This window comes from Castellaniella hirudinis, from assembly GCF_042651965.1.
Classification (GTDB): Bacteria; Pseudomonadota; Gammaproteobacteria; order Burkholderiales; family Burkholderiaceae_B; genus Castellaniella; species Castellaniella hirudinis.
This window is the reverse complement of record NZ_JBHSDY010000005.1, coordinates 56092-113762: the sequence shown is the minus strand read 5'-3', so window position 1 is coordinate 113762 and position 57671 is coordinate 56092. Positions and strand designations below refer to the sequence as shown.

The window sequence follows — 57671 nt, the reverse complement described above, 5'->3', positions numbered from 1 at the left end:
AGTGCCAACGCGCTGGCCCGCCATTTGCTTGTCCCCGCTTCTCGCATCAACGATATCCTGCTCGAACGGCGCGGCATCACGGCCGATACGGCGCTGCGCCTGAGCCGCTATTTCGGTGGCGACGCACAATCCTGGCTGAACCTTCAGGCCACTTTCGACCTGCGGACCGCAGAACTGAACCCGGAACTGCAGGCGACGTTGGAAACACTCCAACCTATCGAGTCCGTCCCAGCGTAAGCGGCTGCTTGGCGACTCAACCTTCATTCCCATTACCCCTTCACCGAAAACCCCAGCGCCGGATGCCAGCGCCAGCCTTCCTGCTTGGCGGGCAGCGTCGCGCGCGCATAGCGCAATGCGAACACATCCAAGGGCAAATCCAGCGCCTCGGCCTGGTCCGTCATACAACGCGCCAAATCTTCCTCCACGCTCCAGCAACTGATCCCATCACCCTGCACTGCTTCATCCGGCACATCCGCACGGAGATTGGCATCGATGGGCACATAGAGCCCCTGGAATTTCCGCTCCCCCTCCTCTACTCGGCACAAATAGGGCGCATCGTCCTCATCAAGCCGCCAGACCACCTCCACATCGGGACGGGGTTGATCACGGAACGGCTGCGCCTGCTGCACGAAAGCGGTCAGCCACGCACAGTCCCGCATCCAGAAACTGGTCGCATTCAATCGATGAACATCATCTGGCTCACCAGGCGGCAACATCTGGTGCTCCATGCGGACATGCTCAAGATCGACCAGATTGCCGGTGGGCTGACGCTCTGATGACGTGCGGGCGACGGTCCGTGGCTGTGCGTCGATCGGCACGCACTGATCGCCATCCAGCCAGGGGGCCAGCAGCGCCGTCAGGCGATGGGGCCGCAATGGACAATCCAGGGTCTCAAAACCCGGCCGACAAAAGGCAGGCTGGCCTGGCTGGTCGAAATGCTTCAGATTGGTATCGCACACCAGCAGGTTAGGCTGCGATGCAACCTTGTCGCGGCGATGGCGCCATACCCGGCCCGCAAGCTGGATCAACGATCGCATCGAGGAGGGCTCAACCACAGCCCAGTCATAATCGTGATCTCGGCCAACCTCCGTCACAGGCGAACCCAACACAACAAACAACTGATCCTGGGCCTCAACAGCATCAATCCGCCGCCGCACGTCGGGCATGTCAAACACCGCCGCTTCCTGTCGCCGATCCAGGGTCGTATCCAGCAGGTGCTCGATCCAGGACCGCAGGAACAAGGGAAACTGGGAGTGGTAAACGCACAGATGGATATGCACGCCCGGGGGTGCTCCCAGGCTGAACAGGGCCAGGGCCACATCGAACAAGGGTTCGATGTTCGCCATGCGGATCAGACCGAAGCTGATCCGCTTGCCGCTGTGCGGGTCTTTGACACCGTGCACGGCATGCAAACTCAAGGCGGCATCCCGCAGCACACCGGCAAAAGCCTTCCGGCGGCCTGCTTGATCCGAACCACCCAACACACCATGCAGCGGCAGCAGACGCGCCCGACGCCGCACCGCCTGCTCGCCCAGCCGCTGCGCACGTTTGGCGGCAAACGTCTGATGCGCCTGACTGAACGATCCTTCATCTGGACAATCCGCGTGGGTTTGCGCGAACTCATCGACCCACAGGCAACACACGGCGGGCGCTTCGGACGGTCGAACTCCGCGATTGCGTTGATACCAGCGACGGCCCTCCAGATACGCGGTGAACAGCCCCTGAATCAGGGCGGGCGGCAAGGTCGCGGAGGACACCAGGACACGCGTGCCCAGCAAGCCCGCCCAGTGCACCAGACGCGCCAGCGCCGGCAGATCGGCCAGATCGAAGTCATCCGGCTCATCCAACACCAGATCCCCCGTCATCAAGCGCAGCATGGGCACGATCTGACGGCCGCCGCGCAGCCCCTCCGTCGCCGGTGTCAGATGATCAACAGTACACACCAGCAAAGGTGCGCTCAGAAACCGGCGGACGCCGGCCTCTTTCCCCAGATGGTCCAATACCGGGTGATGCTCATTGCCCTCGTAAACAATATGGGTCGTCTCATCCAGCAGAGACTGCCGAGAGGCGGAACCGCTGTCTTCGGCCTGCTGCGCGTAATACTCAAACAGTTCACGATTCGCCGCGCCCCCGACCCGAATGGCCAGCTCATCATCCGACAGGCCCAAGTCCTTTTGAAAGCTGCGCCCGGTTTGCAGGGTCAGCGTGCGCAGACCCACGGCAAAAGCACATCGCAAGCCCACGGCAGGGTCGGCCAGCGCATTCATGACCCGGGCGTTTCCCAAGGTCTTGCCGCAGCCGGTCGAGGCCATATTGACGATGAAAGCGCCCTGTTCCGCCGCACGTGCACGCACCCCGGCGGCCAGATCGGCCGCCTTGTCCTGCCAGCGAAATGCCGGGTTCTGACTGCGTTTTTTCAGCCCACGATGCCCGATCAGGTGGCTCAGATCCCGCGTCAAGATCGGCAGCGAATGCACAATCCGGCCCGCATGCAGTTCGACACCCAGCAGGTGCTCGTCCAACGGCTGCAGCGGGGCCCCCGTCTCACGCCGGGTATTGGCCCACAAAGGGAAATCCTGCTCCCCCTTGACCCGATCCCCATCTGCCTCCAGGCTGGAATAGTGATGGTCTCCCAGCATCAAGGCTAGGCGCGACACATGCATGATGTAGGGATCACCCAGGCAATCCGCCAGCGTCGGCAGATCCTGCAGCAAGTCCCGTGCGATACGGGCGGCCCGCTTGCGCCATTTCTCTGTCCTGACCGGCAACCCCCCGGGGAATTCCCAATCCGGCGAGGTCTTTCTGCGTTTTTTCGGCGCTACGAGCGGTTCACACCACGGCTCATTCCAATCCGCATCAACCTGGCTCAGGACGGCATCCAGCGTGTGGCCGCTCAGCCCTCGGGGTGATCGGCCATGCCATAAATGAGTCGATTCAGCGGACTCGCTCGCGCTGAGAGGGACAGCAGGCAGGCGATGGTGCGTCAACACCAGCCAGGCCACCGCCTGAGCCAAAGGCGGCAATCCCCCGCCCGTTGAGGCGAACGGTTTGTTGCCGTCCGCCGCTGGATCCAGGCCATCACGCAGCAGGCGACTATTCTGGTAGTCCAGCCAAGGGGCCTCGAAGCGGGCGCCATCGACACCGTCCTCACCTGCTTCTGTCAGGCGCTGCAACCAGGCCGCGTCATCATCCTGGCTGACAAATGCCTGGAACAAGCGCACGGAGACCCATTCATGGCGGTAGCGATTCCTTTCCCTGGATCCTTTGTTTTTCAGCCGATCCTGGAAGGACTGCGTCGCCTTGCCCAGATCGTGCAATAACGCGGCCAGAGCGGCGATCCTACGGATCGTCCGCAGACTATGCCAATCATTTTCATCATGACGCCGCAACACATCGTGGGTGGTCGTATCCGTCGGCACAGCGCCTTCGACATTGAACTGCCGCGCATCGCCGACGATCCACAGCAGTTCACTATGATCCCGCCCCCGGATCCAGTGACAGGCCACCGCCGTGTTCTTGCGCGCCGACTGGCGCAGCAGTTTCCTCAGAGTATCCAGGCCGGCCCGAGTGATCGCGGTCTGCCAGGTCCGATCGCCCCGCCGCTCGGCAAACTGGTCCAGAATCCGGCGTGTTTCCGTCAAGGCCCGCTTGCTGCATTGGGAAACCAGCAGGACATTCATGCGTCGCCCTTCTGGTCTGAAGCAGTGGTTTGCCGGGCCATCGTCACGGCGATTTCCTTGACCGTATCGATCATGAAATCCAGGGACTCGCTGCGCGTCAGCGATTCGATGCAGTTGCGGCGGAACTGCTGCTCATCATCACCCCGCATTGCAGACAGAAAGGCCTGCGGCAGAATGCAGGCGTCCTTCACCAGATCCGCTACGTCGAACACCAGGCCGCCGCGCCGCGTCTTGCCATGCAACACGGCCAAGCCATGCGGTAAGCCCAGCACCCAGCACGCGGTGGCGCCCAAGCCATAGGCCAGATAATTGCCGTGATCCAGAAAGCGATTGGCGGGATCGGTGCCAGCCCCGCGCTTGGCCCGGGTGAAATCCTCGCCATAGCCAACCGCATCAACCGCCATCTTGAACAGCGCCTTGGTGAGCCTGGCTTCCTCGGTCAGCAAGTCGACCGTTTCGTCAGCCATATCCACACGCCGCACACTCTGGGCCAGCAAACCGTCCAGCCGCGTGACGTTTACATTGAAGCCGGCCTCTTTCAAAGCCGCCTGGCGCCATTCCTCGCCCAAGCGCTGGATGCGGAATTTCTGCAAAGCCTTGGCAGCAGCCAGCCTGCGAGTGTCATCAAACCAGAACCCCACCCACGCCTGCAAGTATTCTGTGGGCCGATATTCGCTTTGCGGACTGAGCCAGGCGACCTCGACATCGACTTCGTTCGCGGAGAACAAAGGTGTCCCGCCGCCTCCGCAAAATCCCACCAGCACGCCGGCCTTGGCCAGTTCTCGCATGGCAGCCTGGGTGATGGAAGTCCCCGTCCCCAGCAAAATGCTGGTGGTGTTGGCGATCGGGATGTTCCAGTACAGAGAACGCTTGCCCGCGTCGGTGACATATTCGACGCGACCACCGTTGACCAGCACCCGGCAATGCTCCAGGTAGTAGATATTGGCCCGCTTGGAGTGCAGGATCGTCTTGAGATCAGAAGCTGCGATATCGTCCATGCTTCTTTATGTAACATTGAAATGCAGAACATGGACGAAAGTACGCGTCAAAATAGGGGATTTCCATGTATGCGGGCAAGCGGCGCACGATCTTTCAGGATCGTCTTGCAAAGGAAGTCCTGACTGCGTTTGCGGGCCGTGTGTTGCCGTTCGACCTGGCTGCTTCTCAGGCTTATGCGGACCTGATGGCGCGCGCGAAGGCGGCGGGCCGTGCGATTGGCACCGCAGACGGCTACATTGCTGCGACGGCTGCAGCCCCCGGTTTGATGATCGCAACGCGCAACACCAGTCCGTTTGAGGCCGCTGAGCTTCCCACCATCAACCCCCGGCTCTGCAAGCAATGAGGAAAGAGCGGCGTCGCTCTTTGCTGGGTCTACCCCCGCTGCGCGGGAGCTCGGCACTAGCGCCTCAACCTCTCCCCGCTCCCAGCACACGCCGCACAAACACCACGCACATCAGCACAAAAGCCAACAGACCGATCCCGGTCGCAACCGATGCAAACCCGGGCCCCGCCACGGCCAGCGGCGCATCGCCGCCGCCAGAGGCCATGGAACCCACGATCACGATCGCCAGCACGACGCCCACCAGACTCTCGCCCACGATCAGGCCCGAGGCGAACAGCGTGCCGGTGCGCTCGCTGGCCTGCTCAAGCCGGGCCGGATCAGCACCCGCCGATAGCGCCTGAGCGCGGACACGGCTCCGCGCGAACCACGAAATCAAGGCGCCCACGAACAGTGCCGTGGCCACCGTGGGCGGCAGGTAGACGCCCATGGCCACCGCCAGCGGCGGGACGCGGAACCGGCTAACTCGGCCCAGCACCCAGTCGAAGACGATCAGCGCGGCGCCCACCAGCACCCCGATGCGGATGTACGTCCAGTCCAGAGTGTGGCTGAACAGGCCCTGCGCAATGGTGATCATGAGCGAGGCCTGCGGCGCGGCCAGCGCCTGGGCGGGGTCCATGCTCTCGCGCGGCAGGCTGCCAATGAAGCCGTACGCTTCGTAGAGCAGCTCCAGCACCGGCGGAATCGTCACCGCGCCGATCACGCAACCGATGATCAGTGCGATCTGCTGCCGCCAAGGCGTCGCATGCACCAGCCAGCCTGTCTTCAAGTCCTGCAAGTTGTCGTTGGAAATCGCCGCCACGGCGACGACGACCGAGGTGCAGAACAGCGCCAGCGCCGTCATGAAGCGCACGGATTCCGGGTTACCCAACAAGTCCTGCGCCTGGCCGATGCCGATGAAGATCATGGACGAGGCCAGGATGGCGATCACCGCGATCCCGGAAATCGGGCTGGCCGACGAACCGACCAGGCCTGCCATATAACCGCACGCAGCCGCCACCAGGAAACCGAAGACAAAGGCCAGCACGACGCCGGCCACCACCAGCGTCCAGGCGGCCAATGTGGGCAGACCGGAGTCCACGACGAAAGACTGGAACGTCGCGCCCAGCAGCACAATCATCAGCAGCGTCAGCTTCAACAACAGCCCGGGCGACAGATCGGTGTCTCTGCGATCCTGCCCGGATTCTCCCGACCCGCGCTTCAGCACCGACAGCGAAATCCGCATCCCCTCGACCATGGGCTTGATCAGCGTCAGCAGCGTCCAGACCGCCGCCACGGCGATCATGCCGGCGCCGATCAGACGCACCTTGGAAACCCAGATGCCGGTGGCAAAGCTCGCCAGGCTGGCGCCGTCGGGCATGGGCGTGAGCCACGTCAGCCAGGGCACCGCCACGCCCCAGGACAACACCACGCCCAGCAGCATCGCCACCCCGCCGACGATACCGACGAGATAGCCCGCACCGACCAGAGCAAAGGACAGCCCCAGAGGCAACTGAAAGACGGCGCGCCCCATGCTGAACCAGTAACTGACGCTGTCGCCAGCGACGCGCAGCCCGCCCGTCAGCAGACTGAAACTGCCCGCCAGCGCCCCGCCCAGCATGATCTCGCGCAATCCGCCGGACTGCCGGGCTGCCGCCCCATCTGCACCCTCCTGCTTCTGCCCGACTTTCAGTATCTCGGCGGCGGCCACGCCTTCTGGATACGGCAGGTCACTGTTGACGACCAGCGCGCGCCGCAGCGGCACGGTGAACACCACACCCAGAATCCCGCCACAGGCGCAGATCATGGCGGTTTGCAACAGGGGGAACCCGGTCCAATACCCCATCATCAGCAGCGCCGGCAGCACGAAAATGACGGCGGACAAAGTGCCCGCCGCAGACGCCTGTGTCTGGACGATGTTGTTCTCCAGGATATTGGAGTCCCGGAACGCCCGCAGCACCGCCATGGAAATCACCGCTGCCGGAATCGAAGACGCGAAGGTCAGTCCCACTTTCAGGCCCAGATAGACGTTGGACGCGGTGAATACCAGGGTGATCAAAGTACCCAGAATCACACCCCGGAGGGTGAGTTCCTTCAGCGAAGCGTGGGGTTCGGGCATGATGGAGGCGATCCTTGCGGAGAGAGGGGTCTGCGTATTGTATCGATCCGTAGCAGTCTCTATGAAGCAGCACGCTTATCGAGGTAGGAGTATTTTTAGCTGCCGCGCAGGCAGCTGAGAAACGGCACTGCCGGGGGCGCCACGATGACCAGCCGTTTGCTGCCGCGCAGGCAGCTGAGAAATACAGCGAGGCCGGGTACGTCTGGAATGCGGAGTTTGCTGCCGCGCAGGCAGCTGAGAAAGCCACATTCCCGCGCGCCCGCACGACCACGACGTTTGCTGCCGCGCAGGCAGCTGAGAAAATTTCCCATACCGATGAATCCACGCCCCGCGCGTTCGCTGCCGCGCAGGCAGCTGAGAAATACAAGATCATCCGCGATATGCGGGCCGAGGAGTTTGCTGTCGCACAGGCAGCTGAGCAGACATTGAACGGCGTGATCGCATCGCTGGCGATGTGTGCTGCCGCGTGGCAATAGCACGTACTCCTGCGAAGTCGGGCGGGATTGCTCTTCTTTAGCTGCCTGTGCGGCAGTGAACCCATCATCGATGAGCGGCTGCAGCGCCTGCTCTTTCTCAGTTGCCTGTGTGGCAGCAAACTCCGCACTATGGATCATTTCGCTGGACCGCGTTTTCTCAGCTACCTGCACGGCAGCAAACAACTACGCCTACAGCGGCGGCGCCATGGGCCATTTCTCAGCTGCCTGTACGGCAGCAAACACGAGCGAGAAGTTCAACAATGGCCGCACGAATTTCTCAGCTGCCTGCGCGGCAGCAAACCGATGCCACGGGCGACACATCCCCGATTTACTTTTCTCAGTTGCCTGCGCGGCAGCAAACAAGAAGAAACCCGAGCGCAACGCCATCAGCGATTTCTCAGCTGCCTGCGCGGCAGCAAACACGGCCATGCCACCGGCGTCCTGGGTTTTGCTTTTCTCAGCTGCCTGCGCGGCAGCAAACATGCGTGTCGACACGCTCGATGAGATCGCTACTTTCTCAGCTGCCTGCGCGGCAGCAAACATGTCCGGCAGCCGGACTACGAGATCCGGATCTTTCTCAGCTGCCTGCGCGGCAGCAAACAAATGTCGAGCGGCGGCTACACCGGCGACGGCTTTCTCAGCTGCCTGCGCGGCAGCAAACCAGGCGCTGTTTGCGGCGTTGCGGCGCTTGATTTTCTCAGCTGCCTGCGCGGCAGCAAACGCTATGGCCAGCGCCAAAGGTTCGTCCCCAAGTTTCTCAGCTGCCTGCGCGGCAGCAAACCCGATGGACTGGGCGTTCTTTTTCGATCCCCTTTTCTCAGCTGCCTGCGCGGCAGCAAACTCGGCCTCATCGGTCTGAAAGCACAGGATCTGTTTCTCAGCTGCCTGCGCGGCAGCAAACGGTGCGGGCGTCGCCCCGGCCTGGCCCGCTGGTTTCTCAGCTGCCTGCGCGGCAGCAAACTCCGGCGTTGTGAATACGCGCACCACGCCGCTTTTCTCAGCTGCCTGCGCGGCAGCAAACGAGGCTTTGCCGGTCATGACGAAGTCGGTCAATTTCTCAGCTGCCTGCGCGGCAGCAAACGCAAACGCGGAGCGCGACTATCAAATGGACGATTTCTCAGCTGCCTGCGCGGCAGCAAACTAGAACAAAAATCCCCTAACTCATTGTTTCCTAATGGCACCTACCCTTTCTGCCCCTTTATACCCAAATTTCCAGGCCGTCCCTAAGTCATTGATTTCTCTATCATCCACACAAACCCGAAAAAAAAGGGCTCTCAGAGGCAGTCTCCCAGACGGGCCCACCCCCTGACACCCTCCACCCCATTGAACGATAATACGGTTCTCCCCGTTCCACCCCCACGCCACACCTCACCCATGCCCACCCAAGATCTCTCCGGCCACACCCCTATGATGCAGCAGTACCTCCAGCTCAAAGCCCAGGCCGGGTCGCATCTGCTGTTCTACCGCATGGGCGACTTCTACGAGATGTTCTACGACGACGCGGAACGCGGGGCGCGGCTGCTGAATCTGACGCTGACCAAACGCGGCACGTCCAATGGCGCGCCGATCCCGATGGCGGGGGTGCCGCATCACGCCATGGAAGGCTATCTGGCGCGGCTGGTGGCGCTGGGCGAATCCATCGCCATCTGCGAACAGATCGGCGACCCAGCTGCCAGCAAGGGGCCGGTGGAACGCAAGATCGTGCGCGTGGTGACGCCCGGCACGCTGACGGACGACGCGCTGCTGCCGGCCGACGATGACCGCCGGATCGCGGCCTGGATCGGCGGGCGCGGCCACGGACGCGAGACCGTGGGCCTGGCCTGGATGAACCTGGCCAATGGCGACTTCAAGGCCTGCGAATCGACGCAGGAACTGCTGGACGCGGAACTGGGCCGCATCGCGCCCGCTGAACTGGTCTGCACGGAACAGGCGGACATGCAGGCGCTGGACGCCGCCGGGCTGGACGCGGCGATCAGCCGGGTGCCGGACTGGCACTTCGAGACCGACGGCGCGCGCGACACGCTGCTGCGTCATTTCGGGGTGAACGACGTGGGCGCCTTCGGGCTGGACCATCTGCCGCTGGCGATGCGGGCGGCGGGCGCGCTGCTGCGCTATGTCGGGGCGACGCAGTCCCAGGCGCTCAGCCACGTGCACAGCCTGGCGGTGGACGCGGGCGGCGACTATGTGGTGCTGGACCCGGCCACGCGGCGCAATCTGGAAATCACGGACACGTTGAACGGCGGCGATGGGCCGACGCTGTTCAGCACGCTGGACCACGCCCGCACGCCGATGGGCAGCCGCCAATTGCGCCGCTGGCTGCAGGCGCCGCTGCGCGACAATCCGCAGGCTCGCGACCGCCAGGACGTGATCACGCAACTGCTGCAGGCCCCGGACGCCGACGGCGCGCTGCGCGCCCTGCGCGACGCGCTGCGGCCGCTGCCCGATCTGGAGCGCATGGCGACCCGGCTGGCGCTGGGCACGATCCGGCCGCGCGAACTCGCCAGCCTGCGCGATGCGCTGGGAGGGCTGGACACGCTGGCGCAAGACACCGCGTCGGCCTTCAATGCTCAAGGGCTGCTGGCCGACTGCCTGCATGACGTGCCCGTGGACCCGGCGCTGCACGCGCTGCTGGACGGGGGCATCGCCGCCGAACCCGCCCTGATGGTGCGCGACGGCGGGGTGATCGCCCCGGGCTACGACACGGAGTTGGATGAACTGCGCCAATTGGCGGGCGACAACGGCGCCTTTCTGCTCGAGGTCGAATCCCGCGAACGGGAGCGCACCGGCATCGCCAACCTGCGCGTGGAATACAACCGCGTCCACGGCTTTTTCATCGAGGTCTCGCGCGGCCAGGCGGACAAGGTGCCGGACGATTACCGCCGCCGCCAGACGCTGAAAAACGCGGAACGCTACATCACGCCCGAACTGAAGGCCTGGGAGGACAAAGTCCTGTCGGCCCGGGATCGCGGCCTGGCGCGCGAAAAACTGCTGTACGAACAGATCCTGGCGCAGGCGGCGGAACACGCGGCGGCCCTGGCGCGCAGCGCGGCCGCGCTGGCGCGGATCGACGCACTGGCCGGGCTGGCCCATCATGCGCGCGCCCACGGCTGGGTGGCGCCGGAACTGTCCGACGACATCTGCCTGGACATCGAGGCGGGCCGCCACCCGGTGGTGGAACACAGCATTGAATCGTTCACCCCGAACGACTGCCGCATGGGCGAGGAACGCCGCATGCTGCTGATCACAGGGCCGAACATGGGCGGCAAGTCCACCTATATGCGTCAGGTGGCGCTGATCGCGCTGCTGGCGCGCGCCGGCAGCTATGTGCCGGCCACGCGGGCCAGGATCGGCCCGGTGGACCGCATCTTCACGCGCATCGGCGCGGCCGACGACCTGGCGGGCGGACGCTCGACCTTCATGATGGAGATGATGGAGGCGGGCGTGATCCTGGGGGCGGCCACGCCGCGCAGCCTGGTGCTGATGGACGAAATCGGCCGCGGCACCTCCACCTACGACGGCCTGGCGCTGGCCTGGGCCATCGCCCACCGGCTGCTGACGCACAACCGCGCCATGACGCTGTTTGCCACGCACTATTTCGAGATGACCCGGCTGCCTGAAAGATCCCACGGCGTGACGAACGTCCACCTGGCGGCGGCCGATGCTCCCGACGGCGTGGTCTTTCTGCACGAAGTCCGCCCCGGTCCGGCCAGCCAGAGCTACGGCCTGCACGTGGCGCAGCGCGCCGGCATCCCGCCGGTGGTGATCCGCCACGCGCGCAAGGAACTGGCCGAACTGGAAGCCCGCAACCGGGCGGAATCCCAGTTGGGGCTGTTCGTGCAGCAGACCGAGGATGAATCCGGCGGCGACCCCGACGCACCGCTGCGCGCCGCGCTGCAGGCGCTGGAACCCGACAGCCTCAGCCCGCGCGAAGCGCTGGAACTGATCTACCAGATGCGCCGCGATTTTCTCTGATCTATACGGCAACCCGGCCTGAACACCGGGCTACCCCGGCCCGCCGCCCTGCCCCCCTCACAGGACACCCGCCATGCATACCGCCATTCCCGATATCGACCAGCCCACACCCCTGCTGGGCGGCCTGACGCCCCAGGAATTCATGCGCGACTACTGGCAGAAAAAACCGCTGCTGGTGCGTCAGGCGATCCCCGGTTTCCAGCCGCCGGTCACGATTCGCGACGTGCACACGCTGGCCCGCCGCGACGAGGTCGAATCCCGCCTGATCACCCACGGAGACAAGGGCTGGTCGCTGAAGCACGGGCCGTTTCGCCGCCTGCCGCCCGCCACGCAGCCTAACTGGACGCTGCTGGTGCAGAGCGTGGACCTGCACGATGACGCCACGGCCGCGCTGATGCGGCAGTTCCGCTTCATTTCCGACGCCCGGCTGGACGACCTGATGATCAGCGTCGCCACCGACGGCGGCGGCGTCGGTCCCCACTTCGACAGCTACGACGTGTTTCTGCTGCAAGGCCATGGCCGGCGCCGCTGGCGCACCAGCCAGCAGGCGGACCGCAGCCTGGTGCCGGGGCTGCCGCTGAAGATCCTGGCCGACTTCCAGCCGGACGCCGACGACATCCTGGAACCGGGCGACATGCTGTACCTGCCCCCGCATGCCTGCCACGACGGTGTGGCCATCGGCAACGACTGCATGACGCTGTCCATCGGCTTCCGCGTCCCCAGCCAGGCCACCCTGGCCCGCGGCCTGCTGGAAGCCGCCGCCGACCAGGTCTCGGCCCAGCACCTGGGCGATCCGGGCTTGTACGGGCAGCCCGGCCTGCCCGGCCCGGATCTGGCCGCGCTGTACACCGACGCCGGCACGCCCGCCACCCGGACGCCGGCGGCCCTGCCCGATGCGCTGGTGGGGGCGACGCTGGAAACGCTGTCCAGGATCCGCCTGGATCGCGCCGTGGCGGCGCGCTTCCTGGGCCAATGGCTGACGTCCCTGCCCGACAGCGCCCTGTTCGATCCGGCTGACGATCCGCCGGCGTTGAGCGCGGGAATCCCGGCGTCGGGCCGCCTGACGCTGGACCGCTGCACACGGCTGATGTACTGTGACCAGCAGATCTTCATCAATGGCGAGGTCGCCCCCCTGGCGGCCGAACCCGGCCTTCAGGCACTGGCCGATCAGCGCACCCTGGAAGCCGACGCGGTCCGCCGTCTGCCCTCCGAGACCCTGGCCCTGCTGGACGAATGGCTGCAGGAAGGCTGGCTGCACTGGGAGGACTGAACTCGGCCCACCGCCTCACCGCTTGCCAGCAGTCCGGATCCGTCAGGCTGGGCAATTTGCTTATATCCGCATAAAAACATAAGCATCGGTTCGTTCACGGCATGAAGGAAGCGTCCCAGAATGGACGCTTCCTTCGTTTTTACAAGACCGTGCCATGCTCGCGCCGAACTACCTGCCCGAAGCCCACCATACCCTGATCGCCGATCTGGCGGGTTCGCTGGAATCCCCCAGCCTGCACTGGCTCTCGGGCTATTTCGCCGGTGTCGCCCAGGCGCGCCAACCCGCACGGGAAGCCGCGCCTCCGCTGGCGGTCGCCGCCGCGCCGGCCGCCGACGCCGCTCAGCGGCTGACCATCGTCTACGGCAGCCAGACGGGCAACGCCAAGCGCCTCGCCACCGCGCTGCACGAGCAGGTGCAGGGCCTGGGCCTGGAGGCGCGTCTGGTGCGGGCCGACCAGTACAAGACCAAGGAACTGAAGGATGAGCAACTGCTCTACGTGGTCATGAGCACCCAGGGCGACGGCGATCCGCCGGACGATTCCATCGCCTGGGTCGAATTCCTGCTGGGCAAGCGCGCGCCGAAACTGCCGCGGCTGAAATACGCCGTGCTGGGCCTGGGGGATTCCAGCTATCCCTCATTCTGCGGCATCTCGCAGAAGATCGACGACCGTCTGGCCGAGTTGGGCGCGCAACGCCTGCAGGAAGCCGGCGCGGCCGACCTGGACATCGAAACCGTCGCCACCCCCTGGCAGGCCCGGGCGCTGGAGCAGGCCCGCGAGACGCTGAAGTCCACTGCGCCCGCCGCCCCTCAGGCCACCGTGACGCCGCTGCACCCCCAGGCCGAGAAATTCACCCGTGACCGTCCGTTCCAGGCGGAAGTCCTGCTGAACCAGGCCATCACGGGCCGCGACAGCGACAAGGACATCCGCCATCTGGAACTGTCCCTGGCGGGCAGCAAGCTGCAGTACGAACCCGGCGATGCCCTGGGCGTCTGGCCGGTGCAGGACGACACCCTGGTCGCCCGCGTGCTGGAGGCCGGCGGCTTGAACGCCGCCGATCCGGTCGAACACCAGGGCGCTCAACGCCCTCTGGGTGAATGGCTGGGCCGCTACCGCGAACTGACCGTGCTGACCCGCCCTTTTCTGGCGGCGCTGGCGGAACGCGCCGGCAGTGACGAATTGACGGCGCTGCTGAAACCCGACGCCCGGGAATCCCTGGCCGCCTACCTGGGCACGCATCAACTGATCGACGCGTTGCGCCAATGGCCGGCGCGCTGGACCGGGCCGGAACTGGTGGCGGCCCTGCGTCCGCTGACCCCGCGCCTGTATTCCATCGCCTCCTGCGCGGCAGTGGCCGAAGACGAGGTTCACCTGACGCTGGGGCACGTCGCCTTTGAACTGGAGGGCGAATCCCGCTGGGGTGTGGCCTCGCACTTCCTGTCCGAACGCGCCGAAGGCGAGACGGTCCCGGTCTTCATCGAGGAAAACACGCGCTTTCGCCTGCCGGCCGACGCCTCCCGCGACATCATCATGATCGGCGCCGGGACCGGGGTGGCGCCGTTCCGCGCCTTCGTCCAGGCCCGCGCCGACGCGGACGCTTCAGGCCGCAACTGGCTGTTCTTCGGCAACCCGCATTTCACCAGCGACTTCCTGTACCAGACCGAATGGCAGCAGGCGCTGAAAGACGGCCACCTGGACCGCATCGACCTGGCGTTCTCCCGCGATCAGGCGGACAAGATCTACGTCCAGCACAAGCTGCTGTCGCAGGGCGCAGACGTCTATGACTGGATCCAGGCGGGCGCCCACCTGTACGTCTGCGGCGACGCCGACCACATGGCCCGCGACGTCCAGGCCGCCCTGCTGGACATTGCCCGCGACCACGGCGGCCTGAACGAGGAAGGCGCCCGCGAATGGCTGGACGATCTGGCCGCGCAAGGCCGCTACGCCCGCGACGTCTATTAAGCCGGTCTGACATTCAGCCCATTCAAATACCTTTTCGATCTCGATATTCCGACATGAGCGTTTCCCCCCTGTCCCCCCTGGAAGACATCAAGACCGCAAGCCGGTTCCTGCGCGGCACCATCGCCAAAGAGCTGGAAAACCCGGTGACCGGCGCCATTCCCGAAGCCGACACCAAGCTGCTGAAATTCCACGGCAGCTACATGCAGGACGACCGGGACATCCGCGACGAACGGCGCAAGCAGAAGCTGGAGCCGGCCTACGCCTTCATGGTGCGCGCGCGTCTGCCGGGCGGCGTGATCAGCCCCGACCAATGGCTGGCGCTGGACGCACTGGCGGACAAGTACGCCACGCGCGGCCTGCGCATCACCACGCGCCAGACCTTTCAGTGGCACGGCATCCTGAAGCGCAATCTGCGCGCCTTCATGCAAGGCATCCACGATGCCCGCGCCACCACCATCGCCGCCTGCGGCGACGTGAACCGCCAGGTGATCAGCTCGGTCAACCCGCACCTGTCCAGCCAGCACGCGCTGACGCAGCAATGGGTGCAGCGCCTGTCCGACCACTTCCTGCCGCGCACCAGCGCCTACGCCGAAATCTGGCTGGGCGGCGAACAGGTCGGTGAAGCCGTCGACGAGGAACCCATCTACGGCAATAACTCCGCCTACCTGCCGCGCAAGTTCAAGATCGGCGTCGCCCTGCCGCCGACCAATGATTGCGACGTCTTCGCCAACGACCTGGGGCTGGTCGCCATCATCGAGAACGGCGAACTGCAAGGCTTCAACGTCGCCGTGGGCGGCGGCATGGGCGCCACCGCGGGCGACCCGAGCACCTACCCGCGCCTGGGCACGCTGATCGGCTTCACCCGGCCGGAACACGTGGTCGCCGTGGCCGAGGCCGTGATCACCCTGCAGCGCGACCACGGCGACCGCCAGCACCGCCAGCATGCGCGCCTGAAATACACGATCGACCGCTTGGGCGTGGACTGGTTCCGTGAACAGGTCAGCCTGCGCAGCGGCACGCCGCTGGAGCCCCTGCGCCCCTACCGCTTCGAGCGCAACGGCGACCGCTACGGCTGGTCGCGCGGCGAGGACGGCCGCTGGCACCTGGGGCTGTACATCGCCTCGGGCCGTCTGTGGGACCAGGACGGCCTGCGCCTGCAGACCGGCATGCGCGAGATCGCCAGGATCCTGAAGGGCGAATTCCGCCTGACCTGCAACCAGAACCTGGTGATCGCCAACGTGGACGAGGCCGACCGCGCCGCCATCGACGCCCTGGTCGAGGCATACGGGCTGGACGAGTACAAGGCGCAAAGCGGCATACGCCGCCACCACATCGCCTGTGTCGCGCTGCCGACCTGCGGCCTGGCCATGGCCGAGAGCGAACGCTACGCCCCCGTGCTGCTGCCCAAGCTGGAAGCCCTGCTGGACACGCACGGCCTGCGCGACGCTCCCATCCTGCTGCGCCTGTCGGGCTGTCCGAACGGCTGCTCGCGTCCCTATCTGGGCGAGATCGCCCTGGTGGGCCGCGCCCTGGGGCGCTACGACCTGCGCCTGGGCGCCGACTTCATCGGCGAACGCCTGAACGTCGTCTACCGCGAGAACATCACCGAAGCCGACATCCTGTCCAGCCTGGACGCCCTGTTCGGCCAATACGCCCGTGAACGCATCGCGGACGAAGGCTTCGGCGACTTCCTGGTGCGCGCCGGCGTGATCCAGGCGGATGCACGCGATCCGCACATTGCCGAACCCGACCGCAAGGCGAGCGCGGCATGAACCACTTTCCACTGTTCGCCGACCTGAAGGGCCGCACCGCCGTCGTCGTCGGGGCCGGCCTGGTGGCCGAGCGCAAGATCGCGCTGCTGCTCGCCGCCGGCGCCCGGGTCGTCGTCAGCGCCCGCGCGGCCCATCCCCAGGTGCTGGCGCGTGCCCAGGCGGGCGAGATCGATCTGCGTCTGGGCAGCTTCGATCCCGCCCTGCTGGACGAGGCCTGGCTGGCCGTCGCGGCCACCAACGACCGCGCGCAGAACCGACAGGTCGCGGACGCCGCCGCGACCCGCCGCCTGTTCTGCAACGTCGTGGACGATCCGGAACTGTCCAGCGTCCAGGTGCCGGCCATCGTGGACCGGGCGCCGCTGACCATCGCGATTTCCTCGGGCGGCGCCGCGCCCGTGATCGCCCGGCGCCTGCGCGAGCGCATCGAATCGATGTTCGACCCGGCCCTGGGCGCCCTGGCCGCGCTGGCGCAGCGCAAGCGGCCCGACATCCGCCAGGCGCGGCCGCAATTGCGTGCGCGCCGGGACTTCTACGACTGGCTGCTGGACGGCCCCGTCCTGGGCGCCCTGCGGCGCGGCCGCGAGAATGAGGCCGAATCCCTGCTGGACCAGGCCCTGGCGACCGCCAACCCGCCCCCGGCGGGCAAGGTGCTGCTGGTCGGCGCCGGACCCGGCGATCCCGGCCTGCTGACCCTGCGCGGCCTGCGCGCCCTGAACGAAGCCGACGTGATCCTGGCCGACCGCCTGGTCAGCCCCGCCGTCCTGGCGCTGGCGCGGCGCGACGCGCACGTGATCGACGTGGGCAAGGCCCCCGGCGGTCCGCACGAATCCACCCAGTCCCGCATCCATGCCCTGATGGTATCGCACGCGCGCCAGGGACGCTGCGTGGTGCGCCTGAAAGGCGGCGACCCCATGGTCTTTGGCCGCGGGGGCGAGGAATTGCAGCACCTGAAGCGGCACGGCATCGCCTATGAAGTCGTGCCCGGCATCACCGCCGCCCTGGCCTGCGGCGCCTACGCCGGCATTCCGCTGACGCACCGCGACCACGCCCAGTCCCTGACCCTGTCCACCGCGCATGTGAAGGCGGGCGGGCAGGTGAACGCGCCGGCGCCACCACCATCGCCCTCGGCCGAACCACATGATCCCGCTGATCGCGATGGCCAGACCCGGGTGTACTACATGGGGGTGGAACGCCTGCCGGCGCTGCGCGACCGGCTGCTGGCCGAAGGTCACGCCGCCAACCTGCCCTGCGCCCTGGTGGAAAACGGGTCGCGACCGGAACAGCGCGCCCTGCACGCCACCCTGGGTTCGGTCGTGGAACAAGCGCGCCGCCACGCCATCCGCTCCCCCGCCCTGATCATCGTCGGCGAAGTCGCCGCGCTGGGCATGGATCTGGCGTGGTTCGGCGAGACGCTACTGACGACAACGGCTGGCGAATCAAGCGATGCATCAGCCGGTGGTGCCGCCCCGCAACGACAACAAGCGGCGGCCTGATCGCTTCTTTGCAGCATCCCCCGCCTCAAGCGCGGTCAGCGCCTGCTTGATCGCACCGTAGGCGGGGCGCCCCTGCGTCGTGATCTTGTCCCGTACGGCATCGAACTGGCCGCGCCGGGCCAGGTCGAGGATTTCGCTGCGGATCACGCGATAGGCCTGCAAAGCCTCGGCGAAACGCTCCTGGGCCGCCGAATCCGGCTTGCGGCCCCGGTAGCGCGCCCAGGTCGCGTCCATGATCTGGTCGACCTCGCCGATCCGCTCGACCACCGGCTGGATTTCGTCATAGCGGTCGGCGTTCTTGATGAGGATGTTGCACGCCCGCATTTCTTCGGCGCAGGTCGACAACACCTCGAGTTCAGGCCGCCCCGGCAGCAGTTGCGCGGTGCCCCGCTTGAGCGTGCCGATCTGGCCCTGGACCAGGCGCAGGTCGACGTTGCTCTTGCCCACCCATTCGACGGACTGCCGGGCCGACTCGGACAGGGACGCAATGTCCCGGCCGATCTCCTGGCTCAGGCCGCTTTGCGTGTGCGCCGCCTCGGTCATCTGACCGGAGGCTTCCAGTGTGCGGCTGGAGTGCTGGCTGATGTCATCCAGGGCCTGCCCGGCCTCGCGGGCATGCTCAACCCCGGCCTGGATGTCGGTCAGCACGGTTTCAAGAAAGCCGCCGGCTTCGGCCGTGCTGGCCGAGATCGCCGAGATCATCGCGCGGATCTGCACGGTGGCCTCGTCGGTGCGGGCCGCCAGTTTGCGGACCTCGTCGGCCACGACGCCGAAACCGCGCCCCTGCTCGCCTGCCCGGGCCGCCTCGACGGCGGCGTTCAAGGACAGCAGATTGGTCTGCATGGCCACTTGCTGGATCAAGCCCAGAATACCCTCGATCTCCCGAGTCTGGCGCACGACCTCGCGGAACCGGTCGCTGAGGCTGTCGGCCGACCGGGCCAGCGCCCCAAGCCGCGCCGTGGTCTCGCCCAGCAGCGCGTCCCCCCGCTGCGCCAGCGCGTGCATATTGTCGACCCCGTCGCGCGTGACCTCGGCGGATTGCACCACGGCCTCGACGCTGTGGGCCAGGGTGTCCATGCTGTCCCTCAGACTGGCCAGGATCCCCGTCTGCTCGCGCGACAAGGTGATCACGTTGGTGAACGAGGACATCATGCCGGCATTGCTGATGGTGATGTCGAGCGCCTGCCGATCCAGGCTCTGGATGTCCTGAGCCACCCGCCCGCTCATCCAGCATATCCGCATGCTCATGGTTGTCTCCGGTTATTTCACTAACATATTAGCTTGATAAACGCACGGCAACAAGAGGGTGTTCAATCCGCGGCGCACAATGCAAAAGCCCCGCCGATCCAGCCGGCGAGGCTTTGTGCTTGCCCTGAGGGCACGGGCAGGGTCCAAAGAACCGGACCCGCCTGAGGATCGACCTTACTGGGTTTCCTTCAGGTTCTTCGACAAGACCGTCAGGATGCGCTTGGCCGTGGCGTCGGTCAGGGGCTGACCGGCCTCGTCGCGCACGCTGACCTGGGTACCGCCGCCCTGCTGGGCCAGATGGATGCGCAGCTTCAGCGGTTCGGCCGAGTTGCGGGTGCCGAACATGCGGCCGAACACCGTCTGCTGCTCGATCTTTTCGCCCGAGTCGGTGTCCAGGTAGCGGATGTAGTAATCGCCCTGCTCGCGGTTGCGGTCCTCGACCGTGAAGCGGGCCGAATCGATGGCCACGCCCACGCGACGCCAGGCCCGGTCGAAGGGCTCAGCCACGGTCAGGGAGGTCTGATCCTGGGCGAGTTGAGCGACCGAAGCCTCGGTCGGGCCGGCTTCGGCGGCCTTGACCTGCTGGGCGGCCTGCTGCTGGTCGGTGCCCAGGTAGACCATCAGACGGGCCAGCATGGCGGCGTTCAGACCCGGATCTTCTTTACCGAAGACCCACTTGAAGGCCGTGCCGTCGCCCGTGGGGGTTTCTTCCATGTGCTGGTGGCTGATGTAGACCTCGGTCTTGCCGTTCACACGCTCCAGGCGCGTGGTGAAGCGGTCGCGCTCGCCGCTGTCGAAGACCTGGTCCAGCACGCTGCCCAGGGCGCTGCGCAGCCAGCCCTCGGGGATCTTGGCGCGGTTTTCCGCCCAGTCGGTCTCGATCAGACCGGCCTGCGCGTTCTGGGAATGGATGGTGAAGCCTTGTTCACCCCAGAATTCGATGATCTTCGGGTACAGGTTTTCAGCGGCGTCGCTGACCACCAGCCAGCGCAGCGTGCCGTCGCGCATGACTTCGATGCCGTTGGCCTTGGGCAGCACCCGGTCGGCCGGGTTCACGCTCTGCGCGCTCTGGCTGGCCTTGTTGTAGTCGCTGAGACGGGCGACGCCTTCGGGGGCGACGTAATGCGTGTTCTTGTTGGCCTGCGTCAGATCAGGCGGAATCGACAGCGGATCCCCCGCAACGGTGCTCTTGTATTCGACGGAGTCTGTCTGACCGGTCATTTCACCGAGGGTCGAGCAGGCGGACAAGGTCAGCAGGCCCGCCAGCATCAGGCTGGTCCGGGCGAGCGGCATGCGTTTCATCTTCACAGGGAACCTGCCTCAATCAGGGCTTGGCGCACAACGGTGCGGAACGAATCGGACAAGGGCGTCAGCGGCAGACGGTAGCCCAGCTGGGTCAGGCCCATTTCAGCCACGGCCCACTTGACGGGGATGGGGTTGGCTTCCAGGAACAGCACCTGGTTCAAAGTCGCCAGCCGGGTGTTCAGGCGGCGGGTCTCGGGCACGTCGCCCCGCAGCGCGGCGGCGCACAGTTCGTGCATGAGGCGCGGCGCGACGTTGGCCGTGACGGAGATATTGCCCCGGCCGCCCAGCAGGATCAGCGCGGCGGCGGTGGGATCGTCGCCGCTGATGACGTGAAAGCCTTCGGGTGCGGCGGCGATCAGTTGGGCGCCCCGGCCGATATTGCCGGTGGCGTCCTTGACCCCGATGATGCCCGGCACCTGGGCCAGGCGCAGGATGGTCTCGTTGGACAGGTCCGCCACTGTGCGGCCCGGCACGTTGTACAGGATGCTGGGCAGATCGCCGGACTCGGCGATGGCGCGGAAGTGCTGGTAGAGGCCTTCCTGGGTGGGCTTGTTGTAGTAGGGCACGACCGTCAGGCCGGCGGCGGCGCCGGCGGCGTAGGCATGGCGCTGCAGCTCGATGGCTTCGGCGGTGGAATTGCCGCCGGTGCCCGCGATCACGGGAATGCGCCCGTTGGCGTGGCGCACGGCCAGTTCGATCAGTTCGGCCTGTTCCTGGACGGTGACCGTGGGGGATTCGCCGGACGTGCCGACCACCACCAGGGCGTCAGTGCCTTGTTCGACGTGCCAGTCGATCAGTTTTCGGAAGGCGTCCAGGTCCAACTGCCCGTCGGGATGCATGGGCGTGACCAGGGCAACCATGCTGCCCTGAAAGACTGGGGTCGATGAATCCGAGCCGGCCATGATGAGGAATGCCTCCGCAAAACGCCCGGGAAGGCCCCCGAGCGAAACAAAAGATCAAGTTTACCGGATTCGGACCACCGATCTACAAAAATCCGCCGACGACCCACTGGCCGAACTTCAGGAGCGGCAGCATCAGGGGCCAGAGCCAGCCGAGCATCATCAGCACGATCAGGATCACCAGGCCGTAGGGTTCGATCTTGCCATAGCGCCAGGCCAGGCGCGGCGGCAGCAGGCTGAAGACGATCCGCCCCCCGTCCAGCGGCGGCAGCGGCAGCAGATTCAGCGCCATCAGGATCAGATTGACCTGGACCCCGGCGTTGGCCATCAACAGCCAGAAATCCTGCGGTCCGCTGATCATGCCCAAGGACAGCATGGCCCGCAGGAACAGCACCCAGCCGATCGCCATGAACAGATTGGAGGCCGGCCCCGCCAGGGCGACCCACAGCATGTCGCGCTTGGGCCGACGCAGGCGGCTCCAGTTGACCGGCACGGGCTTGGCCCAGCCGAACAGCAGCCCGCCGCCCATGAGTTTGGTGGCGAACAGCAAGACCAGCGGCACCACGATGGTGCCCATCGGATCGATGTGGCGCAACGGGTTCAGGCTGATGCGGCCGGCTTGCTCGGCGGTGGGATCGCCGAAATGGCGCGCCACGTAGCCGTGCGCGGCCTCGTGCAAGGTAATGGCAAACAGGACCGGCAGGGCGTAGACCGCAATGGTCTGGATCAGATTGTCCACGGCAACTCGGGTAGATGAGACGCCGGCCGACGGCCGGCAGACCCCGTAAGCTTAACCGTTTCAGGACAGACCCAAGGTCGCCGGGTCGCCGCGGCCCACCCGCATCACCTGGGGCGCTTCGGCCGTCAGATCGATGACCGTGGTGGGCTCGAAGGGGCAGGAGCCGCCGTCCACAATGGCGGCCAGCTCGTGCTGGTAGCGGCCGACGATGTCCTGGGCGTCGTTCAGGGGCAAATCCTCGTCCTGGGGGATCAGGGTGGTCGAGAGCAGCGGCGAACCAGCCGCCTCGATCAGGGCGAGCGCCACCCGGTGCTCGGGGACACGGATGCCGATGGTCTTGCGCGAGGGATGCGACACGCGCCGCGGGACTTCCTTGGTGGCCTCGAGGATGAAGGTCCAGGGACCCGGCGTGGCCAGCTTCAACAGCCGGTACTGAGGGTTGTCGACCTTGGCGAAATGGCTGATTTCCGCCAGGTCGCGGCACAGCAGCGTCAGGTGGTGGCGTTCGTCCAGACCGCGCAACCGGCGCAGTCGTTCGGCGGCATCCTTGTCGTCCAGGCGCGCCACGACGGCATAGCTGGAATCCGTAGGGACGGCCACCAGCCCCCCTTTGGCCAACAGGTCGCCGGCCTGCTGCAGCAGCCTGGATTGCGGGTTTTCGGGATGGACGACGAAAATCTGTGCCATGAGCAATCTTCCTTATGGGAGAGGTCCGGCCGCCCTGAAACACGCCCGTCGCCGGGCCGATTTCCAGGCGGCCCCGGGTGAACCGCTGAAATCAAATCCGTAGCCGATAACATGACCTAAAACGGGATGACGATCAAGCGACGATGTGTTGCCTGCAAAAGGATTTTAGTCATGCTAGAATTTCCGTTCTTTGCAGTGGTGACCGTAGCTCAGTTGGTAGAGTCCCGGATTGTGATTCCGGTTGTCGTGGGTTCGAGCCCCATCGGTCACCCCAAGCATTCTTCTGCACTGCAATCCCCCCGGGTTCCCGGGCGACGGGGACGGCCCCGTCCGATCGCATCCACGCGGTGACGACACCGCTGCCGCGAACCACGCTCCATGCACATCCACGACCGCCCCCTGTCAGAACGCGTCTTTCACGCGCTGGCGTTCGAAGTCCTTGCCATTGGCATTTCCGCCCCCCTGGCCGCCTGGATCACCGGGCACGGCCTGTTCGACATGGGCGTGCTCACCGCCGTCATCGCCACGATCGCGGTGCTCTGGAACATGTTTTACAACTGGTTGTTCGATCGCCTGCAGGCGCGTGTCGGCTTCGATCGCACCTACGTCATCCGGGTGGCGCACGCCTTTGGCTTCGAAGGCGGCCTGATCGTCATCGCCATCCCCTTCGTCGCCTGGTGGCTGGACATCTCGATCTGGCAAGCCCTGGTGCTGGATCTGGGCTTCGTGCTGTTCTATCTGCCCTACGGCTTTCTTTTCAACCTGGGGTATGACAAGATTCGGCAGAATCTGATCGCAGCCGACTGACGGCCCGGCGCACGGCCGGTTGTCGCGCGGCCGCGCGAGTCGGACCTGCGCCCCGTGTACGCGGCGCCCAGGCCGCTTCACCCCGGAACGCAGGATGAACACGTCTCCCGACACGACGACCCCCGCGCCCCAGGCCCCCGACTGGTCCCTGGCCCCCGCAGGCTGGGACTGGTCCGCGCAGGATGCCGACGGGCGCTGGTACTGGTACCGGACCGAGCCCGTCCCCGGCATCGGCGGCGGCGTCTGGCGCTCCAACTCCCGCAACCAGCAATACGCCGCCGGCGGCCCGCCCAATCCGGACTGGTTCGAGTCCCTGCGCCGCCGACCCGAAGCAGCGCCGACGCCCGGCAAGCCGCCGCGCCCGGCTGCGGACATCCCGACATGAGCGCCCTGAACGATTTCCTGCACGAATACTGGCCGCATCTGGCGGCCCTGCTGTCGCTGGCCTTCAGCCTGGTGGTCGCGGCCCAGGCGGCCATGCAAAAGAACGACGTGCGCGCGGCCATCGCCTGGGTCGGCGTCATCCTGATGTCGCCCTTCGTGGGCGCCTTCCTGTATCTGGTCGCGGGCATCAACCGCATCCGCCACGACCAGATGTCCACCCAGCGCAGCCGCCTGATCAAGGACTACGTCAACAGCGCGCACCCGACCTTTGGCGACGTCGGCGCAGTATCCGCCCCGCAGTTCGCCTCGCTGCGCATCCTGTGCGACCAGGTCGGCCGGTTTCCCCTGCAGGGCGGCAACCACGTCAGCCTGCTGGACGGCGGCGACGAGGCCTATCCGGCCATGCTGCAAGCCATCGCCGAAGCGCATCACTGCATCGCGCTGCAAAGCTATATCTTCGACCACGACCGGATCGGCCTGCAATTTGCCGAGGCCCTGCGGCTCGCCCAGGCGCGCGGCGTCGAGATCCGGGTGCTGATCGACGCCGTCGGCGCGCGCTATTCCCATCCGCCCATCCTGCGCCTGCTGCAGCGCAACGGCATCCGCGCCGACCGCTTCATGACCAATCCGCTGGGCCTGCGCTCGGCCTACGCCAATCTGCGCAGCCACCGCAAGATCCTGTTCGTCGACGGCCACCTGGGCTTCATGGGCGGCATGAACATCCGCGAGAGCTTCATGACGTCGCTGGCGGGCCGGCGCACGGACCGCGACACGCATTTCCGCATCGAGGGCCCGCTGGCCACCCAGTTGTTCGCCGTCTTCGCCAACGACTGGGAGTTCGCCACCAGCGAACGGCTGCGCATCGAGGACTGGGTGCGGATCTCCGCCCTGCCCCCGCTGCCCCGGATACCGGCGCGCTGCATCCGCACCGGCCCCGACCGCTTCATGGCGGCCACGCACCGCGTGCTGCTGGGCGCCCTGGCCGTGGCGCAGAAGCACGTGCGTATTCAGTCGCCCTACTTTCTGCCCGACCAGGTCCTGATCGGCGCGCTGAACACGGCGGCGCGGCGCGGCATCCAGGTGGACATCGTGATCCCCGGGCGCAACAACCTGCGCCTGGTGAACTACGCCATGACCGCCCAGCTCGCCCAGGTGATCGAAGGCGGCTGCCGCGTCTGGCGCCACCGGGGCAATTTCGACCACTCCAAGCTGCTCACCATCGACGAAGCCTGGTCCTACGCGGGCTCCTCCAACCTGGACCCCCGCAGCCTGCGGCTGAATTTCGAGCTGGACATGGAAATCTACGACCGCGCCCTGGCGAGGCAGATCGGACAGCGCATCGACGCGAACATCGCACAATCCGAGCGCGTGACGCTGGAATCCCTGAACGCCATGCCCTACCTGAAGCGGCTGCGCAACCGGGTCATCTGGCTGGCCAGCCCGTATCTCTAGAAGCCGCCCCGACGCCGCGATCCGGCAAGCTGCGCGGGCGTATGATGAGCGCCTGTCCCCACTTTTTGCGCAGGAGCCCATTCCCATGAACCCGTCCCGGCCCGCTTCCCCCGACGCGCCCTGGCATGAACAGACCCAGGTGCTGCACGGCGACGCCGTCTGCGGCCTCGGGGCCGACGTGGTCACGCCGATCCACTACAGCGCCACCTTTCGTGCCGAAACCGCCGAGGAATTCTCGGACATGGCCACGGCGGTGCGGCCGGCGAACTTTTACGGACGTCATGGCAACCCGGTGAACAAGCACGTCGAAGCCATTCTGGCGGGCCTGGAAGGCACCGAAAGCGCGCTGCTGACGGGTTCGGGCATGGGCGCCATCAGCACCACCATCCTGGCGCTGCTCAAGGCCGGCGACCATGCCGTCATCCAGGAACGCCACTACGTCAGCACCACCAAGCTGTTCTGCGAAGTGCTGGCCGGCTACGGCGTGCAGGTCAGCACCTTCGACCAGACGAATCTGGACAGCCTGCGCGCCGCGCTGCGCCCGAATACCAGGCTGATCATGGTGGAAACGCCGGTCAACCCCAGCCTGTCCATCACGGACCTGGCGGCCGTGGCCGGGATCGCCCGGGAACGCGGCATCCTGACCGTGGCCGACAACACCTTCGCTTCGCCGCTGAACCAGCGGCCGCACGACCTGGGCATCGACATCGTGGTGCACAGCGCCACCAAGTACCTGGGCGGCCACCACGACCTGATGGCGGGCGCCATCTGCTGCAGCAACGCGCTCGCTGAAACCATCTGGAAGATGCACGTCACCCTGGGCGCGGTCCTGTCGCCCATGGACGCCTGGCTGCTGCTGCGCGGCCTGCGCACGCTGTCGCTGCGCATGGAACGCATCAACGCCAACGCCCTGGCGCTGGCGCAATGGCTGGAGTCCCGCCCCGAAGTCGAGCAGGTCTTCTATCCCGGCCTGGAAAGCCACCCGCAGCACGCCCTGGCGACGCGCCAGATGCGCGGCTTCGGCGCCGTGGTGGCCTATTCGATCAAGGGCGGCTACGCCGCCACCCAGCGCTTCGTCTGCGGGCTGAAACTGGCGACCCAGGCAGTCAGCCTGGGCGGCGTGGAAACCCTGGCGGTGCACACGGCGTCCATGTGGGCCAGTTCCATGACCGAAGACGACATGAAGGCCGCCGGCATCGAGCCGAACTTTGTCCGCATGTCGGTGGGCGTGGAGCACGTCGACGACCTGAAGGCCGACCTGGCCCAGGCGCTCGAACAGGCAATGCGGGGGTAATCCGCCCGATGTCCGGTCCCGCACAACACGGGGCCGGATGCCATGCCTTGAGCCCGGATCAGCTCAGGCCAGCCTTGTCCAGGCCGTACGCGGCGTCCGCAGAACCCGGCACCGAACGGAAGGCCACCCCCAGGCGGTTCCAGCCGTTGATGCCCACCACCAGGAAGCTCAGGTCGGCCAGTTCCTTTTCGGTCAACTGCTCGCGCACGCGGCTGAACAGCTCGTCGGACACGCCTTCGGGCGACAGCCGCGTCAGGGCTTCGGTCCATTCCAGGATGGCTTTTTCCTTGGCGGTGAACAGCGGCGATTCGCGCCACACCGCGACGTGATGCAGGCGCAGTTCGCGCTCGCCGGCGATCTTGGCCTCCTTGACGTGCATGTCCACGCAAAAGGCGCAGCCGTTGATCTGCGAAGCTCGCAGAGTGACCAGATAGCCGATTTCCGCCAGGAAGGGGTTGGCGTGCAGAAGCTGGCTGAATTCGCTGTATTTCTGGGCGGCTTCGGATGAAATCTGGTAGTAGTTCAAGCGTTGGGTCATGGTGAATACATTCCAAAAAAGCGTGCTACATTGTGCACCGATTTAGTCCTGATTGAACACCGCCAGCCCCCCGCCACAAAAGAAACACCCCGGCGGCCGGATCACGGTCGTCGGGGTGCGAGAGCCCCCGGACTGCGGCAGGTGCGACCGCCCAGGGAAAGTGCGCGGACGGCGGCCGGTCAGGCCGCCGCCCTTGCAACAACTCAGTGCGCGCTGGCGGCGGCCGCGCCGATGCCGGTTTCGCTGCGCACGGTCTGGGCCTCGAAGCCGGCCCGGTCGATGCGGGCGCGTTCGCTGCGGTCCGTGACCGAGAACAGCCAGATCGATACGAAACCGATCGTCATGGAGAACAAGGCCGGGGACGCGTAGGGGAACCAGGCCGAACCCGCCGGATTGCCCAAGGTCGCCTCCCAGACGGACGGCGACACCACCGTCAGGCCCACGGCGCTGATCAGGCCGGCAAAGCCGCCGATCATCGCGCCGCGCGTGGTGCAGCCCTTCCACAGGACGGACATGAACAGCACCGGGAAGTTGGCCGAAGCCGCCACCGCGAAGGCCAGCGACACCATGAACGCGATGTTCTGCTTCTCGAAGGCAATGCCCAGCACCACGGCGACGATTCCCAGGATCACCGTGGTGATCTTGGCGACCTTCATCTCCTGTTCGCGTGTGGCGTTGCCGTTCTTGACCAGGGTCGCATAGATGTCGTGCGACACGGCGGACGTGCCCGACAAGGTCAACCCGGCGACGACGGCCAGAATCGTGGCAAACGCCACGGCCGACATGAAGCCCAGGAACACATTGCCGCCCACCGCGTCGGCCAGGTGCACCGCCGCCATATTGCCGCCGCCGATCAGGGCGCCGGCCGCGTCCAGGAACTGCGGATTGGTGGACACCAGCACGATGGCGCCAAAGCCGATGATGAAGGTCAGGATGTAGAAATAGCCGATCCAGGTCGTGGCCCAGAACACGGACTTGCGGGCCTCGCGCGCGTCGGGCACGGTGAAGAAGCGCATCAGGATGTGCGGCAGGCCGGCGGTGCCGAACATCAGCGCCATGCCAAAGGAAATCGCGCTGATCGGGTCCTTGATGAAATTGCCCGGTCCCATGATGGACTGCCCCACCGAACCGGCCTGGGCCGCGTCCTTGCCCGCGTCCAGGGCGGCCAGCGTCTTGACCTCGACCGCAGCGGCGAACAGGCGCTCGGGCGAGAAGCCGTAATGCGCCAGCACCATCAAAGCCATGAAGGTCGCGCCGCCCAGCAGCAGGGCCGCCTTGATGATCTGCACCCAGGTGGTGGCCGTCATGCCGCCGAACAGCACGTAGACCATCATCAGCACACCGACCACGACCACCGCGATCCAGTATTCCAGGCCGAACAGCAGCTTGATGAGCTGACCGGCGCCGACCATCTGGGCGATCAGGTAGAACGCCACCACCACCAGCGTGCCCGAGGCCGCGAAGGCGCGGATCGGCCCCTGTTTGAAACGATAGGCCGCCACGTCGGCGAAGGTGAACTTGCCCAGGTTGCGCAGGCGTTCGGCCATCAGGAAGGTCAGGATGGGCCAGCCCACCAGAAAACCGATGGAATAGATCAGGCCGTCATAGCCATTGATCATCACGGCGGCGGAAATGCCCAGGAACGAAGCGGCGGACATATAGTCCCCGGCGATCGCCAGACCGTTCTGAAAACCGGTGATGCCCCCGCCGGCGGTGTAGAAATCGGCGGCGGAACGAGTCCGGCCCGCCGCCCATTTCGTGATCCACAGGGTCAGCAGCACGAACACGCCGAACATCGTGATGGCGGTCCAGTTGGTGGCTTGCTGCTGCAGTTCGCCCAGGTCGCCGCCCGCCGCTTGCGCGGTCGTGGTCAGGGCCGCCAGGGCCGGCGCGCCCAGCGCGCGTACGGTCATGCGGTTCATTGCCCGGCCTCCTGCACGATCTCGCGGGTCAGGCGGTCGAATTCGCTGTTGGCGCGGCGCACGTACAGGCCGGTGATGAGGACGCTGAACACGATGACGCCGAAGCCGACCGGGATGCCCCAGGTCATGACGCCTTCACCCAGTTTCAACGCGAACAACTCCTTGTCGAAGGCGATCACGCCGATGAAGCTGTAGTACACCACCAGCATGATCACGGCCAGTTTCCAGCCGTAGCGCAAGCGCGTCTGCCGCAGATGCTGGTATTTCGGGTTCGACACGATGGCCTGTGTCCGTTTGTCTCCCATGTCGGTCTCCTTCGTGGGATGGTTCGTATGATGCAGTGCAAGATAAAAACCGCACCTTACGAGGGCCTTACAGCCTTCCCGATCCGCTGAAACATCAGGGAAAACACCGACACCTGGAATGCACGTTAGAATCCAGGATTCGCAGCCGTCCGGCGCACCCGCGCCCGGCTCGTGATCGCGTCCGAACCCCCGGACGCAAGCCCCGCCGCCCTTAGCTCAGTTGGATAGAGCAACGGCCTTCTAAGCCGTAGGTCACTGGTTCGAATCCAGTAGGGCGGGCCAGGCCGCTCACGCCATCTGCCGCCGCAGCCGCGTCAGGCGCCCCCTGCCCTTGAAGATCAGGAACAGGACGATGGCCGCATTGAGCAGGTTCCAGGCGATGCCGTTGGCGAAGGCCGCCCAGTACGACAGGGTCATGTCGTAGATCCAGCCCGACATCCAGCCGCCCAGCGCCATGCCCGCGAGCGTGGCCATGAGCACGACGCCCACGCGCACGCCGGTCCCCTGGGCGGGGAAATGCTCGCGCACGATGACGGCGTAAGCCGGGACGATGCCGCCCTGGAACAGGCCGAACAGCGCCGAGATGATGTAGAGCGGCAGCAGCCCCTGGTTGAACAGGTACAGCCACAGGGCCAGACCTTGCAGGATGGACCCCAGGAGCAGCGTGCGCAGCCCGCCGATCCTGTCCGAGATCCAGCCCGAGACCAGCCGGCTGACGATGCCCATGGTCAGCATCAGCGACAGCATGTTGGCGCCGTTGGTCGCGCCGTACCCCAGGTCGCCGCAGTACGCCACGATCTGCACCTGCGGCATGGCCATGGCCACGCAGCAGCCCACCCCGGCAATGCACAGCAGCACGATCGCCGTGCTCGGCGACAGCCCCAGCGGCCGGTCGCCGGACGCGGTGCGCGCGGAACGGGCCGGGGCCTTGCCCGTATCGGGGAGGAGCACTTCGGCGGACGGCGGCTTGCGGCGGATGCACAGCGCCAGCGGCAGCAGCGTCGCCAGGCAGAACACGCCGATGCCCATGTACGTGTGGCGCCAGCCGACCTGCGCCACGAAATGCTGCATGACGGGCGGCCACACGGCGCCTGCCAGGTAGTTCCCGCACATGCAGATCGCCACGGCCATGCCGCGTCGACGCGTGAACCAGAGCGACGCGTCGGCGACCAACGGCGAGAACAGGGCGGACGAACCCAGCAGGCCGATGACCAGCCCGTGCACCAGGTTGAACGTCATGAGGGTGTCGGCCATGCTCGCCAGCGCCAGGCCCATGCTGACCCCCACCGAGCCCAGCACCACCGGCACGAAGACCCCGAAGCGGTCCGCCAACCGGCCCATCAAGATGCCGCCGATCCCGAAACCCAGCATCGTCGCCGCGTAGGGCAGCGAAGCGTCCCCGCGGCTGACATCGAACTCCGCCTGAATGGAGGGCAGCACGATGGACGCCGCGTACATGCCGACGTTCCCGATGGTCACCAGCGCGAGCGACACCATCAGCCGCATCCAGGCGTAGCGGGATTCGATGCCTCCTGGCGGACTGGCGGGCGGTAGGGCGCTGCTCATGAGCAGATCATACAGGGGATGTGCGAGCGCACAGTCCCCATGCGGTCTTTAATCCGCCACGGCGAGGCGTACCGGCGCCGTGAGGTTTTCAGGCACGAGCAGTTCCATCATCTCGGCCGCGCTCATGATGCCGAGTTGTTCCGCCGTCTCTGCAATCGTCGCGCCGGTCCGCAAGGCCGTCTTGCCGATCCTGGCCGCCTGCTCGTAGCCGATCACGGGGGTCAGCGCCGTGACGAGCGTCACCGATTCAGTCACGCGCTTCGCCAGGACCGGGCCGTTGGGCTGAATGCCCTGTACGCAATGGGTGGTGAGCGTCTTGCAGGCTTGGGTCAGATGCTTGGCGCTCTTGTAGAGCGACCAGCCCATGATGGGTTCAAAGGCATTCAATTGAAGCTGGCCCGCCTCGGACGCCATCGTGATCGTCATATCGTTGCCGATGACCTCGAACGCAACCTGGTTCATCACTTCCGGGACGACCGGGTTGACCTTGCCCGGCATGATGGAAGATCCGGCTTGGGCCGCCGGCAACAGGATGTCGCCGAAACCGGCCTGGGGGCCGGAAGACAGCAGCCGCAAGTCACTGGCGATCTTGGACAATTTACAGGCCACCCGTTTGAGCACCCCGGAGAGATCCACAAACGCGCTGGTATCCTGGGTCGCGGCCACCAGATTGGCGGCCGGCACCACCGGCACACCGCTGGACTCCGCCAGCAAGGGCACCACCAGGTCGCTGTATCCCACCGGCGCATTGATCCCCGTGCCAATGGCTGTGGCGCCGAGGTTGACCTCGAGCATGAGCTTGCGCGCCTCTTTGAGGCGCGCCTCGTCTTCGCCGATCAGGGCGGCGAATGCCGTGAATTCCTGGCCCAAGGTCATGGGCACCGCGTCCTGCAACTGGGTACGGCCGATTTTCAAGACCGTCTGGAATGCCTCGGCCTTGGCTTCGAACGCCTGCCGCAGTCCGGCCATCGCTTCGAGCAAGGGCCCGATACTGGTCCAGGCCGCCAGGTGCAAGGCCGTCGGATAGACGTCGTTGGTGCTCTGGGAGGCGTTCACATCATCGTTCGGATGCAGATGATCATAGGCGCCCCGCTGATGACCCATGCGCTCGAGCGCACGATTGGCGATCACTTCGTTGGCGTTCATATTGGTCGAGGTGCCGGCCCCGCCCTGAATGACGTCCACCACGAACTGGTCGAGCAACTGCCCCGCCAGGATGTCATCACAGGCACCGATGATCGCCGCAGCCTTGGACTCAGAAAGCACCCCCAACTGCACGTTGGCGCCCGCGGCCGCCTTTTTGACGTGCGCCAGCGCTTGAACCAGTTCCGGCATGGCCGACACGCTTTGCCCGGAAATAGGAAAATTTTCGAGCGCTCTGGCTGTGTGCACACCCCAATAGACATCCAGGGGAATATCCCTAGGCCCCAGAAAATCCGATTCCTTGCGCATCGCTACCTTGTTCATGGTTGAGTTAAAAAATGAGTGAGCGACGAAAATAGCACAATTGGTCGCGCAACTCAGGCACAACGCCGACCTGCCCGATATTGGCCTGCGCAGTTGCCGATGATGCCGCCGGCGGGCCAGAATAGTCCAAGTACATCCAGTCTGATCGGAGAAATACGCATGGCCTGGTCCGCACAGCAATACCGCTTGTTCGAATCCGAACGCACCCGCCCGGTGCGGGATCTGTTGTCAGCCGTGCCGCCGCGCGAAGTCGCCTGGGCGGCGGACCTGGGCTGCGGTCCGGGCAATTCCACGGAAATCCTGCTGCAACGGCACCCGGACGCCGCCATCACCGGCATTGACACCTCGGACGACATGCTGGCGGCCGCCCGCGAGCGGCTGCCCGGGCTGCGGTTCCAGCAGGCGGACATCGCCGCGTGGCAGCCGGACGAACCCTACGACCTGATCCTGGCCAACGCCTCGCTGCAATGGATCCCGGACCATGCCGCCCTGTTCCCCAGGCTGGCCGGTTTTCTCACACCCGGCGGCAATCTGGCCGTCCAGATGCCGGACAACCAGGACGAGGCCGTCAAGACCCTGATGCGCCAGACGGCCGCCGATCCCCGCTGGGCGGATCGCATCGGCGACGAGCGCAGCACCCTCTTTCCCCGCCATCCCGTCTCCTGGTACTACGACCTGCTCAAGCCGCACTGCACGCACGTGAATCTCTGGCGCACGCAGTACTGGCACGTGCTGCCCGACGGCGTCGACGGCATCGTGTCCTGGTTCAAGGGCAGCGCCCTGCGCCCCTTCCTGACGCCGTTGGACGAGGCCGAACGGGCGCTTTTCCTGGCGCAATACCGCGATGCGCTGGCCCAGGCCTACCCGACACAAACGGACGGCGCGGTACTGATGCCCATGCCCAGGCTGTTTCTGGTCGCGACACGGTAGGGGGCCCAAAACGCCCCGGACACACCAGGAAACGTGCGCCCTGGCCGCAAATGCTAAAGTTCCGGGCAAGATTATGCTTTTGGTTTCAACATCATGCCTTGTCCTCGCTACACAGGCTTGCGCCACGCCTTTTTCCTCGCCATCGGCTGCCTTTGCCTGGCGGCCGGCACTGCCCACGCAGGCCTGTCGTATCGCCTGACCAGCCCGCAGGCCAGCCCCGGCGGCCCGATCGAGCTGGAAGGCCTGCTGACGAACGACACCGGCACTGCGCTCTCCAGCCCGGTCGCGCGGGAACTGACCGGACATTGGGTGGATGCCCAGGGGCGCGCCACGCCCGCGCACTTCCAGTTGCGGACCTCGCCGGACACCATCGACCTGCCCGCCAATACCTTCACCCGCATGGCCTGGAGCGGCCAGGTGCCGGCCGGCGCGCACGGCCTGCTGACCTTGCGCCTGGACGGCGCGGACGACACGCTGCTGGCGCTGCAGGTGGGCGCGGACGATCTGCCGGGCGCCCAGGTCGCGACACGCTCGGCAGCGGGTACGGCCTCTGGCCTGTCCGCCGACACGGCCCTCGCGGCCGCCCCGGCGACCGCGGCGCCTGCCGGCGGCCTGTCGCCCTTCGATACCTTCCGCAACGCGATTTCTTCCTACGAGCCGATCTATTTCGCGGTCGGCAACCGCGACGGCGCCAATGCCCGCTTCCAGGTCAGCTTCAAGTACCGCCTGTTCAGTCCGGACGATCCCGCTCACCCGGGCTTCATGGACAACTGGTATTTCGGCTACACCCAGACCGCCCTGTGGGACCTGCACTCGGACTCCATCCCATTCGTGGACACCACCTACAATCCCAGCCTGTTCTGGGCGCGCGACGCGCTGTGGTCCACGGATGACAAGCGCTGGTCCCTGGGGCTGAACACGGGCTTCGAGCACAAATCCAACGGCAAGGCAGGTGACGACTCTCGTTCGATCAACGACCTGTATGTCCAGCCGGAATTCAACCACCGCTTCGACGGCGGCAGCACGCTCAGTTTCCAGCCGCGCTTCAAATACTACGTCTGGACCGACCGCGACATGGGCTACCGCAATGCGCTGGGCTACGCGGACTGGAAACTGCGCTGGGCCCAGGATGACGGCCTGATCCTGTCAGGCCTGTACCGCCAGGGCACCGAGGGGCGCAGCGCCACCCAGCTCGAGGCCGCCTGGCCTCTGAAACGCACCTTCCTGCACATGAACGGCCATCTGTACGTGCAGTATTTCCGGGGTTACGGTGAAACGCTGCTGGGTTACGATCAAAAATCCGACCCGCAATTTCGCATCGGTATCGCGCTGGTGCCCTGAGGAATCCATTTCATGCTCACCCAGATCGGGGTTTTCGTCCTCGCGGCCCTGGCGCTGCTGACCCTCAGCCGCCTGCTGCTGACCGCCTGGCTCTGGCCCCGCGTCCGGGCGGCCGGCGGCCCCTGGCCGATTTTCCGCTGGGGCCTGCGCATCGACCTGAACCAGATCGCCATGTGGGCCGGGATTCCGCTGCTGCTGGCGCCCTGGGTGGGCGACCGCCCCATCGCCATTTTCCTGACCGGACTGTGGCTGCAAGCCGTCTGGCTGCTGTTCGTGCTGCTGGAGGTTTCCACGCCCCAGTTCATCCAGGAATACGACAGCCGCCCCAACCGCCTGTACATCGACTACCTGAAATACCCCAAAGAAGTCTTCGGCATGCTGTGGAAAGGCTACAAGCCGGTCCTGCTGGGCGCCGCCCTGGGCCTGGGCCTGGCCGCCTGGCTGGGCCACACGCTGTTCGCCCGGGCGCAGCCCGATCCCCTGCCCGCCTGGCCCTGGCGCGTGCTGGTCACGCTGATCTTCGGCGCCGTCATCGCGCTGGCCATCCGGGGCACGCTGGGCCACCGGCCGATCAACCCGGCCTCGGTGGCCTGGTGCGGCGACAGCCTGCTCAACACCCTGCCCCTGACGTCCCTGTACAACGTGCTGTTCGCCCTGTACGCCATCAAGAACGAACGTTCGGCGGCGGACGTCTACGGCGATCTGCCCGACGCCGAACTGCAGACGATCATCCAGGCGCAGGCCGGCATGCCGCCCGGTCCGGCCGAGATGCCCACCCTGCACCGCCAGCCTGCCAGCCAACGGCCCGCGCGGCCCCGCAACCTGGTGCTGATCGTCGAGGAAAGCCTGGGCGCCCAATACGTGGGCAATCTGGGCGGCGAGGGCCTGACGCCCTGCCTGGACGCCCTGGCGGCGCAGGGCTGGAATTTCACCCGCGCCTACGCGACCGGCACCCGCTCGGTGCGCGGCCTGGAGGCCGTCACGGCGGGCTTTCCGCCCACCCTGTCGGATGCCGCCCTGCGCCTGGGCGACGCGCAAAGCCGCTTCTTTACGCTGGCCCAGTTGCTGAAGCGGCACGGCTACCGCTCGCGCTTCATTTACGGCGGCGAGGCCCACTTCGACAATATGAAGAGCTTCTTCCTGGGCAACGGCTTCGACGAACTGCACGACCTGCCCAGCTTCGAGGCGCCGGCCTTCGTCGGCACCTGGGGCGCCAGCGACGAGGACATGTTCGACAAGCTGCACACGCTGCTGTCGCAAGGCGGCGATCAGCCCACCCTGCACCTGGCTTTTTCCGTCAGCAATCACACGCCCTGGGAATACCCGGCCGGCCGCATCCCGGTCGACGGCGATCCCGCCACGGTGCAGAACACCGTGCGCTACGCGGACTGGGCCATCGGCCGCTTCTTCGAACAGGCCCGCGCCAGCGACTACTGGCAGGACACGGTCTTCCTGATCGTCGCCGATCACGATGCCCGCGTCGGCGGCGCCCAGCGCATCCCGCTGCGCCATTTCCACATCCCGGCCCTGATCCTGGGCGCAGGCGTCGAAGCGCGCCGCGACGAGCGCATCATCAGCCAGATCGACCTGCCGCCGACCCTGCTGTCGCTGATCGGCATCGATGACGAGCACCCCATGATCGGCCACGACCTGACGCGCGCGGACGCGGGCGGCCGCGCCATGATGCAGTACGAGGAACACTACGGCTACCTGCAGGGCGACACCCTGGCCGTGCTGGAGCCGCAACAGCCCGCCAGCTTCTACCGCTACGCCGCCCCGGACGGCTACACGCCGCTGGACCCGGACCCCGCGCTCGGCCGCATCGCCCTGGCCCACGCACTGTGGCCCACCTGGGTCTACCGCCATCGCGCGCACACGCTGCCGGAGCTGCGCTTGCCGGGTTAGGACCTGCCTGGAACCGGGTTCAATCCGGCGGCGCATCCACCAGGGACAGTTCCGTCAGCAGCCGTGCCAGGTCATACTGCCTGTGCACGTGCATCTTGCGGAAAATGGCCTTGATGTGCGTGCGCACCGTCGCCTCCCCGACCGACCGCAGTCCGGCGATTGCCTGCGGCGTATACCCCTGCGCCATGAGTGCGGCCACCCGGGCTTCGGCCGCACTCAGGCCAAAGGCCTGCCGCAACAGCGCCTGCGCGGGTTCCCTGGGCCGGGTCGGCCAGATCATCAGCAGAGCCGTCTCCGCGCGCACGGCGAGCCGCTCATCGCCTTCGCCCACGGGAATCGCCACGCAGGCCGTGCCCGCATGATCCGCGTCGAAGGACAGACGTACCGACGCGAGACGCGGCGGCGCCCCCGGCCCGCCCAGGGCCTGCCGGACGATGCCGAGCAGCGCCTGCCTGTCCCGTCCCGCACCGCCCACGAAGAGCCGGCCTCCAGGCCCGGACAGCCAGGCTTCCGCGGCGCGATTGGCCTGCCGCACGCACCCCGTCCCATCGACCAACATGACGGGAACACTCAAGGTATCCAGCACGGCCCGCTGCCAGGCATGCGCTTGCTGCAAACCGCGCAATTCCTGGCGTACCGCCAGGGCCCGCCCCACGCTGCCGTGTACGGCCGACACCGCCGCGACCGCCCCGGCGTCGAAAGCGGCATCACCCACCTGCTTGTGGAGGGACAGATAGTGGCGCGTCCCCTCCTGCGTATCGACCCGATGCCCCATCATGTGCGCAAGTCCGTGGGGCCGCATGAACTCCTGGTAAAAAGGGCATCGCCTGATGAAGCCCTGCCCCAGCACATCCCAATCCAGGTAGGTCTCGCCGTCACGGGACAGCACGTCCATCGCATTCCAGGGGTTGATCGCCCGGAACTCGGCTTCATAATCCTCCAGGAGCCGGGCGGACAGTTCGACCGGCTCGGTGACGTGGAACTGCCCCGTCCCCTCGTCGCGGCTCATGACGGCCAGATAAGAAGCACCCGCCAGCTCGGCCAGCCGCATCAAGGCCTCGCGCCAGGCATCCTCGGACAATACACCCGCCAGCAAAGCCCGCTCGACTGTGAGCAACTGCTCCGGAGTCATTGCCTCCCCCCTATTTTTTTGATCATGCACGCCTGCCGGATACGGCTACTGTACCGTTTACCCGGCGCCCCGGAGCCGGCAGGGCTCCATGTTAGAATCTGCGATCCAGTCGGGGCGTAGCGCAGTCTGGTAGCGCATCTGGTTTGGGACCAGAGGGTCGTAGGTTCGAATCCTATCGCCCCGACCAACACGACCAAGGGAACTCCATGTCTTCTTCCGCGTATGACGATCTGGGCAAGCTGATTCTGCGCCTGAGCCTGGGCATTCTGATCTTGCTGCACGGCCTGGGCAAGCTGGACGGCGGCGTGAGCTGGATCGTGGGCATGCTGAGCCAGCGCGGCCTGCCCGGCTTTATCGCCTACGGCGTCTACATCGGCGAAATCGTCGCTCCGGTTCTGATCATCCTCGGCCTGTTCACCCGCCTGGGCGGCCTGATCTCCATCCTCAACATGCTGTTCGTCTTCGGCCTGGTGCACATGAACGAATTGTTCGCGCTGGGCAAGAGCGGCGGCTGGGCACTGGAACTGCAAGGCATGTTCCTGTTCGCCAGCATCGCCGTCACGCTGTTTGGCGCAGGCGCCTACAGCCTGGGCGGGCGCAACGGCCGCTGGAACTGATCGCGCGGCATCGCACGCACTGAACACGGCCCGCCCAATCGGCGGGCCGTGTTGTTTTGCCGCCGGGCCGCCCCAAGGCAAAACGCGCCCCCTCGGGGGGATGAGCCCGGACACGGGACAGTCCCAGTGGACTGTTTCGTGCCTGGCGAATCCAAGCGGCTTGCAAGCCGCGAGGTGGACGCAAGCCGAAGGCGCAGCGTGGGGGCCTTTTTTGCCGAGCCCGCCTCAAGCCGCCGGCAGTGTCACCACCACCCGCGCGCCGCCCAGCGCACCCGCCTCGATGCGTGCCCAGCCGCCGTACAAATCGGCCAGATCGCGCACGATCCCCAGCCCCAGGCCCGAACCGGGCGTGTGTTCGTCCGCCCGCTGGCCCCGCTCGAAGACCTGTTCGGCCCGCTCGGGGCTCAGGCCGGGACCGTCGTCCTCTACCCAGATCGCCAGTTCGCCGTCCTTGCTGCGGACGGTGACGCGCACCTGCCGGCGCGCCCATTTCCCCGCGTTGTCCAGCACATTGCCCAGCATTTCCTGGAAGTCCTGGGCTTCGCCGCGAAACGCCAGATCCTCGGCCACACGGCTCAGGTCGTAGACCAGTCCACGCTCGGCGTGGACGCGATCCATGACCCGCACCAGGCCTTGCAGCAAAGGCAGGATCGGGCTGCGCAAGCCGGTCACGCGCACTGCGGCCGCGGCGCGGGCGCGGGCCAGGTGGTAATCCACCTGACGCCGGGCGGCCTCGACCTGCTCGGACACCAGGCGCGGCAAGTCCGGATCGCCCGCCTGCGCGGCATTGGCCATCACCGCCAGCGGTGTCTTCAGAGCATGCGCCAGGTTGCCGGCCTGCATGCGCGCCCGCTCCAGGCCTTCCGCGTTGCGGCCCAGCACCAGATTGAAATCCTCGACCAACGGCTGGACCTCCATGGGAAATTCGCCTTCGATCCGATCGGCCCTGCCCGCGCGCAAGGCAGCCAGCCGCACGCGCAGCCGCGCCAAGGGGCGCAGTCCGAAACCGACCTGCATCCAGGCGGCCGCCGTCATGCCCAGCGCCAGGATACCCAGCGCCACGGCCAGCATGCGGTCAAAGCGGCTGACCGGCTCGGCCCACAGGGCCTCGTCGGCCGCGACCACCAGGATCAGCGTGTCGATCGGACCTTCGGCGGGATGGACTTCGCGCACGCGCATCTGCAACGGCTGGCCGTCCGGACCGGACGCCTGCGCGGCCGCGTCGCGCCCCGGCACCAGGCCGCCCACCATGTCCGGCAGATGCGCATCCCACAGGGAACGGGAACGCAGCAACTGGGCGAAGCGCGTCCCGGCAGAGGGCACCGAGATCTGCCAGTACAGGCCCGAGAACGGATGGCTGAAACGCGGATCGGTCGGCAAGGTGGACAGGGAGACCTGGCCCTGCTCGTCAACCTGCAGCGAGGCCGTCAGGTGATTCAGGTGGATATTGAGTTCGGACTGCAGTTGCGCCTGGATGTGCTGGCGGAACAGGCGCTGGATCCCCCAGCCGGCCAGCGCCACGCTGAGCAGCGTCCAGGCCAGCGTGACGGCCAGCAGGCGCAGGCGCAGCGAAGGATGCTGCGCCCTCATTGAGGGACGGCCGACAGGCGGTAGCCCAGACCGCGCACCGTCTGGATCAGGCCCGGGGGAATCTTGCGCCGCAGGCGGGCGACGAACACCTCGATGGTATTGGAGTCACGGTCGAAATCCTGGGCGTAGATGTGCTCCACCAACTGGCTGCGGGACACGACCTCGTCCTGGTGCATCAGCAGATAGGCCAGCACCCGGTATTCGTGGCTGGTCAGGTCCAGCGGCGCATCGTCCAGCAGGACGCGGGATTGGCGCGTGTCCAGCAGCAGCGGTCCGCAACGGATGTCGGCCGTGGCGTGCCCGCCGGCGCGGCGCAACAGCGCGCGTACGCGGGCTGCGAGTTCTTCCTGGTGAAAGGGCTTGGTCAGGTAGTCGTCGGCGCCGGCGTCGATCCCGGCCACCTTGTCGTGCCAGTTGTCGCGCGCCGTCAGGATCAGCACCGGCATCATCCGCCCCGCTTCGCGCCAGGCTCGCAACACCGACAGGCCGTCGCGCCCGGGCAGGCCCAGATCCAGCACCACCAGATCGTAGGGTTCGCTCAACCCCTGGTGCTCGGCGTCCAGGCCGTCGGCCGCCACATCGACCACATAAGCGGATTTTTCCAGCGCCGCCTTCAACTGCGCGGCCAGCAGCGGCTCGTCCTCGGCGACCAGCAGTCTCATGGATGCCCCCTGCGGCCGTCGCGGTGCAGCGGCCGTGTGCCCACCCACACCGTTTCGCCGGTGCGGGCGTCGATCTTCAGCTTGGTCAGACGGCCCTCGTCCTGCAGGATCTTGAGTTCATAGATCCAGCAGCCCTCCGACGGGCCGCCCGGGCTGCCGCAACGGTCGTCCTCCTGCTCGAATTCGACCTTCAGGACCTGACCCGGATAATCGTGCGCGGCACGCGCCAGGACGTCCTGCAGCGGCAGGACTTCACCCAGGGCCTGCAGCCGTTCGGCCATGTCCCGGTCGTGGTTGTGCGCCCCGGCGCCTGCGGCCCAAAGCCCCAGGACCAGCACGCACGCCAGCATCCCTCGGCGACGCATCGCGAACTCCTCTCGTTCAATGCTCGTTCAATCGATGGGTCCTACGATATCAGGAAGCGCATGAACCGGAAATGAACGGCGCGCCGCGGCGCACAAGGGGCTTGACGGACCACACCCGCGCGGACAGCCGCTGGCGGGCGGCGGAGGCCCGCAGTACCATGACTCCCAGCCCCCGCCGGCGATGCGGGGCGCACCACAAGGAGACCACTCATGCTGCACGCGCAAGGCGACTACCGGCAGACCCGGGACGCATTCACCTGGATCGTACCGGAGCGCTACAACATCGGGGCGGACGTCTGCGACCGCTGGGCCGACGGCAGCGGCCGCGAAGCCCTGATCGTCGATCGCGGCGACGCCCCGGCGCAGCACTACACCTTCGACCAGCTCAAGCACTGGTCCGACCGGCTGGCGCAGGCCCTGCGCGCCCGGGGCGTGTCCCGGGGCGACCGGGTGGGCATCCTGCTGCCGCAATCACTGGAAACGGCGCTGGCCCACCTGGCGGCCTACAAGCTCGGCGCCATCGCCGTGCCCCTGTTCACGCTGTTCGGCACCGACGCCCTGCACTACCGCCTGGGCAATTCAGGCGCCCGCGCGCTGATCACCCACACCGAAGGCCTGGGCAAGATCGCCGAAATCCGCCCGAACCTGCCGGAACTGGGCTGCGTGCTGGACATCGACGCCGATACCGGCGACGCCTCGTTCTGGGCGGCGATCGAAGCACAGGACGGCCTGGGCTTCAGGCCCGTGGATACCGCCGCCGACGATCCGGCGATCATCATCTATACGTCCGGCACCACCGGCAAGCCCAAGGGCGCGCTGCACGCCCACCGGGCGCTGCTCGGCCACCTGCCGGGGGTGGAGATGTCCCACAACTTCTTCCCCGACCGCGCCACCCTGATGTGGACCCCGGCGGACTGGGCCTGGATCGGCGGGCTGCTGGACGTGCTGATGCCGTCCTGGCACCACGGCGTGACCGTGCTGGCCTGCCGCTTCACAAAATTCGACGCCGCCACGGCCTGGCAATTGATGGCGCGGCACCAGGTCAGCCATACATTCCTGCCGCCCACCGCCCTGAAGATGCTGCGCACGCTGCGGGACCCCGAACACCACGGACGCCTGGGCCTGGCCTCGGTCGCCAGCGGCGGCGAATCCCTGGGACCGCAACTGCTCGACTGGGGCCGCGCCACGCTGGGCGTCACCATCAACGAGTTCTACGGCCAGACCGAGTGCAATATGATCGTCTCGTCCTGCGCCGCCCTGTTCGAGCCCCGCATCGGCGCCATGGGCCGTCCGGTGCCGGGCCACGAGGTCTGCATCATCGACGAGACCGGTGCGGTCCAGCCGCCCGGGACCGAGGGCCACATCGCCGTGCGCCGGCCCGACCCGGTGATGTTCCTGCAATACTGGCGCAACCCGGAGGCCACCGCCCAGGCTTTCATCGGCGATTGGCTGGTGACGGGCGACCGGGGCGTCTGCGACGAGGACGGCTATCTCTGGTTCAAGGGCCGGGGCGACGATGTCATCACCAGCGCCGGCTACCGCATCGGTCCGGGACCGATCGAGGACTGCCTGCTGGGCCATCCGGCGGTGCGCATGGCGGCGGTGATCGGGGTGCCCGACCCGCAGCGCACGGAGCTCGTCAAGGCCTGCATCGTGCTGAACGATGGCTATACGGGCGACGCCGCGCTGATCGCGGACATCCAGGACCACGTGCGCCGCAAGGCGGCCGCGCACGAATACCCCCGCGTGATCGAGTTCATGGACAGCCTGCCCATGACGACCACGGGCAAGGTGCAGCGGGGGCAGCTACGGGCGATGCATCAGGGAAAATAAGGCACGAACGGGACCCCGGTGATTCCGGCACGGAATCACCCGAATCTCCCCGTAATGTAATCCTCGGTTTCCTTGCGCGCGGGCTTGATGAAGACCTGATCGGTGGGGCCGAATTCCATCAGTTCGCCCAGGTACATGTAGGCGGTGTAGTCGGAACAGCGCGCCGCCTGCTGCATATTGTGGGTGACGATGACCACGGTGTAGTCGGACTTCAGTTCCGCGATCAGTTCCTCGATCTTGGCCGTGGAGATCGGGTCCAGCGCCGAACACGGCTCGTCCAGCAGCAGGACCTCGGGCTTGATGGCCACGCCCCGCGCGATGCACAGACGCTGCTGCTGGCCGCCGGACAGGCCGTTGCCGCTCTGGCCGAGCTTGTCCTTGACCTCGTTCCACAGAGCGGCCTTGGTCAGGGCCCATTCCACGCGCTCATCCATCTCGCCCTTGCTCAGGCGCTCGAACAGGCGCACACCGAAGGCGATGTTGTCGTAGATGCTCATGGGAAACGGCGTGGGCTTCTGGAACACCATGCCGACCTTGGCGCGGATCAGGGAGATGTCCAGCTTGGAATTCAGCAGGTCCTCGCCATCGAGCTCGATGGTGCCGGAGGCGCGCTGGCCCGGGTACAGCTCGAACATGCGGTTGAAGGTGCGCAGCAGCGTGGACTTCCCGCAGCCCGACGGACCGATGAAGGCCGTGACCTTGTTTTCCGCGATATCCATATTGATGTCGCGCAGGGCGTGGAAGCTGCCGTAGTGGAAGTTCAGCTTGCGCACAGCCAGCTTGGTGCGTTCTCGGGCGGCGGTTGGAGACGGATTCAGGGTCATGGTCGGAAGCGGATTATTTGCGGAACAGGCTGCGCGCGGCGATATTGATCCCCAGCACCAGCAGGGTGATCAGCGCGGCGCCCGCCCAGGCCAGCCGGTTCCAGTCCTCGAAGGGGCTGGCGGCATACTGGAAGATCACCACCGGCAGGTTGGCGATGGGGGCGTTCATGTTCAGCGACATGAACTGGTTGTTCAGGGCGGTAAAGAGCAGCGGCGCGGTCTCGCCGGCGATGCGGGCCACGGCCAGCAGGACACCGGTGACGATGCCCGAACGCGCGGCCCGATAACAGATGAAGACGACGATGCGCCACTGCGGGCAGCCCAGGGCGGCGGCGGCTTCGCGCAGGCTGTTGGGCACCAGGCCCAGCATGTTGTCGGTGGCGCGGACCACCACGGGGATGACCAGGATGGCCAGCGCGAACGCCCCCGCCCAGCCCGAATAATGGCCGACCTGCGCCACGTAGATGGCGTAGATGAACAGGCCGATGATGATGGACGGCGCCGACAGCAGCACGTCGTTCAAAAACCGCGTGGCCGGCGCCAGCCAGCCCCGGCGGCCGTACTCGGCCAGATAGGTGCCCGCCAGCACGCCGATGGGCGTGCCGATCAGCGTGCCCACGGCCGACATCAGCACGCTGCCGATGATGGCGTTCAGCAGGCCGCCGTCCGACCCGGGCGGCGGGGTGCTTTCCCAGAACAGCGTCAGGGACAGGGCCGAACCGCCCTTGAGCAGCAGCGTGAGGATGATCCAGGCCAGCCAGAACAGGCCCGAGCCCAACGCCAGGCCCGAAAGCCCCAGCATCAGGCGGTTGAACAGGCGCCGGCGCCGATAGATCGGATTGCCAAGGGCGATGGAGGAATCGGACAGGGCCATCAGTGTTTCGTGCCTTCTTTGCGCGACAGTTTCAGCAGCATGAACTTCGACAGGGCCAGCACCACGGTCGTGATCAGGAACAGGATCAGGCCCAGTTCCAGCAGGGCCGATTTCTGCAGGCCGCCGGCTTCGTTGAATTCATTGGCCAGGGCCGAGGCGATGGAGTTCGACGGCGAGAAGATCGAGGACGGCAGGTTGAAGGCATTGCCGATCACGAAGGTGACCGCCATGGTCTCGCCCAGCGCGCGGCCCAGGCCCAGCATGATCCCGCCGATGACGCCGTGCTTGGTGTAGGGCAGCATGATCTTCCAGACGACTTCCCAGGTGGTGCTGCCCAGGCCGTAGGCGGATTCCTTGAGCAGGGGCGGCACTTGCTCGAACACGTCGCGCATCACCGCCGCGATGAAGGGAATGATCATGATGGACAGGATCAGCCCCGCGGTGAACAGGCCGATGCCCATCGGCGGCCCGCCGAACAGGTGCTCCAGCACCGGAACGCCTTCGAAGAAGTCCACCAGATGCGGCTGCACGTATTCCTGGAACAGCGGCACGAACACGAACAGGCCCCACATGCCGTAGATGATGGACGGAATCGCGGCCAGCATCTCGACGGCCACGCCCAGCGGGCGACGCAGCCAGACCGGGGCCAGTTCAGTCAGGAACATGGCGATGCCGAAGGACACCGGCACCGCGATCAGCAAGGCGAGAAAAGCGCTGATCACGGTACCCAGCACCGGCACCAGCGCGCCGTAGTGATGCTTCACGGGGTCCCAGTCGTTGGTCCACAGGAACGGCAGACCGTATTCGACCAGGGAATCCCGGCTGCCGTACACCAGTGAAGCCAGAATCCCAGCCAGCAGCATGAAGACGAAGAACGCAAACAGGCGGGTCAGGTGCCGGAAACCGGCATCCACCAGAAGGCTGCGCTGCGATAAGGCCATGTGGGACTCCAGACTCACTGTCAGACTATATGCCAGACTTTACTTCCAGACCGCCGAACCGTCCTCGCCGCGGATCCGCTCGGCCCAGACGCCGCGGATCTTGGCCGTCACAGCCTCAGGCAGCGGCACATAGTCCAGTTCGCTGGCCATGGCGCCGCCTTCGCGCCAGGCCCAGTCGAAGAAGGCCAGGACTTCATGGGCGCGCTTGGGATCGGCCTGCTTGCCGTGCACCAGGATAAAGGTCGCCGCCGTCACCGGCCACGAATCCGCACCCGGTTCGTTGTTCAGGACCAGGCCCATGCCCGGCGCCGAGTTCCAGTCGGCGTGCGAAGCCGCCGCGGCGAACGTCTTTTGCGAGGGCTGCACGAACTGGCCATCGCGGTTCTGCAACTGCGCCCAGGCCAGGCCGTTCTGGTGAGCGTAGGCGTATTCCACGTAGCCGATGGAGTTCGCCAGTTGGCGCACGTAGGCGGCGACGCCTTCATTGCCCTTGCCGCCCTGGCCGGCGGGCCACTTGACCGCCTTGCCCTGGCCGACCTGTTCTTTCCAGGCGGGGGACACCTGGGACAGGTAGTTGGTCCAGCCGAAGGTCGTGCCCGAGCCGTCCGAGCGGTGCACCACCACGATGCCCTTGGCGGGCAGCTTCAGATCCTTGTTCAGGTCGGCGATCGCCGGGTCGTTCCATTTCTGGATCTTGCCCAGGAAGATGTCCGCCAACACCGGGCCGGTCAGCTTGAGCTGGCCTTCCTTGATGCCCTCGATGTTGACGACCGGCACGGTGCCGCCGATGACGGCGGGGAACTGGACCAGGCCGTTCTTTTCCAGGTCTTCCGGCTTCATCGGATCGTCCGAAGCGCCGAAATCAACCGTTTTGGCGATGATCTGCTGCTGACCGCCGCCCGAGCCGATGGACTGGTAGTTGATGCGGTTGCCGGAGGTTTCCTGGTATTTGGCCGCCCACTTGGCGTAGATCGGATACGGGAAGGAAGCGCCCGCGCCCGTCAGGTCGGCGGCTTGCGCGGAGACGCCCGCGGCGGCCATGATCGCCAGGCCAGCGGCGCATTGCGTCAGAATTTTCTTGAACATGTCTTGAACCCTATGTGGTCTGAGATGATCGACAGTCCCGGCAATTCCAGGCCCGTCAGGACGACATGGTAGAGGGCTGACGTGACAGTTTCATGACAGGTGAATGACGGTTTCGTGACAGGAGACTCCCGCCCGTCATTCCAAGCGCGTCATCAAATGCTGATGCAGGCTGAAGGGCGCGCGGCGGTTGCGCACGCGCAGGTAGCGGCCGTCGGGCTGCGCCGCCCAGGCCAGTTGATTGTCCCGCCAGGCAAAGGTAAAAGCCTCGTCGATGACCCGGCGGCGCAGCCGCTTGTCCAGCACCGGGAAAGCCAGTTCCACCCGGCGCAGGAAATTGCGGTCCATCCAGTCGGCGGACGACAGGTACAGGGGCTCGGCGCCGTCCTGGTAGAAATAGAATACCCGCGAATGCTCCAGGAAGCGGCCGATGACGGAACGCACCCGGATGCGATCGGACAGCCCGGGCACGCCGGCCTGCAGCGCACAGGCCCCGCGCACGATCAGGTCGATGCGCACCCCGGCCTGGCTGGCCTCGTACAGGGCCCGGATCACCGTGGGCTCCAGCAGGGAATTCATCTTGGCGCGGATCCGCGCCCGCTTGCCCGCGCGGGCGAATTCGGTTTCAGAGCGGATCAGGCGCAGCACGGTCTCGTGCAGGGTGAAGGGCGACTGCAGCAGCAGCTTCAGCTCGCGGCGCGCGCCCAGGCCGGTCAACAGCGAGAACACCTGATCCATGTCCTCGCACATCTGCTGGTTGGCCGTCAGCAGGCCGAAATCGGTGTACAGGCGCGCCGTGCGCGGGTGGTAGTTGCCCGTGCCCAGGTGCCCGTAGCGGCGGATGCGGCCGTCCTCGCGGCGCAGCACCAGGGCCATCTTGGCGTGGGTCTTGTGCCCCACCACGCCATAACTGACGTGGGCGCCGACTTCTTCCAGGCGCGCGGCCCAGTTGATGTTGGTCTGTTCGTCGAAACGCGCCATCAGCTCGACCACGACCGTGACTTCCTTGCCCGCCTTTGCCGCGGACAGCAGCAAGCCCATCAGTTCGGAATCCTCGCCGGTGCGGTAGATGGTCTGCTTGATGGCCACGACCTGGGGATCCAGCGCCGCGCTGCGCAGAAACATCAGCACCGGCTGAAAGGACTGGTAGGGATGGTGCAACAGGTGGTCGCGCGCCGCGATGGCGGCGAACAGCTCGTCGGGCCGCTCCAGGCCGGTGTCGAACGGCGCCTGCATGCGCGGCCGGAAGACCGGATATTCCAGGTCGGCGCGGTTGACCCGGTTGCAGAGCTGCATCAGCCGGGCCAGATTGACCGGACCGTTGACCCGGTAGGTGTCGGCGGCTCCGAGGCCGAACTCGCGCTGCAGAAACAGTTCCAGGTCGGGGGGCATGGCATGCGCGATCTCCAGGCGCACCGAAGCCCCGAAATTGCGCTGCGACAGTTCGCCCTGCAAGGCCTGGCGCAGATTGGTGATTTCTTCCTCGTCCACGAACAGGTCGCTGTTGCGCGTCACCCGCCACTGGTAACAGCCCTGGACGTTCATCCCCGGAAACAGGTCGCTGACGAAGGCATTGATCAGGGTGGTGAGCAGCATGAAGCCGTCGGGGATGCCGGCGATCTCGGCGGGCACCTTGATCATGCGCGGCAGCGCGCGCGGCGCCTGGACGATGGCGATGTGGCCCTCGCGGCCGAACGCGTCCTCGCCGCTGAGCGCGATGATGAAATTCAGGCTCTTGTTGTAGACGCGCGGGAAGGGATGCGCCGGATCCAGGCCGATCGGGGTCAGCAGCGGCATCACGTCGCGCACGAACACGCCGTAGGCCCATTCCCGCTGCAAATCCGTCCAGCCCGTCGAATAGATCAGGCCCACCCCCTGGTCCATCAGCTTGGGCATGACCTCGCCCGTCAGCAGGCGGTTCTGGCGGTCCACCAGCGCGTGCGCAGCGCGCTGCACCCGGTCAAAGGCCTCGTCGGGCGTCATGCCGTCCACGCCCCGCAGATCCGGCGTCTGGCGCTGCTGTTCCTTGAGACTGGCCATGCGGATCTCGAAGAACTCGTCCAGATTCGATCCGACGATGCACAAGTAGCGCAGGCGTTCGAGCACCGGCACGTCCGTGCGCTCGGCCATGGAGAGCACCCGTTCGTTGAATTTGAGCACCGAAAGCTCTCGGTTCAGAAGCACTGGCATTTCTTCGACGGCCCGCATGCGCGCCTCACAATCCTGTCATGAATCGGCCACTATAATCGCACAGTGTGACATTTTCTGGTAAGGCCATGGACAACCGGCTCGCCTCGATCGACCTGGGCTCGAACACTTTCCGGCTATCCATCGGGCGCATCGTGCGCCACGGAGACACCGCCCAGATCTACGCCGAAGACAAGCTGCGCGAACTGGTTGCCCTGGCCAACGGCCTGGACGAACACAAGCGCATCAACGCCGCCACCATGGAACAGGCCCTGGCGGCGCTGCGGCGCTTCGGTGAACGGCTGCAGGGCTTTTCCCCCGCCAACGTCCGCGCCGTGGCCACCAACACCTTCCGTGTGGCGCGCAACGCCGCCGAATTCCTGCCGGCGGCCGAACGCGCCCTGGGCTTTCCGATCGAAATCATTTCCGGCCAGGAAGAAGCCCGCCTGATCTACCTGGGGGTGATCCAGGACCTGCCGCCGTCCAGCCAGCGCCGCCTGGTGATCGACATCGGCGGGGGTTCCACCGAATTCGTCATCGGCCTGGGCGACCACCCCCTGGAGCTGGCCTCGCTGGAGCTGGGCTGCACCACGCTGACGCGGCAATTCTTTCCCCAGGGCCGCATCACCGCAGCCCGGATGAGCCAGGCGATCCTGGCGGCGCGCGGCGCCATCGAGACCATCGCCAGCCGCTACCGCAGCACGGGCTGGCAAGAAGCCTACGGCTCGTCGGGCACCGCCAAGGGCCTGCTGGCCATCCTGCTGGAAAACGGCCTCAGCCCCCGGGACATCACCCTGGAAGGCATGGAGCGGCTGCGCGCCGCCCTGGTGAGCGCCGGCGAGGTCCGCCTGCACGACTGGGCCGGCCTGAAGCCGGAGCGCGTGCCGGTGCTGCCCGGCGGCCTGGCCATCATGATCGCCGCTTTCCAGGAGCTGGGCATCGAACGGATGCGGGCGGGCGACGGCGCCCTGCGCATCGGCGTGCTGCACGACCTGCTGGGCCGCGATTCGCATCAGGACCGGCGCGACGAGACCGTGCGCCAGATCCGCGGCCGCTATCAGCTCGACACCGCCCAGGCGGGCTTCGTCCGGACCCTGGCGCTGCGCCTCTTCGACCAGCTCGGCCTGGCCGCCGAGCCCGACACGCCGGAACTGCGCCGGGCGCTGGCCTGGACCGCCGAACTGCACGAAATCGGCCTGGTGATCGCCCGCGACGATTACCACAAGCACAGCGCCTACATCCTGGAACACGCCGACATGCCGGGCTTTTCGCGCGATGACCAGCGGCTGCTGGCCTTCCTGGCGCTGGGTCACCAGGGACGCCTGGCCAAGGTCCGCTGCTACGCGCCCGACCGCGCGCGCTGGCTGGCCCTGTGCTGCCTGCGCCTGGCGGTCCTGCTGCTGCGCCGCCGCGAACCCCTGGGCGCCCTGCCCCTGACGCTACAGGCCTGGGATCAGCTCATCACCCTGGAAATCCCGGCGCACTGGCTGGCAACCCGCCCCCTGAGCGGCCTGCAACTGAAGAAAGAAGCCACGATCTGGCGCAAGGCCGGCTTCGTGCTGGACATCATCGAACGTTGATTCAGGCGAGCCCGAAATGCCGCCGATACCGGGCGTCCAGCCGTTCCAGGTCCAGCAGGATCGGAAAATCTGCGGTGTGAAAATCCGGGTCCCAGGCCGGGGCGCCGCAAATCGTTGCGCCCAGCGCCAGATAGCCTTTGATCAGCGGCGGCACCCGCGCCGGCAGCGTGCTGTCCAGGCGATCCACCGGATAAGGATGCAGGGGCCGGATTTGCGGCGTGTCGGGATTGCGCGCCATCAGCGCCCGCGCCCGGCGCCAGACCTCGGACGCCGTGACTCCGCTGTCGCGCAGACTGACGCTGGCGCAGCCCAGCATGTAGCGGTAACCGCCTCGCACCATGACCTGGGCCAGCCCTGACCACAGCAGCATGATGGCGGTGCCATGCCGGAAGTCCGCGTCGATGCAGGAACGGCCGACTTCGACCAGTTGCGGGCGCAGCGCCGCCAGCGGCTCCAGGTCGAATTCAGATTCGGAATAATAGCCGCCCGCCTGGCGCGCGGCCTCGGGCGTCAACAGCCGGTAGGTGCCCACCACCCGGTCGGCGCCCACGTCGCGCACCATGAAATGCGCGCACCAGGGATCGAAGTGATCGACGTCGCGATCGCCCACGGCGTTCGGAAACTGCGCGCCCATGTCCTCTGTGAACACCCGAAACCGCAAGCGCTGCAGAGCCTCCAGGTCCTCCTGGGTCTGCGCGATGGTCAAGGCCAGTCCACCGGCCTCGGCCCCAGGCCAATCGATGCGTTTCATTGATCCTGCAGGCAGGGAAGCAGTGTAGGCGAGCATGGCAAAATCCCTAAAGTGAGGTGATCGGGATTATTTTGCCGGTGCTCTGTGTGAATCATGTGACAGCGACATTCAGGCCAGCTTGACCGCTACGAGACGGCGCACGCCTTCTTCGGCCAGGGCCTCGTCATCGGCCTCGACCATGAGGCGCAGCTTGGGCTCGGTGCCCGAGGCACGGATCAGCACCCGGCCGCGTTCGCCCAAGGACGCGCGCACCTCGTCCGAAGCCGCCTTCAGACCGGCATGCGTCTGCCAGTCCAGGCCGGGCGCCAACGGCACATTGACCATTTTCTGGGTGTACATGGACAGGTCGGCCACCAGGTCGGCCAGGGAAGCGTCCGCATGCCGCATGGCCGCCAGCACCTGCAGGGCGGCCACGATCCCGTCGCCCGTGGTGTGGCGATCCAGACACAGCAGGTGGCCGGAGCTTTCGCCGCCGAACAGCCAGCCGTGCCGGCTCAGGACTTCCAGCACATAGCGGTCGCCGACCTTGGCGCGCTCGAACGGGATGCCCAGTTCATGCATGCGGCGCTCGAAACCGAAATTCGTCATCAGCGTGCCGACCACGCCCTGGATGGGCTGGGCGCGCGCGCGGTCGCGCACGATGGCGTAGAGCAGTTCGTCGCCATTGAACAGGCGGCCGGAGGCATCCACCATCTGCAGGCGGTCGGCGTCGCCGTCCAGGGCAATGCCCAGGTCCGCCTTCTGGGCCGCCACGGCGGCGACCAGGGTCTCGGGATGGGTCGCGCCGACCTTTTCATTGATGTTGAAGCCGTCGGGCTCGCAGCCGATCACCGAGACCTCGGCCCCCAGTTCGCGGAACACGTGCGGCGCGATGTGATAGGCGGCGCCGTTGGCCGCGTCCACCACGATCTTCAGGCCTTGCAGATCCAGCTCGTTGGGGAAGGTGCTCTTGCAGAATTCGATGTAGCGGCCGGCGGCGTCGCTGATGCGCCGCGCGCGACCCAGGCCGGCCGAATCGGCACAGCCCAGCGGTTCTTCCAGCAGCGCCTCGATGGCGGCCTCGGTCTCGTCGGGCAGCTTGGTGCCGGCCCCGGAAAAGAACTTGATGCCGTTGTCGTAATGCGGATTGTGGGACGCACTGATGACGATCCCGGCGGCCAGGCGCCAGGCACGGGTCAGATAGGCGACGGCCGGCGTCGGGATCGGCCCGGCCAGCATCACGTCCACCCCGGCGGCCGACAGGCCGGCCTCCAGCGCGGATTCCAGCATGTAGCCGGAAATGCGGGTGTCCTTGCCGATGACCACGGTCGGCCGTCCGGCGGACACAGCGCCGCGCGCCAGCACGCGGCCCGCCGCATAACCCAGCCGCAGGGCGAATTCCGCGTTGATCCGATCACCGCCGACGATGCCTCGCACCCCGTCGGTCCCGAAATATTTGCGTGCGCTCATGCGCGGACTCCTTGTTCGACGGCCGACCAGACCCGCAGAGCATCCACGGTGTCGGCCACATCATGAACGCGCAGGATATGCGCGCCCCGTATTGCGCCGGCCAGGGCCGCCGCCACGCTGCCGCCCAGGCGCCGGGACGCCGGGCGGCCCGTGACGGCGCCGATCATGGACTTGCGCGACAAACCCAGCAGGCTGGGATATTCCCGGCCCACGGCCTGCGGCAAATCCCGCAGCAGGGTGTAATTGTGCGCCGCCGTCTTGCCGAATCCAAATCCGGGATCGAGCACGATGCGGTCGGCGTCGATGCCTGCCCGGCGCAGGCGCTGCGCGCCCTGGTTCAGATAGTCGTGGACTTCGGCAACCACGTCCTGATAGGCCGGGGCGTCCTGCATGGTGCGCGGTTCGCCGCGCATATGCATCAGACACAGCGCGCAATCGGCGTCGGCCACGGCCTGGACCGCGCCCGGCGCTGAAAAACCGCCAATGTCGTTGATCATGTCGGCGCCTGCGGCCAGCGCCGCCCGCATGACGTCCGGCTTGCAGGTATCCACGGACAGCGGCACGCCGCAGTCGCGCAGGGCTTCGATCACGGGCAGGATACGGCGGAGTTCTTCGTCGGCGGGGACGGCCTGGGCGCCGGGGCGGGTGGATTCGCCGCCGATGTCCAGCAGGTCGGCGCCTTCTTCGACCAGAAGGCGCGCATGGGCGACCGCCTGGTCGGCCCGGAAGTGAACGTTGCCGTCAGAAAACGAGTCCGGCGTGACGTTCACGATCCCCATGACCAGGGGGCGCTCCAAGGACAAGCGGAAACGCCCGCACTGAAGATGGTCATGCATAGACAGGGGCGGTCGGATCAGACCGGCGTCGCGGCAGGGCCCTTGTCGTTGCTGGCGGCCGGCTGGCCGGCCGACGGGGTCTGCGGCGTGTCGCCGCCCCCCGAGGACGGCGGTTGCGGCGCACGCGGCGGACGGCCGGCCATGATGTCGTCGATCTGCTCGGCATCGATGGTTTCCCATTCGAGCAGGGCCTTGGCCATGACGTGCATCTTGTCCTGGTTGGACTCGATCAGGTCGCGCGCCACGCGGTACTGCTCGTCGATGATGCTGCGGATCTCGGAATCGACCTTTTGCATGGTGGCTTCGGACACGTGCGTGGTCTTGGTCACGCTGCGGCCCAGGAAGACCTCGCCCTCGTTTTCGGCATACACCACGGGCCCCAGGGAATCGGTCATGCCGTAGCGCGTGACGATGTCGCGGGCGATGGCGGTGGCGCGCTCGAAGTCGTTGGAGGCGCCGGTCGTCATCTGGCCCATGAAGACCTCTTCGGCGATCCGGCCGCCGAACAGCACCGCGATGGTGTTCAGCAGACGTTCCTTATCCATGCTGTAGCGGTCGCCCTCGGGCAACTGCATCGTCACCCCCAGCGCGCGGCCGCGCGGGATGATGGTGACCTTGTGCACCGGATCGGTCTTGGGCAGCAGACGCGCCACCAGCGCATGGCCGGACTCGTGGTAGGCCGTGTTGCGGCGCTCTTCTTCGGGCATGATCATGGAGCGGCGCTCCGCGCCCATGATGATCTTGTCCTTGGCCTTTTCCAGGTCGGACATGTCCACCGTACGGCCGTTGCGGCGCGCGGCAAACAGGGCGGCCTCGTTGATCAGATTGGCCAGGTCAGCGCCGGAAAAGCCCGGGGTGCCGCGCGCCAGCACGCTGGCGTCGACGTTCTGGGCGATGGGGACCTTGCGCATGTGGACTTTCAGGATCTGCTCGCGGCCGCGGATGTCGGGCAGCGACACGACCACCTGGCGGTCGAAGCGGCCCGGGCGCAGCAGCGCCGGGTCCAGCACGTCGGGCCGGTTGGTGGCGGCGATCACCAGCACGCCCTGGCCGGTTTCGAAACCGTCCATTTCGACCAGCAACTGGTTCAGGGTCTGTTCGCGTTCGTCGTTGCCCCCGCCCAGGCCGGCGCCGCGCTGGCGGCCCACGGCGTCGATTTCATCGATGAAGATGATGCAGGGAGACTGCTTCTTGGCGTTCTCGAACATGTCGCGCACACGGGCCGCGCCCACGCCGACGAACATTTCGACGAAATCCGAACCGGAAATACTGAAGAACGGGACCTTGGCTTCGCCGGCGATGGCCTTGGCCAGCAGCGTCTTACCCGTCCCCGGAGAGCCGACCATCAGCACGCCGCGTGGGATGCGGCCTCCCAGGCGCTGGAATTTGGTGGGATCACGCAGGAAGTCGACCAGTTCCTGGACGTCTTCCTTGGCTTCGTCGCAACCGGCGACGTCCGCGAACGTGATGTTGTTGGTGTTCTCATCCATCATGCGGGCGCGGGATTTGCCGAAGCTGAACGCCCCGCCCTTGCCGCCGCCCTGCATCTGGCGCATGAAGAAGATCCACACCCCGATCAGCAACAGCATCGGGAACCAGGAAATGAACAGGCTGGTCAGGAAAGAAGGCTCTTCGCGGGCCTTGCCGGAAACCTGGACGCCGTTCTTGACCAGCTCGGGCACCATCCACAGGTCGCCGGGCGAGGTCAGGCTGTAGGCACGGCCGGATTCCGGGGACACGTAGATCGTGTCGCCCTGGATGTCGACCTTATTGATGCGGCCGGCACGCGCGTCGTTCATGAATTGCGTGTAGCTGACCGAATCTCCGCTCGTGGCCGGGTGTCCGTCAAACTGCTTGAACACCGTGAAAAGCACGAGCGCGATCACCAGCCAGACCGCAACCTTGGAAAACGAGTTGTTCAAAGCCAACCTCCTGGGTATATGCCACCGCCCGCCTGCTGCCCGCGCCGCATGAGCCTGCGGCCGCGATTACATCAAGCTGACAGATACGTCAATGCTTCATTCTACCTGAATCCGCCAGGCAGACGCAGTACGACCATGACGGCCTCAGGCATCTTCCGCAGCGTCTTCTTCGGCTCCGGCCCGATCCCGCCCGGCATCTGGATTTTTTACCGCCGGGCCGCCCCTAGGTAAAAACGCCCCCTCGGGGGGCAGCAAGCCGAAGGCGCAGCGTGGGGGCTATTTTTTCAATCCTTTACCGACCAGAAACGTCTCGGAGGACTCGTCCCGGGACGCTTTGGGTTTGCGTTCGACCACACGGACGAAATGCTGCTTGAAGAGCTGCACGATCTGCGAAAACCCGCTGCCGTGAAACGCCTTGACGACCAAAGCGCCGTCCGGCTTCAGGTGGCTGCAGGCAAATTCCAGCGCCAATTCGCAGACGTGGGCGATGCGGGCGGAATCCGCCGAGGCCACACCTGATAAATTGGGGGCCATGTCGGAAATCACAAGGTCTACGGCCTGCCCTTCCAGGCGTTCGTGCAATTGCGCCAGGATGGCGTCCTCGCGGAAGTCGCCCTGGATGAATTCCACCCCGGCGATGGGCTCCATGGGCAGCAGGTCCAGCGCCAGCACACGGCCGTCGATCTCGCCGCCCGCCGCCAGCAGGCGTTCGCGCACGATCTGCGACCAACTGCCGGGGGTCGCGCCCAGGTCCACGACCACGTCGCCGCGCCGCAGCAGTTTTTCCGTGTCCAGAATCTCGGTCAGCTTGAAGGCGGCGCGGGCACGGTAACCCTTCTGTTGCGCCATTTTGACGTAAGGGTCGTGAATATGCCGCTGAACCCAGGCTTTAGAGAATTTTTTCTTGGCCATTCTCGTACAATTCCAATATGCCGAAACTCGAACTGACCTCTCAGCAGCGCAGCGCCCTGCGCGCCGCCGCTCACCCCCTGCATCCCGTCGTCCTGATCGGCGACCGCGGCCTGACGGCCGCCGTGCTGGAAGAAATCGACCGCACGCTGGCGGCCCATGAACTGATCAAGATCCGTGTCGCCGGCGCCGAGCGCGACGAACGCGACGCGATGCTGGCGGAAATCTGCGAAACGCTGTCCTGCGCCGCAGTGCATCATCTCGGCAAAACGCTGATTATCTATCGCCCCGATCTGCTTGCGCAACAAGCCGCGCAGGCGGCCGAAAACGCCACCCGGGCCGTGCGCAAGAAGTCCGAGCCCTACGTGCCTAAAAAGCAGGCGGCAAAACCGCGTGCCGCCCGCCCCGCCCCGCAACGTGCCGCGGGTACGCAACAGGACGGATCGGAAGAACGCGCGGCGCCGGGGGCGGGCCGGAAAACCCGACCGACCGACAGCCGCGGGGCCGGGAAACCGACGCGCGGCAATCGTGCCGATGCAAGCCATGGCATCCCGCGTCGCAGCGGCGGCGGCAGTGCATTGTCGCTGCGCGCCGGACGGCGCGGCAGCCGCTGACCCGCAGCTAAAACATAGACGGGCACGCCTTCAGCCAGAGCTTGGGAAACCGAAGACCGGGACATCCCTCACCCACGTCGCGCCTTGCAAGGCGCTCCGATTCGGCAGGCACGGAATAGTCCGCAGGGACTATTCCGTGTCCGGCCTCATCACTCGTAGCTGACGGAACAGACTTCGTATTCGCGCACGCCGGCCGGCGCACGCACTTCGACCACGTCGCCTTCGCTGCGGCCGATCAGGGCGCGCGCCACGGGGCTGGACACCGAAATCATGTTGGCGCGGATGTCGGCTTCCAGGTCGCCGACGATCTGATAGGTCAGGCGTTCGCCCGATGCCAGATCTTCGATCTCGACGGTCGCGCCGAACACGGCCTGACCGGCGACGTCCAGATCGGCCGGATTGATGATCTGGGCGTTGGACAGGGTGCCTTCCAGTTCCTGGATGCGGCCCTCGATGAAGCCCTGGCGCTCGCGCGCAGCATCGTATTCGGCGTTTTCGGACAGATCGCCCTGGGCTCGCGCCTCGGCGATGGCGTTGATGACTTCGGGGCGCTCGACCGTCTTCAGACGGTGCAATTCAGCCTGTAAGCGCTCTGCCCCGCGAGCTGTCAAAGGGATCGCAGACATAGTTCCTGACTCTAAAAGTAAAAGACG

47 protein-coding genes, 3 tRNA genes and 1 pseudogene (1 of these 51 running past the window's edge) are annotated in these 57671 nt (G+C 66.3%); 21 read left to right on the top strand and 30 right to left on the bottom strand.

Annotation, left to right across the window (positions count from 1 at the left end):
• On the top strand, positions 1–237 hold the 3' portion of the coding sequence (locus ACFO0J_RS08745) for a HigA family addiction module antitoxin (RefSeq protein ID WP_376812686.1). Its footprint begins 75 nt before the window's first position; only the last 237 of its 312 coding nucleotides appear in the window; its start codon lies beyond the left edge, outside the window; it ends in the stop codon at positions 235–237.
• Positions 238–269: 32 nt separating this feature from the next.
• Here ACFO0J_RS08745 and cas3f read toward each other — a convergent pair whose 3' ends face one another.
• A complete protein-coding gene (gene cas3f / locus ACFO0J_RS08740) occupies positions 270–3680 on the bottom strand; it encodes a type I-F CRISPR-associated helicase Cas3f (protein ID WP_376812685.1) in 3411 nt (1136 codons plus the stop codon).
• Entirely contained in the window at positions 3677–4678 is a 1002-nt protein-coding gene (cas1f, locus tag ACFO0J_RS08735; RefSeq protein ID WP_376812684.1) for a type I-F CRISPR-associated endonuclease Cas1f, read from the bottom strand. Before cas1f ends, cas3f begins: the two co-directional genes overlap by 4 nt.
• 71 nt (positions 4679–4749) lie before the next feature.
• Between cas1f and ACFO0J_RS08730 the strand changes: the two are divergent.
• Positions 4750–5022, top strand: a pseudogene (locus ACFO0J_RS08730) (PIN domain-containing protein); the annotation flags it as partial.
• A gap of 64 nt (positions 5023–5086) precedes the next feature.
• Here the strand turns inward: ACFO0J_RS08730 and ACFO0J_RS08725 are convergent.
• From ACFO0J_RS08725 to ACFO0J_RS17960, 3 genes are all read right to left on the bottom strand, one after another.
• A complete protein-coding gene (locus ACFO0J_RS08725) occupies positions 5087–7117 on the bottom strand; it encodes an OPT family oligopeptide transporter (protein ID WP_376812683.1) in 2031 nt (676 codons plus the stop codon).
• A 95-nt stretch (positions 7118–7212) separates the two neighbouring features.
• Positions 7213–7776 carry a hypothetical protein gene (locus tag ACFO0J_RS17965; protein WP_417281878.1) on the bottom strand — a complete coding sequence of 188 codons (564 nt, stop codon included), beginning with the start codon at positions 7774–7776 and terminating at the stop codon, positions 7213–7215.
• 6 nt (positions 7777–7782) lie between these two features.
• Positions 7783–8646, bottom strand: a complete 864-nt coding sequence (locus ACFO0J_RS17960; protein WP_417281877.1) for a hypothetical protein — start codon at positions 8644–8646, stop codon at positions 7783–7785.
• Positions 8647–8967: 321 nt separating this feature from the next.
• On the opposite strand from ACFO0J_RS17960, the gene mutS reads away from it, so the two are divergent.
• The 5 genes from mutS (at position 8968) to cysG (ending at position 18060) form a co-directional block, all read left to right on the top strand.
• Entirely contained in the window at positions 8968–11565 is a 2598-nt protein-coding gene (mutS, locus tag ACFO0J_RS08720) for a DNA mismatch repair protein MutS (protein ID WP_376812682.1), read from the top strand.
• A gap of 73 nt (positions 11566–11638) precedes the next feature.
• Entirely contained in the window at positions 11639–12835 is a 1197-nt protein-coding gene (locus ACFO0J_RS08715; protein ID WP_376812681.1) for a cupin domain-containing protein, read from the top strand.
• 154 nt (positions 12836–12989) lie between these two features.
• A complete protein-coding gene (locus ACFO0J_RS08710; RefSeq protein WP_376812680.1) occupies positions 12990–14795 on the top strand; it encodes an assimilatory sulfite reductase (NADPH) flavoprotein subunit in 1806 nt (601 codons plus the stop codon).
• 53 nt (positions 14796–14848) lie between these two features.
• Positions 14849–16567, top strand: a complete 1719-nt coding sequence (gene cysI / locus ACFO0J_RS08705) for an assimilatory sulfite reductase (NADPH) hemoprotein subunit (protein WP_376812679.1) — start codon at positions 14849–14851, stop codon at positions 16565–16567.
• Positions 16564–18060 (top strand): siroheme synthase CysG, encoded by a 1497-nt coding sequence (cysG, locus tag ACFO0J_RS08700; protein ID WP_376812678.1) that lies wholly within the window; start codon positions 16564–16566, stop codon positions 18058–18060. The genes cysI and cysG overlap by 4 nt, the downstream gene beginning before the upstream one ends.
• Here the strand turns inward: cysG and ACFO0J_RS08695 are convergent.
• From ACFO0J_RS08695 to ACFO0J_RS08675, 5 genes are all read right to left on the bottom strand, one after another.
• The gene (locus tag ACFO0J_RS08695) at positions 18016–19308 is read right to left on the bottom strand and encodes a methyl-accepting chemotaxis protein (protein ID WP_376812677.1); all 1293 of its coding nucleotides are present in this window, start codon (positions 19306–19308) and stop codon (positions 18016–18018) included. The genes cysG and ACFO0J_RS08695 overlap by 45 nt on opposite strands.
• A 174-nt stretch (positions 19309–19482) precedes the next feature.
• On the bottom strand, positions 19483–20601 hold the full coding sequence (gene bamC / locus ACFO0J_RS08690; protein ID WP_376812676.1) for an outer membrane protein assembly factor BamC: 1119 nt from the start codon (positions 20599–20601) through the stop codon (positions 19483–19485).
• A gap of 11 nt (positions 20602–20612) precedes the next feature.
• Positions 20613–21515 (bottom strand): 4-hydroxy-tetrahydrodipicolinate synthase, encoded by a 903-nt coding sequence (gene dapA / locus ACFO0J_RS08685; RefSeq protein WP_376812675.1) that lies wholly within the window; start codon positions 21513–21515, stop codon positions 20613–20615.
• Positions 21516–21597: 82 nt separating this feature from the next.
• Positions 21598–22251 carry a site-2 protease family protein gene (locus tag ACFO0J_RS08680; RefSeq protein ID WP_376812674.1) on the bottom strand — a complete coding sequence of 218 codons (654 nt, stop codon included), beginning with the start codon at positions 22249–22251 and terminating at the stop codon, positions 21598–21600.
• A 60-nt stretch (positions 22252–22311) separates the two neighbouring features.
• Entirely contained in the window at positions 22312–22938 is a 627-nt protein-coding gene (locus ACFO0J_RS08675) for an L-threonylcarbamoyladenylate synthase (RefSeq protein WP_376812673.1), read from the bottom strand.
• Positions 22939–23136: 198 nt separating this feature from the next.
• On the opposite strand from ACFO0J_RS08675, the gene ACFO0J_RS08670 reads away from it, so the two are divergent.
• From ACFO0J_RS08670 to ACFO0J_RS08650, 5 genes are all read left to right on the top strand, one after another.
• A tRNA-His gene (locus ACFO0J_RS08670) sits at positions 23137–23212 on the top strand.
• 104 nt (positions 23213–23316) lie between these two features.
• Entirely contained in the window at positions 23317–23745 is a 429-nt protein-coding gene (locus ACFO0J_RS08665) for a multidrug/biocide efflux PACE transporter (RefSeq protein WP_376812672.1), read from the top strand.
• 94 nt (positions 23746–23839) lie between these two features.
• The gene (locus ACFO0J_RS08660) at positions 23840–24130 is read left to right on the top strand and encodes a hypothetical protein (RefSeq protein WP_376812671.1); all 291 of its coding nucleotides are present in this window, start codon (positions 23840–23842) and stop codon (positions 24128–24130) included.
• The gene (gene cls, locus ACFO0J_RS08655; RefSeq protein ID WP_376812670.1) at positions 24127–25581 is read left to right on the top strand and encodes a cardiolipin synthase; all 1455 of its coding nucleotides are present in this window, start codon (positions 24127–24129) and stop codon (positions 25579–25581) included. The genes ACFO0J_RS08660 and cls overlap by 4 nt, the downstream gene beginning before the upstream one ends.
• Positions 25582–25666: 85 nt before the next feature.
• Complete coding sequence (locus ACFO0J_RS08650) at positions 25667–26875, top strand: trans-sulfuration enzyme family protein (protein WP_376812669.1); 1209 nt, start codon at positions 25667–25669, stop codon at positions 26873–26875.
• A 58-nt stretch (positions 26876–26933) separates the two neighbouring features.
• Here the strand turns inward: ACFO0J_RS08650 and ACFO0J_RS08645 are convergent, their stop codons facing one another.
• The 3 genes from ACFO0J_RS08645 to ACFO0J_RS08635 all read right to left on the bottom strand — a co-directional run bounded on the left by ACFO0J_RS08645 (position 26934) and on the right by ACFO0J_RS08635 (position 29640).
• Complete coding sequence (locus ACFO0J_RS08645) at positions 26934–27413, bottom strand: carboxymuconolactone decarboxylase family protein (protein ID WP_376812668.1); 480 nt, start codon at positions 27411–27413, stop codon at positions 26934–26936.
• Positions 27414–27616: 203 nt separating this feature from the next.
• Positions 27617–29326, bottom strand: a complete 1710-nt coding sequence (locus ACFO0J_RS08640; RefSeq protein ID WP_376812983.1) for a cation acetate symporter — start codon at positions 29324–29326, stop codon at positions 27617–27619.
• A gap of 5 nt (positions 29327–29331) precedes the next feature.
• Positions 29332–29640, bottom strand: coding sequence for a DUF485 domain-containing protein (locus ACFO0J_RS08635; RefSeq protein ID WP_376812667.1), 309 nt, complete (start codon positions 29638–29640; stop codon positions 29332–29334).
• A gap of 205 nt (positions 29641–29845) precedes the next feature.
• Here ACFO0J_RS08635 and ACFO0J_RS08630 point away from each other — a divergent pair.
• Positions 29846–29922: transfer RNA gene (locus ACFO0J_RS08630), tRNA-Arg, on the top strand.
• 6 nt (positions 29923–29928) lie between these two features.
• On the opposite strand, the gene ACFO0J_RS08625 is transcribed toward ACFO0J_RS08630, so the two are convergent.
• Together ACFO0J_RS08625 and ACFO0J_RS08620 are read right to left on the bottom strand one after the other, a co-directional pair.
• Positions 29929–31206 (bottom strand): MFS transporter, encoded by a 1278-nt coding sequence (locus ACFO0J_RS08625; protein ID WP_376812666.1) that lies wholly within the window; start codon positions 31204–31206, stop codon positions 29929–29931.
• 48 nt (positions 31207–31254) lie between these two features.
• Positions 31255–32658 (bottom strand): aspartate ammonia-lyase, encoded by a 1404-nt coding sequence (locus ACFO0J_RS08620; protein WP_376812665.1) that lies wholly within the window; start codon positions 32656–32658, stop codon positions 31255–31257.
• Positions 32659–32832: 174 nt separating this feature from the next.
• On the opposite strand from ACFO0J_RS08620, the gene tam reads away from it, so the two are divergent.
• The 3 genes from tam to ACFO0J_RS08605 all read left to right on the top strand — a co-directional run bounded on the left by tam (position 32833) and on the right by ACFO0J_RS08605 (position 36849).
• Positions 32833–33603 carry a trans-aconitate 2-methyltransferase gene (gene tam / locus ACFO0J_RS08615; RefSeq protein WP_376812664.1) on the top strand — a complete coding sequence of 257 codons (771 nt, stop codon included), beginning with the start codon at positions 32833–32835 and terminating at the stop codon, positions 33601–33603.
• A 93-nt stretch (positions 33604–33696) separates the two neighbouring features.
• A complete protein-coding gene (locus ACFO0J_RS08610; RefSeq protein WP_376812663.1) occupies positions 33697–34944 on the top strand; it encodes a phospholipase A in 1248 nt (415 codons plus the stop codon).
• Positions 34945–34956: 12 nt separating this feature from the next.
• Positions 34957–36849, top strand: a complete 1893-nt coding sequence (locus ACFO0J_RS08605) for an LTA synthase family protein (protein WP_376812662.1) — start codon at positions 34957–34959, stop codon at positions 36847–36849.
• Between the two features lie 19 nt (positions 36850–36868).
• Here ACFO0J_RS08605 and ACFO0J_RS08600 read toward each other — a convergent pair whose 3' ends face one another.
• Positions 36869–37981: a helix-turn-helix transcriptional regulator gene (locus tag ACFO0J_RS08600; protein ID WP_376812661.1), complete on the bottom strand. Its 1113-nt coding sequence runs from the start codon at positions 37979–37981 to the stop codon at positions 36869–36871.
• 110 nt (positions 37982–38091) lie between these two features.
• On the opposite strand from ACFO0J_RS08600, the gene ACFO0J_RS08595 reads away from it, so the two are divergent.
• Both ACFO0J_RS08595 and ACFO0J_RS08590 read left to right on the top strand, forming a co-directional pair.
• Positions 38092–38168 (top strand) — tRNA-Pro (locus ACFO0J_RS08595).
• A 19-nt stretch (positions 38169–38187) separates the two neighbouring features.
• Positions 38188–38598, top strand: coding sequence for a DoxX family protein (locus tag ACFO0J_RS08590; protein ID WP_376812660.1), 411 nt, complete (start codon positions 38188–38190; stop codon positions 38596–38598).
• 225 nt (positions 38599–38823) lie between these two features.
• Here the strand turns inward: ACFO0J_RS08590 and ACFO0J_RS08585 are convergent, their stop codons facing one another.
• From ACFO0J_RS08585 to ACFO0J_RS08575, 3 genes are read right to left on the bottom strand one after another with little or no spacing between them, the layout of a single operon-like run.
• Positions 38824–40188, bottom strand: a complete 1365-nt coding sequence (locus ACFO0J_RS08585) for a sensor histidine kinase (protein WP_376812659.1) — start codon at positions 40186–40188, stop codon at positions 38824–38826.
• Positions 40185–40850: a response regulator transcription factor gene (locus ACFO0J_RS08580; protein WP_376812658.1), complete on the bottom strand. Its 666-nt coding sequence runs from the start codon at positions 40848–40850 to the stop codon at positions 40185–40187. The genes ACFO0J_RS08585 and ACFO0J_RS08580 overlap by 4 nt, the downstream gene beginning before the upstream one ends.
• Entirely contained in the window at positions 40847–41215 is a 369-nt protein-coding gene (locus ACFO0J_RS08575; protein ID WP_376812657.1) for a PepSY domain-containing protein, read from the bottom strand. Before ACFO0J_RS08575 ends, ACFO0J_RS08580 begins: the two co-directional genes overlap by 4 nt.
• Positions 41216–41425: 210 nt before the next feature.
• Here ACFO0J_RS08575 and ACFO0J_RS08570 point away from each other — a divergent pair, with 210 nt between their 5' ends.
• Positions 41426–43048 (top strand): acyl-CoA synthetase, encoded by a 1623-nt coding sequence (locus ACFO0J_RS08570; RefSeq protein WP_376812656.1) that lies wholly within the window; start codon positions 41426–41428, stop codon positions 43046–43048.
• A gap of 35 nt (positions 43049–43083) precedes the next feature.
• Here ACFO0J_RS08570 and pstB read toward each other — a convergent pair whose 3' ends face one another.
• The 5 genes from pstB to ppk1 form a co-directional block, all read right to left on the bottom strand.
• On the bottom strand, positions 43084–43872 hold the full coding sequence (gene pstB, locus ACFO0J_RS08565; RefSeq protein WP_376812655.1) for a phosphate ABC transporter ATP-binding protein PstB: 789 nt from the start codon (positions 43870–43872) through the stop codon (positions 43084–43086).
• Positions 43873–43885: 13 nt separating this feature from the next.
• Complete coding sequence (gene pstA, locus ACFO0J_RS08560) at positions 43886–44746, bottom strand: phosphate ABC transporter permease PstA (RefSeq protein WP_376812654.1); 861 nt, start codon at positions 44744–44746, stop codon at positions 43886–43888.
• Complete coding sequence (gene pstC / locus ACFO0J_RS08555; RefSeq protein WP_376812653.1) at positions 44746–45687, bottom strand: phosphate ABC transporter permease subunit PstC; 942 nt, start codon at positions 45685–45687, stop codon at positions 44746–44748. Before pstC ends, pstA begins: the two co-directional genes overlap by 1 nt.
• A gap of 39 nt (positions 45688–45726) precedes the next feature.
• Positions 45727–46773, bottom strand: a complete 1047-nt coding sequence (gene pstS / locus ACFO0J_RS08550; RefSeq protein WP_376812652.1) for a phosphate ABC transporter substrate-binding protein PstS — start codon at positions 46771–46773, stop codon at positions 45727–45729.
• Positions 46774–46908: 135 nt separating this feature from the next.
• Positions 46909–48960, bottom strand: coding sequence for a polyphosphate kinase 1 (gene ppk1 / locus ACFO0J_RS08545; protein ID WP_376812982.1), 2052 nt, complete (start codon positions 48958–48960; stop codon positions 46909–46911).
• Positions 48961–49046: 86 nt separating this feature from the next.
• Between ppk1 and ACFO0J_RS08540 the strand changes: the two genes are divergently transcribed.
• Positions 49047–50537 (top strand): Ppx/GppA phosphatase family protein, encoded by a 1491-nt coding sequence (locus ACFO0J_RS08540; RefSeq protein WP_376812651.1) that lies wholly within the window; start codon positions 49047–49049, stop codon positions 50535–50537.
• A 1-nt stretch (position 50538) separates the two neighbouring features.
• On the opposite strand, the gene ACFO0J_RS08535 is transcribed toward ACFO0J_RS08540, so the two are convergent.
• The 5 genes from ACFO0J_RS08535 to ACFO0J_RS08515 form a co-directional block, all read right to left on the bottom strand.
• On the bottom strand, positions 50539–51288 hold the full coding sequence (locus tag ACFO0J_RS08535; protein WP_376812650.1) for a GNAT family N-acetyltransferase: 750 nt from the start codon (positions 51286–51288) through the stop codon (positions 50539–50541).
• A 108-nt stretch (positions 51289–51396) separates the two neighbouring features.
• Positions 51397–52737: a phosphoglucosamine mutase gene (glmM, locus tag ACFO0J_RS08530; protein WP_376812649.1), complete on the bottom strand. Its 1341-nt coding sequence runs from the start codon at positions 52735–52737 to the stop codon at positions 51397–51399.
• Positions 52734–53573 carry a dihydropteroate synthase gene (gene folP, locus ACFO0J_RS08525; RefSeq protein WP_376812648.1) on the bottom strand — a complete coding sequence of 280 codons (840 nt, stop codon included), beginning with the start codon at positions 53571–53573 and terminating at the stop codon, positions 52734–52736. Before folP ends, glmM begins: the two co-directional genes overlap by 4 nt.
• A 17-nt stretch (positions 53574–53590) precedes the next feature.
• Positions 53591–55495 carry an ATP-dependent zinc metalloprotease FtsH gene (ftsH, locus tag ACFO0J_RS08520; protein ID WP_376812647.1) on the bottom strand — a complete coding sequence of 635 codons (1905 nt, stop codon included), beginning with the start codon at positions 55493–55495 and terminating at the stop codon, positions 53591–53593.
• 276 nt (positions 55496–55771) lie between these two features.
• Positions 55772–56407, bottom strand: coding sequence for an RlmE family RNA methyltransferase (locus tag ACFO0J_RS08515; protein WP_376812646.1), 636 nt, complete (start codon positions 56405–56407; stop codon positions 55772–55774).
• 17 nt (positions 56408–56424) lie between these two features.
• On the opposite strand from ACFO0J_RS08515, the gene ACFO0J_RS08510 reads away from it, so the two are divergent.
• A complete protein-coding gene (locus ACFO0J_RS08510) occupies positions 56425–57018 on the top strand; it encodes a YhbY family RNA-binding protein (RefSeq protein WP_376812645.1) in 594 nt (197 codons plus the stop codon).
• 149 nt (positions 57019–57167) lie between these two features.
• Here the strand turns inward: ACFO0J_RS08510 and greA are convergent, their stop codons facing one another.
• Positions 57168–57644 (bottom strand): transcription elongation factor GreA, encoded by a 477-nt coding sequence (gene greA / locus ACFO0J_RS08505; protein ID WP_376812644.1) that lies wholly within the window; start codon positions 57642–57644, stop codon positions 57168–57170.
• Positions 57645–57671: the final 27 nt, after the last annotated feature.

Coding starts and splice junctions, on each gene's coding strand:
- ACFO0J_RS08605 (WP_376812662.1), top strand. CDS start 34,957: ATGCTCACCCAGATCGGGGTTTTCGTCCTCGCGGCCCTGGCGCTGCTG.
- ACFO0J_RS08590 (WP_376812660.1), top strand. CDS start 38,188: ATGTCTTCTTCCGCGTATGACGATCTGGGCAAGCTGATTCTGCGCCTG.
- cls (WP_376812670.1), top strand. CDS start 24,127: ATGAGCGCCCTGAACGATTTCCTGCACGAATACTGGCCGCATCTGGCG.
- cysI (WP_376812679.1), top strand. CDS start 14,849: ATGAGCGTTTCCCCCCTGTCCCCCCTGGAAGACATCAAGACCGCAAGC.
- ACFO0J_RS08610 (WP_376812663.1), top strand. CDS start 33,697: ATGCCTTGTCCTCGCTACACAGGCTTGCGCCACGCCTTTTTCCTCGCC.
- ACFO0J_RS08600 (WP_376812661.1), bottom strand. CDS start 37,981: ATGACTCCGGAGCAGTTGCTCACAGTCGAGCGGGCTTTGCTGGCGGGT.
- ACFO0J_RS08725 (WP_376812683.1), bottom strand. CDS start 7,117: ATGCCCGAACCCCACGCTTCGCTGAAGGAACTCACCCTCCGGGGTGTG.
- ACFO0J_RS08540 (WP_376812651.1), top strand. CDS start 49,047: ATGGACAACCGGCTCGCCTCGATCGACCTGGGCTCGAACACTTTCCGG.
- ACFO0J_RS08510 (WP_376812645.1), top strand. CDS start 56,425: ATGCCGAAACTCGAACTGACCTCTCAGCAGCGCAGCGCCCTGCGCGCC.
- mutS (WP_376812682.1), top strand. CDS start 8,968: ATGCCCACCCAAGATCTCTCCGGCCACACCCCTATGATGCAGCAGTAC.
- folP (WP_376812648.1), bottom strand. CDS start 53,573: ATGCATGACCATCTTCAGTGCGGGCGTTTCCGCTTGTCCTTGGAGCGC.
- ACFO0J_RS08715 (WP_376812681.1), top strand. CDS start 11,639: ATGCATACCGCCATTCCCGATATCGACCAGCCCACACCCCTGCTGGGC.
- ACFO0J_RS08645 (WP_376812668.1), bottom strand. CDS start 27,413: ATGACCCAACGCTTGAACTACTACCAGATTTCATCCGAAGCCGCCCAG.
- cas1f (WP_376812684.1), bottom strand. CDS start 4,678: ATGGACGATATCGCAGCTTCTGATCTCAAGACGATCCTGCACTCCAAG.
- ACFO0J_RS08710 (WP_376812680.1), top strand. CDS start 12,990: ATGCTCGCGCCGAACTACCTGCCCGAAGCCCACCATACCCTGATCGCC.
- pstC (WP_376812653.1), bottom strand. CDS start 45,687: ATGGCCTTATCGCAGCGCAGCCTTCTGGTGGATGCCGGTTTCCGGCAC.
- bamC (WP_376812676.1), bottom strand. CDS start 20,601: ATGCCGCTCGCCCGGACCAGCCTGATGCTGGCGGGCCTGCTGACCTTG.
- dapA (WP_376812675.1), bottom strand. CDS start 21,515: ATGGCCGGCTCGGATTCATCGACCCCAGTCTTTCAGGGCAGCATGGTT.
- pstS (WP_376812652.1), bottom strand. CDS start 46,773: ATGTTCAAGAAAATTCTGACGCAATGCGCCGCTGGCCTGGCGATCATG.
- ACFO0J_RS08665 (WP_376812672.1), top strand. CDS start 23,317: ATGCACATCCACGACCGCCCCCTGTCAGAACGCGTCTTTCACGCGCTG.
- pstA (WP_376812654.1), bottom strand. CDS start 44,746: ATGGCCCTGTCCGATTCCTCCATCGCCCTTGGCAATCCGATCTATCGG.
- ACFO0J_RS08625 (WP_376812666.1), bottom strand. CDS start 31,206: ATGAGCAGCGCCCTACCGCCCGCCAGTCCGCCAGGAGGCATCGAATCC.
- glmM (WP_376812649.1), bottom strand. CDS start 52,737: ATGAGCGCACGCAAATATTTCGGGACCGACGGGGTGCGAGGCATCGTC.
- ACFO0J_RS08660 (WP_376812671.1), top strand. CDS start 23,840: ATGAACACGTCTCCCGACACGACGACCCCCGCGCCCCAGGCCCCCGAC.
- pstB (WP_376812655.1), bottom strand. CDS start 43,872: ATGACCCTGAATCCGTCTCCAACCGCCGCCCGAGAACGCACCAAGCTG.
- ACFO0J_RS08585 (WP_376812659.1), bottom strand. CDS start 40,188: ATGAGGGCGCAGCATCCTTCGCTGCGCCTGCGCCTGCTGGCCGTCACG.
- ACFO0J_RS08675 (WP_376812673.1), bottom strand. CDS start 22,938: ATGGCACAGATTTTCGTCGTCCATCCCGAAAACCCGCAATCCAGGCTG.
- cysG (WP_376812678.1), top strand. CDS start 16,564: ATGAACCACTTTCCACTGTTCGCCGACCTGAAGGGCCGCACCGCCGTC.
- ACFO0J_RS08575 (WP_376812657.1), bottom strand. CDS start 41,215: ATGCGTCGCCGAGGGATGCTGGCGTGCGTGCTGGTCCTGGGGCTTTGG.
- ACFO0J_RS08635 (WP_376812667.1), bottom strand. CDS start 29,640: ATGGGAGACAAACGGACACAGGCCATCGTGTCGAACCCGAAATACCAG.
- ACFO0J_RS08640 (WP_376812983.1), bottom strand. CDS start 29,326: ATGACCGTACGCGCGCTGGGCGCGCCGGCCCTGGCGGCCCTGACCACG.
- ACFO0J_RS08580 (WP_376812658.1), bottom strand. CDS start 40,850: ATGAGACTGCTGGTCGCCGAGGACGAGCCGCTGCTGGCCGCGCAGTTG.
- greA (WP_376812644.1), bottom strand. CDS start 57,644: ATGTCTGCGATCCCTTTGACAGCTCGCGGGGCAGAGCGCTTACAGGCT.
- cas3f (WP_376812685.1), bottom strand. CDS start 3,680: ATGAATGTCCTGCTGGTTTCCCAATGCAGCAAGCGGGCCTTGACGGAA.
- ppk1 (WP_376812982.1), bottom strand. CDS start 48,960: ATGCCAGTGCTTCTGAACCGAGAGCTTTCGGTGCTCAAATTCAACGAA.
- tam (WP_376812664.1), top strand. CDS start 32,833: ATGGCCTGGTCCGCACAGCAATACCGCTTGTTCGAATCCGAACGCACC.
- ACFO0J_RS08695 (WP_376812677.1), bottom strand. CDS start 19,308: ATGAGCATGCGGATATGCTGGATGAGCGGGCGGGTGGCTCAGGACATC.
- ACFO0J_RS08620 (WP_376812665.1), bottom strand. CDS start 32,658: ATGCGCAAGGAATCGGATTTTCTGGGGCCTAGGGATATTCCCCTGGAT.
- ACFO0J_RS08570 (WP_376812656.1), top strand. CDS start 41,426: ATGCTGCACGCGCAAGGCGACTACCGGCAGACCCGGGACGCATTCACC.
- ACFO0J_RS08535 (WP_376812650.1), bottom strand. CDS start 51,288: ATGAAACGCATCGATTGGCCTGGGGCCGAGGCCGGTGGACTGGCCTTG.
- ACFO0J_RS08515 (WP_376812646.1), bottom strand. CDS start 56,407: ATGGCCAAGAAAAAATTCTCTAAAGCCTGGGTTCAGCGGCATATTCAC.
- ACFO0J_RS08650 (WP_376812669.1), top strand. CDS start 25,667: ATGAACCCGTCCCGGCCCGCTTCCCCCGACGCGCCCTGGCATGAACAG.